The sequence below is a fragment of the Candidatus Pelagibacter sp. IMCC9063 genome (genome assembly GCF_000195085.1).
Lineage (GTDB): Bacteria > Pseudomonadota > Alphaproteobacteria > Pelagibacterales > Pelagibacteraceae > IMCC9063.
Window position 1 is genome coordinate 738066 of the sequence record NC_015380.1, and the last position, 55275, is coordinate 793340.

Below are 55275 nucleotides of genomic sequence, written 5' to 3' on the forward strand. Positions count from 1 at the left end.
AGATGCTGTTAGAGTAATGACAGCAAAGTCTTTAAAGTTACCTACCTTTGCAGAGTTAAAAAAATTAAAAGGTCTAATTTTAAGATCTTCGGGTTTAGGAACTTTTATAGGAATTTTACCAGCAGAGGGTTCAACTGTAGCTGCCATGATGGGTTACAATGAAGCTAAAAGATGGTCTAAAACTCCAGAAAAATTTGGTACAGGACACGATGAAGGTATTGTTGGTCCGGAAGCTGCAAACAATGCAGCGGCAGGTGGAGCAATGGTTCCAACTCTTGCCTTGGGTATTCCTGGAAGCGGAACTACTGCATTAATTTTAGCAGCTTTAGTTATGCATGGATTTAGACCTGGTCCTTACTTAATTACAGAAACACCAGAACTAGTTTATGCTATCTTCGGAGCTATGCTTATTGCAAACTTTGCCTTTTTAGGAATTGGACTTGCTGGAGCTAGGTTTTTCTCTTTAGTTACCTTTATACCAAAAAGATTTTTGTGGCCTTCTGTTTTCATTTTCTCTCTAATAGGATCTTATGCTTACAGCTCAGCTTTTTTCGACGTATGGGTTATGTTGATCTCTGGTATCGTTGGCTTCTTTATGATGAGACACGGTTTTTCTCCTGCTCCATTAGTAATGGGTCTTATTTTAGGACCGCTAGTAGAAGAAACGTTTACTCAAGCGATGGTTATTCATGATAGTAGTTTCTTTCAGTTCTTTGAAAGTGGTGTCTTTATCGTCTTTATGGTTATGACAGTCATAAGCTTAAGTAGTCCTTTTTGGCCCAAGATATTTAAGAAAAAAAAGTAAGCAATTGAGCTCAAAAATATCTAACAAGGTAGCCGTTATAACCGGCGGAGCAAGAATGATAGGTCGTGCAACGGCTTTAAAACTTGCGAAGCAAGACTTTGATATCTTAATTCACACTGGAGGTAAAAGTTTAGAAGAAGCTAAAAAAACTTCTGAAATGATTTCTGCCTTGTCTAAAAAGTGTGAAATAGTTACAGGCGATCTTACCGATTTAAAAACCATCGAATCTATTAAAAACAAAGCTCATGAAATGGGCAATCCTTTGGTTTTAATTAATAATGCAGGAATGCGTATTCACGAAATTTTCGAAAAAATTACTTACGAAGACTGGAAAAAAATAATGACAGTTAATGTAGATGCTGCATTTTTATGTGCTCAGGCATTAATTGGTTCTATGACAGATCATAAATGGGGGAGAGTAGTGAATATTGGAGGAATGTCTGCTCACGTTGGTGCAAGAGAAAGAGCACATGTGGTTACTTCTAAGGCAGCCTTAGTTGGGTTGACCAAAGCCATTAGTATGGAATTTATTGAGAGAGGTATTACTTGTAATTGCGTAGTGCCAGGATTTATTGAAGATTTTGATACTGATAAAAATGAGTTACATGGTCATTGGTTAAAACATCCACAAACACCAAACCTTGCATCTGGTAGATATGGAAACCCTGAAGATGTCGCGGAAGTAATCTCTAATTTATGCAAAGAAGAAGCTAATTACATTAATGGACAAGTACTTCATGTAAATGGGGGAACCTACACACCGTGACCATTTATGCAGAAGAGTTTTCAGGATGGGCAACTAAATTAAAAACCCAAGATATTCCATCTGATATTCAGGAAGTATTGAGCTTTTTAGTAAAAGATATTTCTGGAGTAATTGTTGCCGCAAGAAATGAAGATTATATTCAAAGTTTGATTAAGACCTATAGTAATACAGGAAACATAATTGCACTAGGTCATAAAAATGTCTTTGATGTTTTTTCCTCATCTATTATCTGTGGAACTGCAGCACACGGAGAAGATTTTGACGATACGTTTGAAGGAAATCCAATACATGTTGGAGCGACTATGGTTTCTACTTTTTTATCTGCTGGGCAATTTTTTAAACTTAATGGAGAGCAAATTTTAAAAGGAATAGCTATTGGCGCAGAATTAATATGCAGAATGGCACTGGTATCCCCTACAGCAATGCATAAACAGGGTTTTCACCCCACATCTATTTGTAGTGTATTTGGAGCAACCGCTGGATTGGGAGCCGTACTTGGATTAAATCAAAAGCAATTATCTTCTGCTTTAGGTGTCGCTGGTAGTATGTCTTCTGGAATTATTGAATACTTAGCTGAAGGAACGTGGACCAAAAGAATACACCCTGGTTGGGCTGCAAGCTCTGGAATTCATGCAGCTTTATTAGGAAGGTCTGATTTCTTGGGACCAAGAACTGTATTTGAAGGAACTCACGGTTTTTTCAAAGCTTTTACTATTAAAGAAATTGAAAATGATTTTTCTCATTTAGTAGAAGGCTTGGGCACTAGGTGGGAATGTAAAAATTTAGCCTTCAAACCCTATGCCTGCGGAACTATGGCACAACCATTTGTAGATTGTGCAATACAAATAAAAAAACAAATAAGCGATTTGACACAAATTAAATTAATTAAAGCAAAAGTAGGAGAGGGAACCGTTCACCGGCTATGGGAACCAAGAGAAGAAAAAAATAATCCATCCACACCATACTCTGCAAAATTTTCTGTTCCTTATTGTGTAGCTGTAGCACTTGTTAAAGGTGGAGCTGGTCTAGAGGAGTTTAACGTAACTAACATTAAAGATCCTGAGATTTTAAAAATAGCTAATTTAATGACTTATGAGATTGACCTTAATGATGAGTACCCAAAAAACTATACTGGAACTTTAATTGTTGAGACAATAGATGGAAAAATAATTGAAGCAAAGCAGCCTTGTTTTAGAGGTGGAAAAAAACAACCGCTGACGAAAGAGGATTTTAATAGCAAATTTAATAAAAATTTAAAATATGCAAAATTAAATGATGACCAATCTAGGCAGCTTGAAGAATTTACGAACTCTATCTTTGTTAATACTGATTTTTCAAAAATTAATTTATTTTAGACCACATGGAAAGTTTTGATCTTTATGCTTTCACTTCCAGTCTTAGCTATCTTCATATAGCAATTCTTCTATTTGTTGCATTACTTGCTTCTATCATTTCAGGAATTTCAGGTTATGGGGGTGGGATGACTCTGGGTATCCTTGTGTCACCATTCATTCCCATTAAATTATTAGTTCCTTTAATGTCCGTTTTTGTTTTCTGCTCAAATGCATCAAGGATGTACTATTACCGAGACAGTATTTTTTGGAAAAAAGGTTTGTATTTTGCTCTAATAGGTACTCCTTTTATAATTTTAGGAACAAATTTTTACGCAGGTGTTTCAGATAAAGTTTTATATTTTTGTCTTGGATTTGGTCTTGCTTTTGTAATTATTGTTAGAAGAGTTTTTAAAAAAATTAATTTAACCATTGGATGGTTTGGTTTGGCAGTTATGGCAGTTTTTTACGGAACTATTAGTGGTGTCATACTAGGTCCTGGAGCAGTGTTATTAACAGCATTGGCCTCCAATGGCATGGTTGGTTCAGCAATTATTGGAACAGATTCATTAATCACCTGCATTAATGTTGTTATACGTTTAGTTTCTTTTAGAAATCTTGGCTTATTAAATAATGATGCCTTATTGATTGGTAGTTCCATAGGAGTTGTTGCTATTTTAGGGTCTTATATAGCTAGAAAAATAGTAGATAAACTGGGAGTTAAATTACACACTTTAGTGATTGAGATTTGTATAATTTTAGGTGCAATTGTGATGATTTATCGTGCCCTTACCATTTGAAGGCATAGTCAATAATTAATCTAGTGCTCGAAATTAATATAAGCGAATAAATTACATTATAAAACAAAGCTTCATCAACTCTTTTTAAAATTTGGTATCCAATTAATATCCCCAATACTGATGCAGGAAAAAATAATAAAGATTGTTTTAAAGTATCAACATTTAAGAAAGACAAATTTGCATAAAAGGGAAGTTTAACCAAATTTAAAAATGTAAAAAAAATAACCCTAGTCCCTACATAGATTTCTTTTTTAAGTCTTAAAGGGAGAAGGTATATACTTGTGGGAGTTCCACCCGCATGAACACAAAAGCTTGCAAAACCAGCAACCACAGAAGAAATACTTCCTTTGATGATGGATCTTTTTAGTGGGACCATTTTTTTCCTCTTAAATATAAAATAATGTGCAGTGAACCCAAATCCCATGACACCAATAAGTGCCTTCAAAAGCTCTTCACTAAAGTAAGTGTAGGTGAAGGAGGCTATTACTACACCAGCAGCTCCCCCTATCATTAAGAGTTTAATAGTTTTGGAATCGTAATATTTTCTAAATTTATAAAAAGCAACCAAATCAGATAAAATGAGAATGGGAAGTATGATTGCCAATGCTTGACTTAGTGGCATGACTATTGTCATCAAGGGAATCGCAATTAAAGCCATAGAGCCTCCCAGCCCTGACTTGGCAATTCCATAAAGCATAACTGCCGGTATGGTGCATGCTAGATATGTAGGATCAAATTCCATGAAGTTACGAGTTTATATAAATTTTATGGAATTATGAGTCTTTTTAATTATATAACTCGAGATTAACATTTATGCTTTACTAAGATTGAGGCAGATCAATAAACAAAACTTCACTATCTTGGGTTGCTTGAATTGAAACTTCGTTTAATTTTGTAATTTCAGCTCCATCTCCCTTTTTAAGCTCTACATCATTTATTTTGACAGACCCATATGAGCATAAAACATATGCCTGTTCCTTGATAGTTTGTTGAATAGCTGTTCCTTGATTTAATCTTCCAGCAAAAATAGTAGCATCTTGATATATTTTTAAGCTATTTGAATCAGGGTCGTCAAAACCTGTTACTAATGGTTTTAATTGATCGGTAACTGGCTCTTTAGGAAACTCTTTAGCATCCCACCTTGGCTTCACATTTTTTTTATTAGGAAACATCCAAATTTGATAAAGACTCGTTTCCTCATCTTCCAAATTGTATTCCGAGTGAGTAACTCCTGTTCCTGCAGACATTACCTGAACATCTCCTGCTGTAGTCCTTCCTTCATTGCCCATATTATCCTTATGAGTAATAGCGCCTTTTCTTACGTAGGTTATAATTTCCATATTGTCATGAGGGTGAGGATCAAAGCCTTTTTGCGCAGCTACAATATCATCATTGATAACCCGCATTGGGCCAAAACTCATTCTACGAGGATCTTGATAGCTTGCAAAACTAAAGTGATGTTTTGCTTTTAGCCATCCGTGGTCTGCACCACCTAATTTTTCATAAGGAATTAGATTAATCATATTTTACTAATTGCTTCTTTTGCTTTTTTAAGATTATCATCATTGATAGCAAGTTGGTCTGCTGCAATAATCTCAATATCTTTAATGCCTAGAAAATTTAATGCTTGTTTGAACCAAGGAGTACAAAAATCAACAGGACTTCCTACTGGCACTCCACCAGAGGTGACAATTAGATAAACTTTTTTATTATCCTTAATCAGTCCTACTGGTCCAGTAGCTTCATATTTAAATGTCCTGCCTGCTCTAGCAATCAAGTCAAACCAAGCTTTTACAGATGCTGGAGGACCAAAATTGTAAATAGGAACTGAAATAACAATTACATTCGATTCTAACAACTCATCTACCAATTCATCCGAAAATTTAAACAACTTACGGTCTTTTTCTGTTCTTTCTTCCTCTGGGATAATAAAGCCCGCACCCTTAATTCCATCCACAAAAGGCATGTTTTGAGAGATATCTCTATAGGTAACCTGTCCTTGTAATTTTTGAACCAATTCTTTTGCAAGCTTCCGTGAAATAGAATTTTCTTTTCGGGCACTTGAGTCTAAATGTAATATATTCATGATACGTAAGGATATAGTCTTAATTAAACACTTTTCAAGAGTATAAAAAAAATTAACCAATGGTTTATTTGGGATAGACTTTTAAATTAAAAAATATATTAGCATCTCTTTGCAATAATATTAATAACTTTTAAAATTAACCCTAACTTTAACGATAAAAAAATTTGGATAAAAATTTCTTTAACACTACTAGAATTCTTGATGGAGGAATGGGCCAGGAATTATTGAATAGGGGAGTAAAACCAGAGGGAACTCTATGGGGAGCAACAGCATTGCTTCACAAAAAATACCATAAAATAATAGTTGATACTCATTTAGATTTTATTAAAGCAGGAGCAGAAGTTATTGTAACGAACAGTTTCGGAAGCAGAAAAAGAAGAATGATAGAGAATGGAGTCCTTTCTAAATTTAAATCTGCAAACAAAACAGCAGGAATTTTAGCAAAAAGAGCAGTGCAAGAATCGAAAAAAAAAATTTTGATAGCTGGAAGCTTACCACCGCAACATTTTACTTATTTTTCAGATATGGGAACTGATTTGAATGTAATTAAGGAGTATTTTTATGAGCAAGCAAAAATTCTCAACCCTTATGTTGATTTTTTTTACCTAGATGTAATGAGTAGTTTTAAGGAGTGTGAAATAGCAATTAAAGCAATTGCGCCATTAAAGAAAGATTTTTTAGTAGGTATTCACATTCGAGAGGGAGAAAAATTACCTTCTGGAGAGGATTTTGTTTCTGTAGTTAAAAAACTTTCAAAACTAAATCCATTGGGTGTTGTAGTTGCATGTGTATCCGTAGAACACTTGGAGCCTCTGATAAAAAAAATTTTAAAAATAAAAATACCTTTTGGTTTTAAGATTAATGCCTTTCAGCATATTCCCGCTGGATGGAAGCCAGACTCGAACAATCCCAATGTAAAACTTGGAAAAAGAAAAGACTTAACTCCTGCTACTTTTTATTCCATATCAAAAAAAATACACAAAGCAGGGGCTACTATATTGGGTGGATGTTGTGAGATTACACCTAAGCATATTGCTAGGTTAAAAAAAATTTAAATTTCTTGAGGTAAAGACTGAACTTCTACCTGTCTGGTAGTTTTCTTTTCTAGACTGGTTTCAAGCTTAGAATATTTTGCTGTAGTTTTGTAAAAAAGGATAGATATTAAACCTAATGCTATAGCGTAAGAGCTCCATACAAAAATAGCATGTCCACCCATATTTAAAAATTCAATCATTAAGTCTTTATAGCTAATTTCATGCGCAATTTACAACAAAAAAATTCATTGTGTGTATCTTTTAAGAAAGGGCAATTTTTTATTATAAATCAATAAATTTTCTTATTTCTTTATCTAAATCTTCTGGATTTTGTAGTTGAATGGTTTTTATTCCTGCTTGTTCAGCAGCTTTGGTATTTTCAATCTTATCATCAATAAATAAAGATTCTTCAGGGTTGAGATTAAATTTTTTTATCGCCAGCTGATAAATTTTAATATCTGGCTTGGCTAATCCAACATCACCCGAAATAATTCTGTCATCAAACTCATTTAGAAAACTATTTTGCAATCTATATTTTTCAAACTGATCTCCTGGAAAATTGCTAAGCAAATAGATTGGATAGCCTTTTTGCTTAAGTTTTAAAGCTAGATTTACATTTTCTTGATGAACGCTATCAATCATCTCTAGAAATCTACCATAAAAAGCTTCTATCGCTTCTTTGTATTCTGGATATTTTTTTATCACTGGCCCTGCTGCTTTGGAGGTATCATAAATTAAATCTTGTTGAATATGCCACTCCCAAGTACAAATATTTTTTAAAAAAAAATCTACTTTTTCTTCATCTTTAAGAATTTTAATAAATAGATTTTGAGGATTGAATTTTACTAATACCTGCCCGACATCAAAAATAACTTTTTGGATTGCCATAATTTTAGGCTAAGTCGATTGCATTCTTTTTTAACGCATTAAGATCAATATGTTGCAAAGTCTTGATGTTGGTGCTTTTAATATACACTTTGCAGGGATGACCTGCCTTTACTGCTCTTGCATACCAATCAGCACAAACACACCAGTTGTCGCCTTTTTTTAAACCATCAAAGTTGTGTTCAGGCCTTGGTGTAATTAAATCATTACCATTCTCTTTTAACCACTGCAAAAAATCATCAGTAACTTTTGCACAGACAGTGTGAGTTCCATTATCATTTTCATCTGTGTTGCAACATCCATCACGATACCAACCCGTTACCGGATCCATAGAACAGGATTCTAAATCTTCACCTAGTACATTTTTTTGTTTATTGGAATTATCCATGAAAAATTTTTGATATAGATTTATCTATTTCTGCATTAAAAGAAAAAGAGCGTCTCTCACCCTCCACCGAAAAAGGATAAGCAGTATGCATTAAGTAGTTTGGAAAAAACAAAAGATCTCCTACCTTAGGCTTGTGATTGAGAATACTCTTATTTAAAAACATTCGGCTACCATGTACAAAATCAATAGAGCCATTCGTGGAATATTTTTTTTTACTTTTGCTAAAGTTTTTGGGAAGCTTTAAATACCCAACTCCCGAAATGTCTCCATCGTGAAAGTGAACAGGGTTATAATCATTAGCGAACTGACGAACTACCCAGAAATTTTTCAATTTAACCTGTTTAGTATTTTTCCCAGTTACATCTTTTACAAAAGATTTAATATTAATTTCAAAAAATTTTTTTAGAAATTTATTTACAAATATATTGGGCATCTCTATTTCCTGCTCCACTTCACCAGCTAATTTTTTAGAATAATTATATTTTTTAGATAGCATACTACTTGTTATAATTTTATCTACTTCTTGATTAATTTTAGCTACTAATGATTTTGGCAATGATAGCTGTGCCATCTTAGGTCCAAAAGGACTTAATATTTTTAAACTCATAATTTGGTTGGATTTGGCTGTCCCTTGTAAACAACTTCTGGATCAAATTTTTTTTCCGTTTCTTCAAATTTCATTTCAATAGGATCTTTGCTCTCGTTTAAAAGTATCGATCTATAAAAACAAGAGTTGTACCCCACGTGGCAACTTGCACCATCACCTATATCAACAGATATCCATACGGCGTCCTGATCATCATCAATTCGTATAGACAGAACTTTTTGAACAAAGCCACTAGTTTTTCCTTTATGCCAAATGCTTTGTCTAGATCTGCTCCAGTAGTGAGCTTCTTTTGTTTGAATAGTTTTTTTAAAGGCTTCTTCATTCATATAGCCATGCATTAAGATTTCTTTAGTTTTGACATCAGTAGTAATTACGGGAATTAAGCCTTTCTCATCAAACTTAGGTGATAAAAACTTACCTTCCTCAACTTCTTTTACTGATTTTCTTTCTTTAAACATTTAAGACAATATAACCATTTTAAAAAATACATATATATTATAAGTTGATTTTACAAAAATAATGAAAAACGTAACAGATATAAAAGATAAAATTTTAGAAAAGATTTCTAAAGACGAGGCTGAAAAAGCTATTAAAACTATATTAAAATTCGTTGGAGAGAACCCTGATAGGGAGGGTTTAGTAGAAACTCCAAAAAGAGTAATTAAAGCATTTCAGGAGTATTTTGGAGGTTATCTAATCAATCCTGATGATTATCTAGAAAAAACTTTTGGAGATGTGGAGGGCTATGATGACATGGTGATACAAAAAAACATTACTATTCATAGTCATTGCGAACACCATATGGCTCCCATTATTGGAACTGTACACGTTGCCTATGTTCCTTCTGAAAAAGTAGTAGGCTTAAGCAAGCTTGCAAGAGTAGTAGATGCGTATGCTAGAAGATTGCAAACTCAAGAACGGTTAACTATGCAAATTGCCAATTCTATTTACAAAGGTTTGAAATCCCATGGATCTGCAGTGAGTATAGATGCGGAGCATCAATGTATGACTACACGAGGAGTTAGAAAAGAAGGAGCAACAACTATCACTAACTATTTCACAGGAGTATTTCGTGACAGTCAAAATCTTCAAAAAAGATTTCTATCCTACATAAAAGATTAATCGTCATGATTTCTGTTCCAGAAAAGTTTAATCATCTAAAAAAAATATCTGTTGATACTACACATGTTGTAACCGAGCTAGATCATCCACGCGTATATTATACTATTAAGCCAGAAATAGGCTATGTCATCTGCGGTTACAGTAACATTTGTTTTGTACTAGCAGAAAATGCTGATTTAGATACAGAACGACTATTTGTGTTTAATGAAAAAGAAAATGAGAAACTAAAGGAGAATGTCTATGAATAAATTTAAAGCCATTGTGGTGAATCAAGAAGGTGAGAACTTCACGAGAAACTTACAAGAAATTGACCTTTCTTTTTTAAAAGAAGACGAGGTAACCGTAAAGGTAGATTACTCTAGCCTTAATTATAAAGATGGAATGATTTTGAAAAATGGTGGCAGACTAGTTAAAGACTATCCTCATATTCCCGGTATTGATTTTGCAGGAACAGTAGAGCAGAGCTCTAATCCAAAGTTTAAAGCTGGGGACAAAGTTATTCTTACTGGATGGAGGGTAGGTGAAATTTATTATGGTGGCTATTCCCAATACGCGAAAGTAAAAAGTAAATTTTTAGTTAAAACACCAGAGGGAATTTCAAACAAAGATGCTATGGCTTTAGGAACAGCTGGTTTTACAGCACTCCTTTGTGCTTTTGCAATTCAAGCAAGAGAATCTATTTTATTGGGAGATCCTATTAAGGATGTATTAGTTACCGGAGCAACAGGTGGTGTAGGTAGCGTGGCTGTGATGGCTTTGGCTAAGATGGGTTACAACGTTACTGGTGTTACAGGAAAAAAAGATAAGGTTAATTTTTTAAAGGAATTGGGTGCAAGCGAGGTGATAGATCGATCTGAAATGGATCAAGAATCTAAGCCCCTAGAAGCGGCTTTGTGGGATGGAGTGGTGGATACAGCAGGAGGAAAAATTTTATCGAGAGCGCTTTCACAAACTAGACCTAATGGAGTTGTTGCTGCTTGCGGTTTGGCAAGTAATTATAAATTAGATACTACAGTTATGCCTTTTATTATTAGAGGTGTAAAATTATGGGGTATTGATTCAGTTATGTGCTCTTCTAAAAGAAGAGAATTTGTTTGGTCTCAAGCAAAGGATCTTATTGATTTCAAAAAATTACATGAAGCAACAGAGGTGTGGTCATTGGAAGACCTTCTTCAATCGTCTTCTAAGATTCTTAAAGGAGAAATATCTGGAAGAGTTGTAGTGGATGTGAATCAGTAACAATGGATTGGGATAAGTTAAAAATATTTCATGCAGTAACACAAGCTACAAGTTTTACAAAAGCTGCAGAAGTTCTTCATCTTAGTCAGTCAGCAATTAGTAGGCAAATACAATCTTTAGAACATGAACTTAAATGTACCCTGTTTGAAAGGCATGCAAGAGGATTGTCTTTAACAGACAATGGTGAGCTTCTTTACAAAACTGCCAATGAAGTAATATCTAAAATTAAAGATGTAGAATCTGATTTGATGGATGAGAAACACAAACCATCAGGAAAGATTGTAGTTACAACAGTAGTTGGCTTTGGTGGAATCTGGCTCACACCTAGAATTCAAGAGTTCATGGAAAAAAATCCTGATATTGAAGTGGAGTTGATTGTGACTGATCAAGAACTGGATTTAAGCATAAGAGAAGCAGATGTTGCCATTTGGATGAGACAACCAAAGCAACTTAATTATATTCAAAAAAAAATAATTAATATTAATTACCATATTTATAGCTCTTCAAAATATTTAGAAAAACATGGAGTGCCTAGAACAGGGAAAGAATTAGATAAACATAAATTAATTACTTACGGACGAGGCACACCTTCGCCTCTTTCCCAAAAAGAGTGGATTTTAAAAGTAGGAACTAAATCAAAAAGAAAAGCAGTTATGAAAGTGAATAATATTTATTCATTATTGTTAGCTGTAGAAAGCGGTGTTGGTCTTGCAGCGTTACCAAATTATATGGCGGTAGGAAAGCCAGGTTTAGTGAAAGTGCTACCAGAGATAACAGGTCCTACATATGAAGCTCACTTTGTTTATCCGCAGTCTTTAAAAAATGTTGCTAGAGTTAAAGCTTTTAGAGATTTTATTTTTAGTAAAATTAAACAATCAGAATTCTAGATATTCACTGATTGCGTAGACATTAAAAATGTCTTATTATAATTAATAACTATGAAACTAATTACTGCGATCATCAATCCAAATAAAGTAGAGAGTGTTAAAAGTGAACTTTCTAAAGTTGGCATTTCAGGAATTACTCTTACCGAAGTAAAGGGTTTTGGACGTCAAAAAGGGCATAAAGAGGTTTATCGAGGCACAGAAATTGAGGTTTCCTTTTTACCTAAGTCAAAATTGGAAATTGCAGTTAAAGATGAAGAATTAGAAGCGGTTATTAAGGCAGTACAGCAGGCTGCGAAAACAGATCAAATAGGAGATGGGAAGATTTTTGTAACCGATTTGTCTAAAGTAATTAGAATTCGAACAGGTGAAACTGGTCCTTCAGCTATCTAGATCTAAAAAAAATTCAAAAAATTATTAAAATACAGTAAGCTTCAATCAGAGGAGAAAATTTGATTACTTACTTATCGGGTTTGTTAGTGGGCTTTTTAGTGGCACTGCCTGTCGGGGCAATAGCCATGATATGTATCAACCGAACTTTACAATATGGAAAAATATCAGGATATTTTTCTGGTTTAGGAGCTGCTGCAGCGGATCTTATCTACGGGCTTATTGCGATTTATAGCTTAACTGCTATTTCAGGACAGGCCCTGGTTAATCAACCAGTGCTAAGATTGGCAGGAGGCCTTTGTATTATATTTATTGGAGCTAGAATGATGATAGGAAAAAAATCTTCCTCCGAGACTGTTCTGGTAACACACGAGACCAATATAAAAGATTTTATTTCTACCTTTTTAATTACACTCAGCAATCCCATAACGATGATTGCCTTTGTAGCAGCTCTTTCTAATATTAATTATTTATTTCAAGAAATTAATTTTATTCATTCAAGCATATTAGTTCTGGGTATTTTTTCAGGATCTATGTTGTGGTGGGTTATTTTAGTTAACATTAGCTTAAGTTTTAAAAAATATCTAAGTAATTTGTTCGTTAGAAGAATTAATATAGTCTCTGGACTAATAATACTTTGCATTGGTCTTTATTTAATTATATCTATCTAACTATAAATGATTTCATTCTTACAAAGCGCTTTTTATTTTATCTTATTAATATCAGTGGTAGTTTTTATTCATGAGTATGGACATTATTATTTTGCAAAAAAATATAAAGTTACAGTAACCGATTTCTCTATTGGATTTGGAAAAGAATTGTTTGGCTGGTTTGATAAGGATGGAACTAGATGGAAAGTTTGCCTTATTCCACTTGGGGGATATGTGAAATTTTTTGGAGATAGTAATGCTGCAAGCAAACCTTCAAAACCAAGTGAAGTTAATTCCAAGGACCACTACAAACTATTAGCAAACAAGCCTCTTTATCAAAGAGCCATTATCGTGGCTGCAGGACCGATTGCTAATTTTATATTAGCAATTTTTATTTTTTCCTTAATCTTTATGATCAAGGGCAAGGATAGCTCCATTCCAATTATTCAAGAGGTACAAAAAGAAAGTCCAGCTGCATCAGCAGGTCTAAAGGCTGGCGATCAAATTTCTTTTATTAATGGTACAAAAATAGAAAGTATCAACGAAGTGTCAGCTTTGATTAATATGCCAGGTGCTGATGATGTGATTCAATTTGAAATTACAAGAAATTCTAAGTTACTAAAATTTGAGATTATGCCAATTGTCAAATCAGGAACTGATTCATTGGGAAATAAATCTCAAAGAAAAATGATTGGTATTAAAATTGCACCATTAAATAACAAAATGGACAGACAACAGCTCGGTCCTACTAAGGCCATTTATTTTGCCTTTAAAGAAACTTACAAAACTATAACTTTAACACTGGGTTACTTGGGAAATGTAATAGCTGGCTCTGCAAGTCCAGATCAATTAGGTGGACCCATAAAAATAGCTCAAATTACAGGACAGGTCGCAGACTATGGGTTTTTCCCATTTTTATCGATTATGGCATATATTTCCATAAGTCTTGGTCTGATTAATTTGTTCCCTATACCTTTATTAGACGGCGGACATTTGTTTTTTTACTTGATTGAATTTGCGAGAGGAAAGCCTCTAAGTGAAAAAATACAGGAGTACTTTTATAGATTTGGGTTTTTTCTATTGTTTACACTAATGTTTTTTGCCACTTTTAATGATTTAAAAGGATTAGGGATTTTTTAAAAAACCATATAAAAAGCCATTTTTTTTCAAGTTATCACCACAGGTTGTGTTCATATATATGACAACCACTATATTTTCATTGATTTTACGGGTTTTTTAATCATATTAAAAAATATAACGAATCGAAAGGTCAATAAAATGAACAAAAAACAACTGATAGCTAAAATTTCAGCAAGCATGAATCTTAGCAAGGCAGATGCAGAAAGAACATTTGATGGAATAACAAACATTATCTTAGATGCATTAAAAAACGATGACAATGTTAAAATAGCTGGTTTTGGTACTTATAAAGTAGCAAAAAGAAAAGCTAGACAAGGTAGAAACCCTAGAACAGGTGAAACTATCCAAATTTCAGCATCTCAAAAAGTTAAGTTTTTGCCTGCAAAAGCTTTAAAGGAAATGTTCAATAAACAAGGATAATTTTTTTATTAAAAAACAGCCTTAAATTAGATTTTAAGGCTGTTTTTTTTGCCTGTTAGTATCCTTCTTAAATGTATTGATTATGCAGGTGAAAATTCTATAAATTTAATAACCGAATAAAATCAGGAGAATAAAAATGTTTTCAAAAGCGTTAAACGAAAAATTAGATGAATATCACTTATTAAAACATCCATTCTACCAAGCGTGGAATGAAGGAAAGCTAACTAGAGAAATTATTAAAGACTATGCTGAGCAATACTATCAGCACGTAAAAGCATTCCCTCGATATATCAGTGCTACGCATTCACTATGTGAAGACATTGAGCAAAGAAAAATTTTATTAGAAAATTTAAACGAAGAGGAAGATAGAGAAAATGATCATCCAAAATTGTGGAAAAATTTTGCATTAGCAATGGGAGCTGATTCAAAGGAGATTGAACAAAAACCACAAGAAAAATTCACTTCTGAAATGATTGAAAATTTTTTCAAACAAGCAAGATCAAGTTATGCAGAAGGCTTAGGTTCTTTTTTTACTTACGAAAGACAAGTTCCTGAAATTGCAGAAACAAAAATCCAAGGATTAAAAAAACATTACGGAGTTACTACCGAAGAAGGTTTGATGTTTTTTGAAGTTCACAAAGGTGCTGACGTAGTTCATAGACAAGAGTGTGAAAAACTTCTTAACGAACTAACTGAAGCTGAGCAAAAAAAAGCAGAAACTGCTGCTTTGACTACCGCTAAATTTATGTGGAATTTTTTATCAGGCATTTCTATTAAATACGGGATACCTTTAAAAGTAGCCGCTTAAAAAATTTTTACATTTATAAATCGGTGTAACTAAATATAGTTGCACCGATTTTTTATTACGAATATGATTGATAAACCAATAACCAAACCAAATAACCCTAACTTCTCATCAGGCCCCTGCGCAAAGCGTCCAGGATGGGATATTCAAAACTTAAAAACAAATTCTTTAGGAAGATCGCATAGAGCAAAACTTCCTAAGCAGAGATTGGCAGAAGTAATTAGTCTTAGTAAAGAAATTTTAAATTTACCTAGAGATTATAAAGTAGGAATTGTAGCTGGTTCAGACACAGGAGCAATTGAGTCTGCCATGTGGTCTTTGCTTGGAAAAACTGGAGTGGAGACTTTGGTTTGGGAGAGTTTCGGAAATGATTGGGCAAAAGATATTAAAGAACAGCTAAAAATAAAAAACCTAAGCATACACAAAGCAGCCTACGGCGAGTTGCCAGACTTTCAAAAAATTAATTTCGATAATGATATCGTCTTTAATTGGAATGGAACTACTTCTGGAGTCTGTTTGCCAAATGGAGATTGGATACCTGACAATAGAAAAGGTTTAACTATTTGTGATGCTACGTCCGCAGTCTTTGCTATGGATATGGATTGGCATAAATTAGATGTGATAACTTGGTCTTGGCAAAAAGTTTTAGGCGGAGAAGCTGCTCATGGAATGATAGCCTTATCTCCAAAAGCCCTAGAGCGACTATCTGAGTATCAACCTACCTGGCCTATTCCTAAAATATTTAGATTAGCCAACAATATGAAAGTAATTGAGGGTATTTTTAAGGGAGAAACGGTCAATACTCCTTCTATGCTTTGTGTAGAAGATGCGATTGATGCTTTAAATTGGATTCAATCTATTGGAGGAAGTAAGGGCTCTATTGATAAGTCACAATCAAATTTGCAAGTAGTTAAAACATGGGTTGAATCAAAAGACTGGATTGATTTTTTAGCAAAAGATTCTTCAACTCTTTCTTCAACAAGTATTTGTTTAAAAATTACAGACTCTTGGTTTTTAGAATTACCAGAAGATCAACAGCAATTAAAAATAAAAGAAATAAACAGTCTTTTAGACAAAGAGCAAGTTGCCTTTGATATTAATGCATACCGAACAGCGCCACCTGGGTTTAGAATATGGGGAGGTGCTACGGTAGAATCTTCTGATATTGAGACCTTATTGCCATGGATTGAATGGGGTTACCAAAGTATAAAAGAATAAATGTTTAAAGTTTTAATAGCAGATAAATTGAGTGAAGAAGCAGTCAGAATTTTTTCTGATAATGGCATTGAAGCGATTGTTAAAAATGGTTTGGATGAATCTGCTCTTATTGAAGAGCTGCAAGATTATGATGGATTGGTGGTTCGTTCAGCCACGAAAGCTACTAAAAAAGTAATTGAGTCTTGTAAAAAATTAAAAGTAATTGGTAGGGCAGGAATTGGAGTTGATAATATTGATTTAGAAGCTGCCACTAACAATGGAAAAGTGGTTATGAATACACCATTTGGAAATTCTATTACTACTGCTGAACACGCTATTACTTTACTTTTATCTACTGCAAGACAAATTCCTTTTGCTAGCCAAACAACCCATGCAGGAAAATGGGAAAAATCTTCTATCAAAGGAATTGAAGTTACTGGAAAATATTTAGGTGTTATAGGCTGTGGAAATATAGGATCTATTGTTGCCCAGCGTGCTTTAGGGCTACAGTTTAAAGTATTGGCATTTGATCCTTTTCTACAAGACAAGAAAGCAGAAGAGCTGGGTGTAGAAAAAGTATCCTTAGATGATTTGTTTAAACGATCAGATTTTATTACTTTGCATACTCCTCTTACAGAAAAAACGAAAAATATTATTGGTAAAGAATCTTTTTCCAAAATGAAAAAAGGTGTACGAATTGTGAATTGCGCAAGAGGTGGCTTGGTAGATGAGGATGCTTTAAAAGAGAATCTGGAATCAGGACAAGTTGCCAGTGCTGCTTTAGATGTGTTTGTGAATGAGCCTCCTAAAGACAGCTCTTTACTTGGAACTAAAAATCTTATTTTAACTCCTCACTTAGGAGCATCTACCACAGAAGCCCAAGAAAAAGTTGCTTTGCAAATTGCAGAACAAATAAGTGATTATTTAAAAACGGGAGCTATTATGAATGCAGTAAACACTTTCTCGTTAACTGCAAAAGAATATACCTCCGTAAAGCCTTATCTGTCTTTATGCTCACAGCTAGGAGGGTTTGCTGGGCAATTAACAGAAAATGCCATCAAATCTATTCAAGTGGAATTTGAAGGGCAAGCATCTGAAATTAACACCCAACCACTTTTACAAACTATTATTTATTCACTACTTAAACCTACGATGGACAATATTAATGTCATCAATTCTATTTTAGTTGCAAAAAGCAAATCTATTGAAATTTCAGAAGTGAAACATCAAAAACAATCTGAATATCAAACATGTATTAAGCTGACAGTAACTACCGACAAACAAAATAGATCTGTTTCAGGAACTTTGTTTGCTGGCAAGCCAAGGATAGTAGAGGTAAAAGGAATAGAGATTGATGCGGGACTTTCAGCCCACAACTTATATATTAGCAATGAAGATAAACCTGGTTTTATTCGTGATTTATCCAAAGTGTTAGCAGATAATAAAATTAATATTGGAACTTTTAATTTAGGAAGAAAAAAATCTGGAGGCGAGGCTGTAGCGCTCATTTCAACAGATAGCGAAATTGAAAAAACGGTAATAGAAAGTATTAAAAAAATTCCGTTAGTTATTCAGGCCAAATATTTAAGCTTTAATGAACAGTAAAAATAAGATTGTTACACTCGTACACTCTAATTTGCTCGCTATAGAAGATTTATCGAATTATTTTCAAAATACCCTCTCTCTTCAAATCAATAAAAAAACTAAGCTTTCTGAGCGTGCTTATGATTTTTATTTAGAATCTTTAACTCAAGATCAAAATCAAGAGATGAGAAATAAATGTCATTTAGAAAAAATAGATATTTGTATTCAGACCCTAGCTAATAGGGATAAAAAAATATTACTCTCAGATATGGATGCTACTATTATTGAAAATGAAACTCTGGATGATCTAGTTAAAATCAGTGGCGTAGAAGCTAACATTGACGAGACTAGCAAGTTAGCAATGGAGGGTAAGATTGATATTAAAACAACATTAAATACAAGACTGAATTATTTAAAAGGAAAACCTAAAACTCTAATTGACCAAGCATTAGCGGGAATTAAATTTCATCCAGGCTCTAAAGTGTTGGTCAAAACCCTTAATCAAAAAGGATTTATTACTAGTTTGGTGACAGGAGGCTTTGCTCCTATTTCTACTTTTGTAGGAGAGAGATTGGGATTTCAAAATGTTATTAGTAATGAATTTAAATTTAAAAATGATTGTTTCACAGGAGAGTATGTGCCAATCACTGCAGGAAACAATTCAAAATTAAATTATTTAAACAAATTAACTGAAGAAGAAAACATTTCCAAATCTAAAGTAGTTGCAATAGGAGATGGAGCTAATGATCTAGGAATGTTAACTAATGCTGGCCTAGGAGTGGGTTATCATGCGCACCAAATCGTAAGAGACCAAGTAGATAACCAAGTCTTTTTTAATGATCTTGAGACAATCTTGTATTATTTGGGCATTGAACAAAAAGAATTTGACCTTAATTAATTGATAATAGTTTCTTAGCTTAAAAATTGATAAGTTGTTAAAAGTATTTTATGAAAATAAAAACTATTAAGTCTTTAGTAGATGAGGCTATGCAAATTGTCACTACAATTGAGCCTAAAGAAGCCAAGACCTTATTGGAATTGGATAATCATTTGTTAATCGATATAAGAGATATTAGGGAATTGTGGAAATCAGGAACCGTTAAAGGAGCAAGGCACATACCTAGAGGTATGTTGGAATTTTGGCTAGATCCTGAAAGTCCCTATTTTAAATCTGACTTAAAAGTTGAGATGGTTAAAATTTTATATTGTGCTTCTAATTGGAGGAGTGCACTCGCATCCAAGGCCTTGATGGAAATGGGCTTTACTAACGTAATGCATGTTAATGGAGGGTTTCAATCATTGATAGATACTGGATTTTCTATACAAAAAGTAGAGCAAAAATGACATCCATTATACCAGTGCATAAAAGATATGCGTATTTAACATAACTAAACTTCATTCAACAGCTTAGTTTACTTCTTATGAGTAACGCAAATACAGCATGGATTTTAACATCAACGGCTTTAGTCTTATTTATGACTTTGCCAGGCCTTGCTTTGTTTTATGCTGGACTAGTTAGATCTAAAAATACTATCTCAGTTTTGGCCCAATGTTTAGTCATTGCTGTCTTGGCTTCGGTTGTTTGGTTTGTATTAGGTTACTCTCTTTCTTTTAGTGGAGAAGGTTCTTACATTGGAAATTTAGATAAAATTTTTCTAAAAACAGTTAATTTAAAAAGTTTGTCTGGAGATATTCCAGAAACAGTTTTCGTTATGTTTCAAATGACTTTTGCAATAATTACCCCGGCTCTAATTGTTGGAGCGTTTGTCGAAAGAATGAAATTTTCTGCAGTTGTTTTATTTACGGTTCTTTGGCTAATCTTGGTATACGCACCTGCAACTCACTGGGTTTGGGGTGGTGGATGGCTAGCAAAAATGGGTGTATTCGATTTTGCAGGAGGGCTAGTAGTCCATACTACCGCTGGAGTGTCTGCTTTGGTCATTGCATATTCTTTAGGATCTAGAAAAGACTTTCCCAAAAATTTTAATCCTCCTCACAGCCCTGTATTAGCGATGATTGGAGCCTGTATGCTTTGGGTTGGCTGGTTTGGATTTAATGCTGGATCAGCTTTAGCAGCAAATGAAAACGCTGGAATGGCAATGTTAGTTACTCATATTTCTGCAGCTACGGCAACTATTACTTGGATGTTTATCGATTGGATTAAAAATGGAAAACCAGGTTTGGTAGGAATGATCACAGGAATGATTGCGGGACTTGCAACTATAACTCCGGCATCAGGATTTGTTGGACCAATGGGTGCAATTATCTTAGGAATTTTAGCTGGAAGCATTTGTTATTATTGCGTTGGGTTTGTTAAGTTAAAACTTCATATCGATGATTCCTTGGATGTCTTTGCAGTTCACGGTGTGGGTGGCATAATAGGTACCTTGTTAGCAGGAATTTTAGCTACTGATTTTTTTGGAGGAGTAGGTTTGGAAAAATCTGCCTTAGAACAAACTATGATACAGGTAATTGGAATATTAACTGTAGCTCTTCTGTCATTTGTTGGAACTGTAATTATTATAAAAATTATCAAATTAACAACTGGGTTAAGAGTTTCAGAAGATGAAGAAACAGGAGAGGGCCTTGATTTTGGAAGTCATGGCGAAAGTAGTTACAACTTATAATTGTACATATTTTTTTTGTTATTTTAATTTACTTACAAAATTATAAAATAAATTATTTTAAATCTCAGTTTGACAGTAAACAATTTTTATTGTTAAATAATTAAAATCATAACTTCAAGGGGAGAGCTGAAAATGAGCACAGAATCAAAAATAAATATTTCAAAAACATTAGATACGTCTCACTTAAAAGTTAAATTTCCTTTTAAAGAAAAATATGGAAATTTTATAGGTGGAAAATTTGTTAAACCAAAGTCTGGTAAATACTTTGACAATGTAAGCCCAATTAATAATGAAGTAATATGTTCTATAGCAAGATCTGATGCAAGTGATGTTGAAGCTGCATTAGACTCTGCACATGCTGCTTTTCCTGCTTGGGGAGTTACATCAATAACTGAAAGATCAAATCTACTACTTAAGATAGCCGACGTTATTGAAAAAAATTTAGAACTATTGGCTACAGCTGAATGTTTGGATAACGGAAAGCCAATTAGAGAATGTATGGCAGCTGATTTACCGTTAGTTGTTGACCACTGGAGATATTTTGCTGGAGTTATTAGAGCTGAAGAAGGCTCTGTTTCAGAGATAAGTAATAGTGAATATTCTTATCATATCCCTGAGCCACTTGGTGTAGTTGCTCAAATTATACCTTGGAATTTTCCATTATTAATGGCCACATGGAAGCTTGCACCAGCACTAGCTGCTGGAAATTGTGTTATATTGAAGCCAGCTGAACAGACACCAGCATCCATCTTACTTTTAATGGAATTGATTGGAGATATATTACCTCCAGGAGTTCTTAATGTTGTAAGTGGTTTTGGTCTTGAAGCAGGGAAGCCTTTAGCATCTTCTAAAAGAATTAGAAAGATTGCTTTTACAGGTGAAACTACAACTGGACGTTTGATTATGCAGTACGCATCACAAAACTTAATTCCAATAACTTTAGAATTAGGTGGAAAATCTCCAAATGTTTTCTTTGAGGATGTTATGGATCAAGATGACGACTTCTTTGATAAATGTCTTGAAGGTTTTACAATGTTTGCTCTTAATCAGGGTGAAGTTTGTACTTGCCCTAGTAGAGTACTAATTCAAGAATCTATCTATGATAAATTTATAAAGAGAGCCATAGAAAGAACAAAAGCTGTTACGCAAGATAACCCTTTAAAAATGGAAACCATGATCGGTGCTCAAGTATCGCTAGAGCAAATGGAAAAAATAAAATCTTACTTAGATTTAGGTAAGAAAGAGGGCGCCAAAGTTCTATGTGGAGGAGGTGTTGCAAAATTAAATAGTGGTCTAGAAAAAGGAAATTATATACAACCAACTATTTTTGAAGGTAATAATTCAATGAGAGTATTTCAGGAAGAAATTTTTGGTCCTGTTGTATCAGTCACCACATTTAAAGACGAGGCGGAAGCATTAAGTATAGCGAATGACACTCTTTATGGTTTAGGTGCTGGAGTTTGGACTCGAAATGGAAATATCGCATATAGAATGGGAAGGGGTATTCAGGCCGGAAGAGTATGGACTAACTGTTACCATGCTTACCCAGCTCACGCAGCTTTTGGAGGTTATAAGCAGTCTGGAATTGGAAGAGAAACTCATAAAATGATGCTAAATCATTATAGGCAAGTCAAGAATTTGCACGTGTCTTATAGTGAAAAAAAATTAGGATTCTTTTAAACAATTTATTACAATGGTCTATAATTAAATATAGGCCATAAAAAAATGAAAGTTTCTGCTACCAGCTCTGCACTTCAGCTAATTCAAGAATTAAAAAAAGATCATGGAAATGATCTTTTATTTCATCAATCAGGTGGTTGCTGCGATGGTAGCGCCCCAATGTGTTACCCTTCCAAAGAATTTCTGGTAGGAGATCAGGATGTTTTATTAGGAGAGATTGGTGGGATTCCATTTTATATCAGCGAAACCCAACATGAGGCATGGAAAAATACAGATCTAATTATTGATTGTATTAAAGGTATGGGTGGTATGTTTTCGCTAGATAATGGAACTGGAAAAAGATTTTTAACCAGATCTGAAATTTGTGAAGTTAAAAAATAATTATTTTTTAGCTTCTTTAAAAACAAATTCTAACCTATCCTGACCCCAAAACATTTTTTCATTCACAAGGAATGTAGGAGCCCCAAAAATCCCTTTTTTAAACGCGGTATCCGTTCTATCTTTTAATTCATCTTTAATTGTTGGGTCTGATAATTTTTTTGCAAAATCACTATAATTAATATCCATATTTTTTAAAAATTTTTCAAAAATTTTTTCATCATTTAAGTTTAAAGAATCTACCCACGCTGCAATAAAGAATTTATCAATGTAATTTTGAAAATAGTCATTTTGCCCAGCAACAATAGCACCACGCATAATTTGAATAGTCTTAATAGGAAAATATCTATTAAATTGATATTTGATTTTATATTTATCTGCAAATAATTTTAAATCTTTGATTAAATACTTTCCTCTCAAAGGATTGAGACCTGGGGCTGTGATATCAGCAAGCCTATGTAAGCCTCCTAGAAAAATAGGCATATAATTTATCTTTTCACCAGTTTCTTTTTCGTATTTTCTTATTTGGGTGTGAGCCAAATAAGAGTAGGGACTACTGATATCGAAATAAAAATCAATTTTTTTATTAGCCATTAATCATGAATCCTAATTTTTTGAATAATGATGAGCCTAACAAACAAATACAAAAATAAGCCCAACGGCCCTGTAAAGTAAGTTAAAACCAAAGGTAAGGCAGCTACGTACTTATGAATCCCATTTCTTAATGCATCTTTTGCAATCCATGTTCCTACAAAAATACTAATAGTTAAAAAATGTATCCAAAAAATTAATAAAAATATTTTATTAGCGAATAAAGAAGAGAGCTGATCTATTCCAAGATATAAAGAAAAATTATTGAGAGCGATACTTGCTGCTTCTTCAGCAAATATTCCACCATTGTAAAATTGTTGATACAAAAGGTACCCGTACGTGCAGGCAAAAATTGCCGGAAGTGCAATAGTATTAATTATAATGTTAGTAAATTTAGAATTAGGAGCGACTAAGAGCATGACCCACAAAGGGATAACTGCATAATTAGACACAAGATAAATTGTTTCTAAGGTAAAAAATTCTTTGATAGTTTCCATGTTATGATAGGTAAATATTATTATATATGAATTATTACAAATCTAGCAAGAAAAGTTATGAAACAGACGAGGAAATTAAAGAGCTTGCACTTAATTATCTAGACAAGTACCAACCTTCTAAAAAAGACTTGCGGCTATATTTGTTTAGAAAAGTTCTTTCAGACGATCAGGGTAGTGCTAATAAATCCATCATTTTAGAACAGATTGATAAAGTTATTAATAATATAGAGCAATTAGGCCTCATTAATGACGATCTTTATTCAGAAATGAAATCTAAAAATTTTTTAAAGAGGGGATATTCCCTTAACAAAATAAAAATGACCTTGTCTCAAAAGGGAATTGATAGTGAGTTATTAAAAAGGACTATTGAAAATATTAAAAATGATAATGAGGATCCTGATTTTTACTCTGCAATTAAAATATGTAAAAGAAGAAGGATAGGACCTTATCGGCCAGATGCAAATAAAGAAATGTTTTTGAAAAAAGACATTGGAGTATTGGCTAGAGCAGGTTTTTCTTACGACACTTCTATGGAAGTCTTGAATATAGATAAAAAAGAATTAAAAATTTTAGAGAAAAAACTATAGTTTTTTATTTTTCTTTTTTTTCTTTTCTTCTTCTACTAAATAATCCACATACCTCTTTAATTTTTGACGAACAAAGCTAAAAAGCAAAATTCCAAAGATAGAGACAGATACGATAATGATAAGAACTTTTTGTAACATAATTAAATATTTTTACTTCTCCTAACAAGTAAAGAGGGGTTGTAAAAACGAGGCTTTCCATAAACAATGGTTTTATGTTGATGGGTTGAAACAACTGCACCAGCATGCTCTGCTAGCGCATGACCTGCTGCTATATCCCACTCTTTAGCTCGAGGTCTAGCGGCATAAATATCAAATTCTCCAGAAGCAATTAAACAAAATTTGTAAGAACTTCCAACATCTAAAAAAGTAGTGGCTTTATGTTTTGTTAGTATTTTTTTGATTATCTTAGAGGGCTTGGATGAGTTCATTAATGCAGCTACAGCATTCTTTTTTATTAAATTACATTGGAGTTTAATCTTTTTGTTATTTTTAATTTCATAAGCATGCCCTTTGCCATAGGAATAAAATAATCTTTTCTTTTTAGGTGCAAATACAATTCCTATAACTGGTTTCCTGTTTACAATTAACGCCGCATTTAAAGTATATTCATCTTTATTTTTTATGTAAGAGCTTGTTCCATCGATAGGATCAATTAACCAAAAGGTTGTTCGTATACCTACTTTATTATTTTCAACAGTCTCTTCAGAGACAATTTCAATATCAGGAGTAATCAATCTAATGGCATCTTGTAAAATTTTATCTACAGCAAGATCTCCATTGGAAACAGGTGTTTGGTCTGATTTGATAAATATTTTTAATTTTTTACCTGATAGTTCAATAGATTTTTTTCCTGCTTTAACAAAGAAAGGTAATAGTTTTTTTACGATAGTTGGGTAGTTTTTTTTACTCAGCTTTTTCATTATATTTGTCTAGCACAATTTTATTGGCATTGATGGTTTTTTTACCAGCATTAGTAAAATTAACAGTCACAATATTGTTAATAATGGACTGAACTTGACCTACACCCCAATCAGTATTGTTTGGGTTAACCACATAATCACCTGGATCAAAATCAAAAAACATTTTCTAAATATTGTTAATTTATATTAATTAAGTGATATATATCATTTATGTCTTTATCAACTCACACAAACACAAACTCAATCAATTCCTTAGGATTTGCAAAAGCACCAGAGGAGACAAAAGTGGTAGTAGCAATGTCAGGAGGGGTAGACTCTTCTACTGTCGCTGGTTTGCTGAAAGAACAAAATTATCATGTAATTGGCATTACTCTACAATTGTATGATTATGGAAAGATTGGAAAAACTTCAGGAACATGTTGTGCTGGAAAAGATATTTACGATGCCAAAAGAGTCAGTGAGCAATTAAATATTGAGCATCATGTATTTAATTATGAAAGTTTGTTCAAAGAAGAAGTTATTGAGAAATTTGCAGATAGCTATTTGAAAGGAGAAACGCCCATTCCCTGTGTTAGTTGCAATCAAACGGTAAAGTTTAGAGATCTATTTAAATCAGCAAAAAAGTTAGGAGCAGATGCTTTAGTAACAGGTCATTATGTAAAACGTCTTGGTAATTTAAACCAATCTAAAATGTATCAACCTGTAGATGCCAATAGAGATCAGAGTTATTTCTTATTTTCTACTACGCAAGAACAGTTAGATTATTTACGCTTCCCTTTAGCAGATCTTCCTAAGCAAGAAACAAGAGATCTTGCCAAAAAAATGAATTTATCAGTTGCGGATAAACCAGATAGCCAAGACATTTGTTTTGTTCCCAATGGTAATTACAAATCTGTAATTGAAAAGTTAAGACCCGAGTCATATGATCCTGGCAACATAGTTGACTTAGAAGGAAAAGTTTTAGGAAGGCACAATGGAATTATTAATTTTACTATCGGGCAAAGAAAAGGAATTAAAGTAGGTGGACAGGAGGAAGCAATCTTTGTTATTAAAATTAATCCTGAAACCAAAGATGTGATAGTAGGTTCTAGACAGGATTTGAACATTACAAAGATCCAGGTAAAAGAAATAAATTTTCTTTGTGACCCTAAAGAACTTGAGGGAAATTTTTTTATTAAAGTAAGGTCTACTGGAAGATTGTTACCATGCCGAGTGAGTGACAGCGCGACATCAGTGACTTTGCAAGCAGGAGAGTCTGGAGTTTCTCCAGGTCAAGCATGCGTATTTTATAGGAAAGATGATAAGGGGATGAGGGTATACGGCGGTGGATGGATTGTATCCACTTCTTAAATAAAGAGTACTGAAAATAAAAAAAACTACTTTTTCTTAGCTTTTCTTTTTGCTCTTCTTCTTTTGGAGCCCACTTTTCTTCGGCCTCTATGTTTTTTTGGATATCCCATATAATGCAACCCTTTTAGATTAAAAAACAATATTGTCACTAAAAATTATTAGTATCAGGGGTTGTATTGAAAGAATTTTTGTAGTCTAATTCAATATTGTAAAGAAAAATAATGTCATCAATTAAAGAGCGCTTTAGTTATAAAAATCAGGAAAGTCTATATAACAATAATATTGGCTCTTTATATCCCTCAAGGGCAATTTCTAAAAAAGCTAATATTTTTGAACTAATGGCGCAAGCCAATCTAGAGAAAAAAAGCAAAAACAAATCTAGCATAAAATATTTTAGTATTTTTGCCGGTACAGCAGCTTCTGTAGTTTTGTTTTATTCCTTATATTAAATTAATTTTCCATGATCAGCATTGAATTGACCGTAGCATTAATTGCATATTATTTTGTAATGTTTGTTACCCCAGGACCCAATAATATAATGCTCACCACTTCTGGAATTAAATATGGATTTAAAAGAACTATTCCACATATTTTAGGAATTCCATTAGGGCATTTTTTTCAAATTTCTTTAGTTTCTTTAGGACTTGGAACTTTGTTTCAAACTTATCCTCTTATTCAACAAACTTTAAAAATAGCAGGATGTCTGTATTTATTTTTTTTAGCTTATAAAATGTTTGGGTCTTTAAATATAAAAAAAAATACAAAAGAATCAGGAAGGCCCTTAAAATTTTATGAAGCATCTCTATTTCAAATTCTCAATCCCAAAGCTTGGGTAGTGGCAATTACGGCAGTTAGTGTTTTTTTTCCAAAAGATGAGCATTTTGTTACAGGAATTTTTTATCTCGCATCTATTGCCCCAATTGTTTGTTTGCCCTCTATTAGTATCTGGGCATTATTTGGAAGTGGTATTCGAACCTTCGTGTCCTACCCCAGAGTGAAGCAGATCATTGAAATCGTCATGGCTTTTTTATTACTAGCTACAGGAGTCATGATTTTGATCTAATTAGCTTAATAAACGAATCATTTTCTTTAATTGATTGACTTACCCTTTGTTCACTATATCAAACAGCCATTAATAGTATTTATAAAAAACCTCTATGCAAAATTTTCAAGAATTGAATTTAAATAAGAATCTTAATGCTTCTTTAGTTAAAATGAAGTTTGATACTCCTACACCAATTCAAATAAAATCGATTCCAATTATTTTAGAGCAAAAAGATATTTTAGCATCTGCACAAACAGGCACTGGAAAAACAGCAGCATTTTGTATTCCCATGATTGAGATGATTGCTACCAAAAAAATTAATAGAGCAATTATTTTAGTTCCTACACGTGAGCTAGCAAAGCAAGTTAACGATGTTATCGAAAAATTATTATTTCAACAGAGTGTTATTAAAAGTGTTTGTTTGGTAGGCGGAGAGCCCATGAACAAACAATTAAGAAGATTAAAAACTAAGCCACAAATAGTAGTGGGAACTCCAGGTAGAGTGAATGACCACTTAAAAAGGAAATCTTTACTATTAAACAAAGTGGATCTTTTAATTTTAGATGAAATGGATCGAATGTTAGACATGGGTTTTAGTATCCAAATTGATGAAATTATTAAATTTCTGCCAAAACAAAAACAAACTTTAATGTTTTCGGCAACGATCGCACCTTCTATAGAAAGACTATCTAAAAAATATTTAAATAATGCAGAGAGAGTAAGCGTTGCTGCAGCCAATGCTACATTGATTACTATTAAGCAAGAAGTCATTAACTTAAGACAAGAAGATAAATACAATACTTTAGTTGAGCAAGTAAAAACAAAACACGGATCCACGCTAGTATTTGTGAAGACAAAACATAATGCAAAAAAATTAGCCAAAAATTTAGAAAAAGAAGGATTTGAATCAGACTCTTTGCATGGAAATTTAAGACAAAATAAAAGAAACCAAGTTATTGCTAAATTTAGAGCAAATAAAATTCATGTCTTAGTTGCAACAGACATTGCTGCGAGAGGATTGGATATTCCTCATATTGAGCATGTAGTAAATTTTGATTTACCTCAACAAGCAGAAGATTTTATTCATCGCATGGGAAGAACCGGAAGAGCAGGAGCGAGCGGCACTGCCTGGAGTTTTGTAACACCAAGTGACAAGAGAAAATGGCACGAAATTGAAAAAATTTTAAATCCTGGATTAAAAAGTTCATCCGATTCAAAACGATCAGGTGGACGTAGAGATGATTATAGCAAGAAGAGACCTTTTAAAAGAGGCGGACCTAGAGATGGGTTTCGTTCTGATAAAGGTGGAAAATCCAGTTTTCGCGATAAGAAAAAAACTAGCTTTAGAAGAGATGATAAAAAAGAGAGTAGCTTTAAAAGAAGTGATAAAAAAGATTTCTCAAGCAGAAAACCAGCTGAGTTTAGATCTGAAGGAAAAAAATCAAAACCAAAAAACGCAGGGTATGGAAGAAAAACACCTTCTAGCGATAGACCTAAAAGAGGAAATGGCTTTGGCAATAGAGAAGATAGAGCACCTTCTTTTAAGCCTAGATCTAGTAGTAAAGAAAGTTTTGCAGAAAAAGGTAAGTCAGACTTTTCTGAGAAACGAAAAAAAGGCAGTGGTTTTCACGATAGAAAGAAAGCTGGTTTTAAAAAATCTGAAGGTAAATTTCCAGGAGAAAAAAAAGGGTCTTTTGATAGAAAATCAAAAGGTGGAAAATCCTCTGTTTCTCGCAAAAAGAGTGGATTTAAACCTGGTGGCAAAAAAACTTTTAAAAAAAAATTTTAGTCTCACTTTAAATTCTTTATAATAAACAAAAGTCACGAATTATATTTTTCACTAAGTATTTGAAGTGATTAAGAAGCGGTCAAATGACGTTTAAGCGTCCATAATAATTTGAATTATTACTCACTTTTTTTGAAAACCCGTAAATGAATAACCCATGTCAAAATGCTCTTTTACTAATAAAAAAAAACTATAATGTTGTTCTAAATGACAAGCTCTAATGACAATCTAAATTCTAAAATATCTGATGTTACCGATATCAGCAAACCATGGGATAAGAACAATCAGGCCTGGTGGGACTGGTATGTTAGTCTTGCAGATAACGATGTTAAAGAAGATGAAATCATTAATGCCGATCCCTTACCAGATATTGCAATACCCAGTGATGATGAAGTTGTCTCAGAATTAGCTGAGCCCTACCATTTAGCTGATGACCAAATTAATTTTTTTAAAAAAAATGGTTTCATAAAACTTAAGAAGGTTTTCTCACCCGGGGCCGTGCTAAAACTTCGAGCTGAGTTAATTAATTTATTAAAAGAAGAGTTTAAGGTTGATCCAGATAAAGAAGCGCATGACCGTTTCCTTAGTCTTGAAATGATTTGGCCTGACAACCCAATCCTTCGTGCTTACGTACTATCACCGCGTCTAGGGCAAATTTCAGCAGATCTCCTTGAAGTACCAGCTGTTAGACTTTATCATGACAATGTACTAGCTAAACAAGCTGGTTGTGGTCGTACCCCATGGCACTTTGACGATCATCATTTTCCGCTAGATACTAATGACGTAGTTACCGCTTGGGCGCCAGCACAGCCAATTCCTCTTGAGATGGGACCACTCTCTTTTGCCTATCCACTTGATGTCCACGAATTAGTTAACGCTGTTACGTTTGAAAAGACTGGTACTGGATATGACCGTGGGGTCTCAGATATATTTTCAAAAAATAATGTAAGTGTGAATGAAACCCCATTTGAACTGGGCGAAGTTAGCTTTCACCATAATTTAAATTTTCATACCGCTTCACGCAACCGTACTAATCGTAGCCGAGTGGCTCTAGCCAATACCTATTACCGAGATGGAGCGAGAGTAGTTAATGCACCTACGATGGTCTCTGGTGACTGGCAGAAATTTATGCCCAATGTCAAACCTGGAGACGTAGCCGCTAGTCCACTAAATCCAATTTGTTGGCCAGTTAAAGACAAATCATGAAAGCTATAAATAGTCAGAAGGGACTAAATTCAATCTGGACTGATAGTCTTTCTCGTAATTTATGTCCTGATGGCAATGCTTTAGTTGATCATTTAAGAACTGTCCACCAAGAACATACTGGATTTACAGAAGCATGTGCAAGTTCTTGTCGTGATGAAACTGGACGTAATAGTTATGAATGGCTAGCTGAACTTGTGCCTGATAATGAGGGTTTACGTGTATTAGATCTTGCCTGTGGGTCAGGGCCATTATTAAAAATCTTATTTGATCGCAATAAAAATTTAAATTTAAAAGGTATAGACATGTGTCCTGAAGAATTGGTATTAGCTAAGACTCGTCTTATAAACAGCGGAGTTAATCTCATTGAATCAAAAGCACAAAATTTGACAGCAATCAATAATAACTCTATCGACATAGTGTTATGTCATTGGGCTTTAACATTAATGGACCCGATAGGTCCTGTGTTAGATGAAGTCAGACGAGTTTTAACTCCTGAGGGTCGGTTTGCAGCATTAGTTGATGGGCCAATGAATACAGCACCTGGCTACTCAGAGGTACACGATTTAATTTATAGCTATGTTCAAGAAGAAATACCTAGTTATGGAGAGATTGATTTAGGTGATCCAAGAATACGAGGATCTGAAAGCCTAAGCAATCTTGTACACAAGACTTTTCCAGAAGCATATGTAACTATCGAAACAAATGTTGTCTCTATGGAGGGACCAGTTACGCAAGTAGCTGAAATTGCAGCAGGATTTTTCTATGCTGCATTTGTCTTAAAGTCAGAAAAAAGAAAATTAATGATTACAAGTCTATCTAACTTACTTGCAATATCCAAAGAAAGCACTGATGGTGAAAGACAAGGACGATTTTCAATGCCAATTAGTCGTCTTTTAGTTATGCCTGATATAAAATGAAATCTTTTTTAAAAGAAGCAAGTCTCGGTTTAAGTAAGAAAAACAAGAAGTTAAGTTCTAAATGGTTTTATGACTTTCATGGATCAAAACTTTTTGAACAAATTACTAAGTTAGAAGAATATTACCCAACACGAACAGAAAGAAAAATTTTAAAAGATAATAAAATTGAAATTGCCAATAGGATAGGTAAGAGCGCAGTTTTAATTGAACCTGGAGCTGGAGACATCAAAAAAATAGCTATTTTTCTTAGCAACTTAGATAAGCCAAAAAAATTCATACCCTTAGATATTTCTGAAGATTATATGACCAAAATATCTCAAAGTTTTAAAAGGAAATTTCCAAAAGTAGCTATTACTCCAAAAGGGTATGACTTTTCGGGAAATAACAAACTACCTTTTAAGATTAATTCATCGGAAAATATAATCATTTTTTTCCCGGGATCAACCATTGGTAATTTTGAAAAAAAAGATGCTGTTAAATTTTTAAAAATGCTTAAATCAAAATTTAAAGCAAAAAAAATTATCATTGGTGTTGACTTGGTTAAAGATATTCCTACTCTAATTTCCGCTTACGATGATAAAAAAGGCGTAACTGCAAAATTTAACAAAAATATATTACAAAGAATAAACACTGAATTGGGTGGAGATGTAAACTTAAATTCCTATAAACATTTAGCGATATACAATAAATCAAAAAAAAGAATTGAGATGAGATTAAAATCCAAAAATAATAACACTATTAGAATCAATGGTTCAAAATATTTAATTAAAAAAAATGAAGAGATTCACACCGAGAATTCTCATAAATACACGATTAAATCCTTCAAAAACTTAGCTAACGAAGCTGGATGGAAAATTGAGAAAACTTGGGTTGATAACAAAAAACTTTTTAGTGTTCACTGTTTAAATCTAGCTCTATAGGCACCTCTATCAACGCGTATCCAATCTGGGCACAGTTGTTGACACAGATTCAGAGAAGATTATTATTCACTTAGATAGAATATTTGATATATAGGTTCACGTTTCAAGTGGCGGGGTAGCTCAGGTGGTTAGAGCGCAGCACTCATAACGCTGAGGTCGGCAGTTCAAGTCTGCCTCCCGCTACCAAAACTTCTTTCATACTTAGCTAATTTTTAATTGTATTTAATCTTTATCAAACCTTTATTGTGACACTGGCGCGACATGATTTATTCAACCGTAAGTAGGAGTTGCTAGTATAAAATTCATATTTAACCACTCTTTCTAGCTATTCAAATATTACATATTTTAGGGTAATATTTTTTAAACATTTAAGTAAAAATATTTTTTTAATTTTATCTTCTACTAAAAAAACTCACAGAAGAAGGTAAGTAACGTTGAATAAAAATTTTCTATGAAAGAAGAAGTTGTAAAAGTATATTGGCAACCAGGTTGCTCCAGCTGCCTCAAGACTAAAGAATTTCTTATGGACAATGGAGTTCCATTTAAATCTGTAAATGTACTAGAGGACAAAACAGGCTTCAAAGACTTAGAAAGATTTGGGGTTAAAATGGTTCCTATTGTCGCCAAAGGAGATGCTTGGGCAAACGGAGCTGTATTCAGGGATGTCGCCAAAGTTGCAGGCTTTGATTATAAAGCACATAAAATGCTTGAGCCAAAAATCATGGTGGATAAGATAATCAAAATTAATGAAGCCGCCTTTAGATATTTGGAACAAATACCTAATGAAAAACTTGACACTTTGCTTCCTGGTCGTCCAAGATCTTATAGGCAATTAGTTTATCATATTTTTAATATCCAAGATGTGTTTTTAAGAAGAGTAGAAGATAATGCACTTTATACTTATGAATCTTTGTTATCAATTTTACCTAAGGAAATGAAAACCAAAAAAGATTTAGCCGATTATGGAAGCAAAGTTAGAAAAAATTTTTTAGAATGGTGGCACAGAGATGGAGTAACAACTGACTTTAAGCAGCCAGGAAAAGTTTATTATGGAGAGGTAATTTTACATGAAGTTTTGGAAAGAACAGCCTGGCATAGTGGGCAGCATACTAGGCAAGTACTTTTAATGCTAAAAGAGAAATTAAATTTAGTACCAAACGAGCCAATTGAGGATGTAGTATTTCAAGGCCTACCTATGCCAAAAAATATATGGGATAACGAAAGGTCTTTTTCAGAAGGCTCTTATTCAGGCCAGGCTTTATCTAGCGTTGAAGATTTTAAAAATTTATAAAAGTCTAAATGAACTTAAAAAAGCATTGGATTAATAGTAAAAAGTTTATAATAAAAGTGAACTTTATGGCACTTTTAAAATGAAAAAAATCCCAATTGAAAAAATTAAAGAAATTTTTTCCAAAAAAAATATACTTTCTAGTTATCTGCTTGTCGAAAAAGAAATGGCTCTTGCACAGAGTGAATTAAAAATAATTCCAAAAAAATCAGCTATAGAAATTAGCAAAAAATGTAACATCAAATATTTTAATTTAAAATTTTTTGAAAAAGATTTAAAGAAAACTAAGGCCCCAATAGTTTCTTTAGTAAATTTTATAGTGAAATTGTGCTCAGAAGAATCTAAGAAATATGTTCATTATGGAGCAACAACACAGAATATTACGCAAGCTGGATCAGCTCTTCTGATGAGAAAATCTCATATTCAAGCAATGTATAGAATGTCAGATTGTTTAAAGACTTTATCTAAGTTATCTTTCAAGTTTTCTAATCAACCAATGATCGCAAGAACTAATGGACAGCATGGCATGCCTATGACCTTCGGTTTTAAAATATCTGAATGGACGGAAGAAATTTTAAGATTTGAAGAAAGATTTGAAGAAATTGAAAAAAGATTATTTATACTTGTATTTGGTGGGGCAGTAGGAGCAATGCATTCGTTCAAAAATAAAGGAGAATCTCTTTATAAAAATCTAGCTGATCGGCTAAACTTACAAAGAGTTGAGGTTCCGTCTAGAGTAATTATAGACAACATAGCAGAATATACATTTTTATGCAGCCATCTGGCTGCTGCTTTATCAAATATTGGACGTGAATTAAATTTTTATATGCGAGATGAAATTCAGGAAATTTCTGAAAATTTACCCGAAGGTACAGTCGGTAGCTCTACCATGCCACAAAAAATTAACCCAAAATATGTTTATACCTTCGTGGCTTTAGCAGAAGATTTGGCTAGCTACACCTCAAGAGGTAATGCAATGATGTCTATTCAGAATGAGGGTGATTTAGCAATGAATCAGTTTCAAAAACAAACAATTCAAGAAATTTTTCCAAAATTAAACATTTTATTAGAAGAATTTAATAACTTGCTAAATGTAATTAGAATAAATCGAAAAAAAATGAATGACAATTTAGAAATTACCAAAGGTTTAATTAATTCTGAAAATATTGTCATGTCTATCGCCCCTATCTTAGGTAAGCAAAAAGCTTATAAAATTTTACACGAAATTGTAGATGAAGTTAGACTTAAAAATAAGAATTATCAAGAAGCTTTAAACTCCAACAAGGATATAAAAAAAATTCTATCTAGAAAAAAAATAATTGAATTAACGGACTCTAAAAAAAATATAGGTAATAGTAGAAAAGTCTCATTAAAAATGTCAAAAATAGCAGAACATAGGTCTTCTAAATTATGTTCTAGATTAAATAAAATTAATCAAGTTACGAAGTAATATACATCTATTTTATATTTTTTTTTGTTTTAAAATCTACTCAAATCTATTATCATAATATAAATAATAAAAAGGGGAGATAAATGAAAAATTTAATTAAAATAGTATCGTTATTTACTTTATCATTTTTTATTCTTGGAAATCAGGCTTTTGCTGAATTTCCAGAAAAAGAGATTAAAGTAATTGTAAACTATGGAGCTGGTGGTGGAGTTGATCGTACTGCTAGATCATTACAGAAGTTTTTACCAAAAGCATTTGGTAAGACAGTCATTGTTGAAAATCACAAAGGAGCAGGTGGTAAAATTGGATTGAAAAAATTTATGGCAGAGCCTAGGGATGGCTATTCTATTTTGACAGCCTTTGCACCAGCTACAACTTATGTTAAATTCAAAGACTCCAAGGTTTTTAAAACCGATGATCTTGATATAATCAATATTCAATGGGTAGATCCTGCTATTATTTATGCAAGAAAAGATACTGGCTGGAAAAATATTGATGATATGATTAAGGCTGTAAAAGCCAATCCGGGCAAATACTCATTTGGTTCAAGCGGAAAAGGTTCTGTAGGACCAGTGCTGTCTAGAGTTTTGTTTAAAGAACTAGGACTGGATGTTAAAATGGTACCTTACAAAGGTGGTGGAAAAACTAGGAAAGCATTTATTGCTGGTGAAGTACATATGTCAGCTGCTGGATCTGGTGGAGCATTAAAAGCCAAAAAACATGCAGTAGTGCTTGGAGCATTTATGAAGGGCAGCGTTCCTGGATGGGATAAAGCTCAACCTATAAATAAGTTATTAAAAAAATATGGATATAAAGTAAAGGTTCCGTATGGAGGTGCTTACAGATTTCATGCATTGCATAAGGACGTTAAAAAAAACTATCCGAAAAGATATAAAAAAATTATATCTGCCTATAAAAAAACTACCAAGTCAAACAAAGACTTCATAGCTTTTGCTGACAAAACAAAAGTTGGTAGAGACTGGTTAGGTCCTAGAAAGTCAAATAAATTGTACAGAAAAGTCGATAAAGAATTTACCGACATAATGAGTAAATATTAAATACATTGTAATTTAAGGGGGTTGAAAAACCCCCTTTAATAGCTAAATGAAAATTGTAAAAAAAATTTTTAACGAATTTAATTTTTTTATAATTCTTGCAATTTCCTGGTCATTTTATTTTTTAAATAGCACTTTAAAGCTCGAGGAGGGTCCAGAAAGTGTATTGCTAATCAAGCCCCTTTTTTATTTTTTTGTAGGTATATCTATTTTTATTATAATTGAGAGTGTTGTCAAAAACTTAAATACCAAAAGTCAACTATTTGAGCAGAAAAAAATATACTTTCTGATAACTGTATTACTATTTTTCTGTGGCCTAAATTTATTTGGATATTTAATTTCAACTTTTTTTTTCTATATTATTCTAAGTTACTTATTGGGATTTAGAAATAAATTCATTTTAATTCCCCCATTTCTTGCACTGACAATTGTTTATTTTTTTTTTCATAAGCTTTTAAAAATACCTTTGCCATTATGATAAATTTTGGAGATTTAATGGAGGGTGTTGGTCTTTTAATATCTTGGAAAATGCCCTTGGCAATTTTTTCTGGGATGTTGCTAGGTTTAATTATTGGAGTTATTCCTGGTATGACAGCTGCTTTAGGTTTAGCTATTATTTTACCACTAACACTTTCTTTAGATGCCTTAACTGCTCTAATATTAATGACATCGGTTTATACTGGTAGCTTAACAGGGGGGGGGATTTTAGCTATTTTAATTAATACACCAGGAACACCTGGGGCTGTTGCCACAACGCTCGATGGTTATCCAATGACTAGAAAAGGATTACACAATGAAGCACTGGGGTTACAAATTTCATCTTCTGTAATAGGAGGTTTTCTATCATATCTTGTATTACTTTTTGCAATTGAGCCAATGACCTGGTTGGCTTTAAAATTTGGTTCTTCTGAAATGTTAGCATTAACAATATTTGTAATTGTTTTTATAGGTATTCTCCAAGGAAAATATCTTAGCAGAGCAATATTTGCAGGCGTGTTTGGCATTCTAGTTTCTAATATTGGTACTAGCGTTTCAACCGGTGTTGCAAGAGGAACTTTTGGTTTTGCAGAACTTGAAGATGGGGTTCCTTTAATTATTTGTATTATAGGTATGTTTGCAATTCCAGAATTGCTCTCATTGGTCAATAGAAAATCAATATCTGATGAGGATGTACAAAAAGAACATAACATCCAAGATTTGTTTAAAGGGATATACAAAGCTATTAAGAAAGTTAAAATTTGGTTAACTGGAAGCATTGTTGGTATTTTTGTAGGTGTTTTACCTGCTGCGGGTGCAGCTATAGCTTCCTTATCTAGTTATTCACTTGCAAAAAAGTTTTCAAAAAATAAAGAAAATTTTGGAAAAGGTGAGCCAGACGGGGTTGTTGCGGCAGAAAGTGCAAACAATGCATCTGAAGGAGGATCAATGGCTATATTGCTTTCTCTTGGTATTCCTGGAAGCGCATCTACAGCTGTTATTTTAGGAGGTTTTATGTTGCACGGCTTGGTTCCAGGTGGCGGGTTGTTCAGAGATAATGGGCCTTTAGTTTATGGCTTAATAGTTGGGAATCTTTTACAAATGATTTTTTTGGGTTTTTTTGCAGCTTTCATAGCTTTTTATGTTGGAAAAATCGTCAAGGTAAAGTCCTACTTGCTTGTTCCACTTTTAATTATCCTAATGTCCATAGGCTCATTCGCTTATAGAAATTTAATTTTTGATGTTTATATACTTTTTATTTTTGGTATCATTGGATGGTATCTTAAAAAATTTGAATTTACGCCTTTAAGTTTTATGATTGGTCTTTTTTTAGGAAGACAAATTGATGAGGACATTGAAAGAGTAATAATTTTATTTTCAGACAATCCTTTAAAAGTTTTCGAGAGTACAATTACTTCTGTAATAACTTTATTTACAGTTCTTTCTTTGTGCTATTATTTTTTCTTTAAAAATAAAAATAAAAAAAATTGACCCAAATTACTTTCCATAAGAACATCTTGAGTAATAGTTAAAAAACAGATGGAAATGATTATTCCAACACTATTTTGCTTCGTTCATAGAGTGTCTTTCCTTCCTAGGTAAATAATGTTGATATATAAGCAAAAAATACCCTTGAAGAAAATTTTACAACTGTAAGCTTATAGTAAGAGAGGTGCAATCTATGTTATATTTACGTAGAAATTTTAATTATGAATTTTATTTTTATTTTTATTGTAGGTATTATTGCAGTTCAGCAGCTACCTAATAAATCTACACAGATTGCTGAAAATAAGGAACTAAAATTAATTGTAGCCAATCCTATTTCTGAAAAAAAAATTGAACAAATTGTTAAATTAGTATCACCTAAACAAGAAGTAGTTCAAAAAGAATCCAAACCTGTACCACCTAAACAAGAAGTAGTTCAAAAAGAATCCAAACCTGTACCACCTAAACAAGAAGTAGTTCAAAAAGAATCCAAACCTGTACCACCTAAACAAGAAGTAGTTCAAAAAGAATCCAAACCTGTACCACCTAAGCAAGAAGTGATTAATCAAGAAACTGTAAAATCAATAAGCTCGATCGAAAAAGCAGTGAGTTACTTCTCTCAATATTATCTAATTGGTCTTGTCCTTGCCGCTGTAGCTTATGTCTATTTTAGAACAAGAAAAAAAATAACTCTAAAAGAAATTCTGAACAAAGAAGAATTTAAATCTGAACCTTCAGCAAAACCAACAACCGCAGAAGAATTTAAATCTGAACCTTCAGCAAAACCAACAACCGCAGAAGAATTTAAATCTGAACCTTCAGTAGAACCAACAATTACAGAAGAAGTTAAGTCTGATTCTCAATCACCAGAATCATCCGACGAAAAAGAAAAGAAATAAATATTCTAGGTAGCGCCCATATCTTGACCACAGCACATAGGAGATTTAATTTTTCCTTGGCATTTGGGACATTTAGATATTTGAATTTTTGTTCCATTGTTATCTAAGCTATCATTAACAAGAGGCTCATTACTGCAGTTAGCGCATGTTGCATTAACTGCCATGTTACATTTTTGGCATGTATATGTTGCTGTCATAGTTTCTCCGTTATTTTTTAATAATAATTTTTGCTTTTAACTATTCTGTTTCTTCCAAATTATTATTATATTTTTGTGAAAAATGTCCAAGCACTTTTCCTTTGTGAGGACCATTTTTTACCACGTACCCTGAAGTGCCATTTCCATTTATGGAAACTTCTTTTCTAGCTCTAAACAAAGCATTTGCTTTTTCTTTAGAAGCTTTTTCTTTTCCGTACGTTTCTATTAGTTTTGTGTGTCTTTTATCAGTCATTACACCCTCCTTATTTTAAGTTAGGTGCGTTCCTTCGCTTTCGCTACTTCCGTCTTTTTAAAAAAAGATGAACGTTGCGAATATGTTACTCACATTCAATCTTTTTCACAAGAGATAAAAATCATTTGAAAACACCTCTTTTTCTGTAGAGGAAAGTTGAATATTAGCGTGGTTTTAAGGAGTTACCCAATGAGCTTTGGAGTCGTTGTTGCCCAATTCAATTTTGGCTCTTCTATGACCTTTCGATGCTAAATACAGCCATTCAAAAGAATGAATTTTGCTTTCTATTATGGAAAAATTTTCATACCCAGACTCACTTTCTTCCTTTGGAACATTTTTCCCAACATATTGCTCTGGTATTCCAGAAGTTGGATCTTCGCTTGTTGTTCCTGGGGCATTAGTTGCTAAATAGCATTTTCTACTAATTACTTGAGTTCTCTCCCAAACCTCTTTGGTCAGATCATCCTTATAATGAATAGCGGCAGTACCTGCGGCTCTCACCTGAATTTTTCTCTCTTTATTATAAAAAAGAAAATAGATTTGATTGTTATTTTTAATAAATTTTATTTTGTCCGATCTAATATCTGTATGAAATCTTAATGTATTTTTATCTTTAAAAGCTCCGCGCAACACTACAATTCTAGCATCGGGTCCCTGTTTAGAATTAAGAACAACAGCAGGAAGTCTAAAGTCTTCATTTCTATCTGTTACACCTTTAGAAAGTAGAGTCCATATTTCATCAAGGATTAGATTCTTGTTGTTATAAAATTCAGGATCTTCTTTGCTCATATTATTTTTTTTTGGTAATAATGTGATTAAGCTAGAAGTATCAAAACGGTTTCCGCCTTTTTTTTGCACTTCTGCATAATATTTATCTATGACTTCGGTGATAGGAAGTGTAGAGCCATTGCTCTTTGCCTCTTCCATAGCAATAGATAAATCTTTTCTCATCCAATCAACAGCAAAACCATAGTCAAACTTATCTGTGATCATTGTTTTGTAACGATTTTCCATTTGCCATGATTGCGCAGCTCCTTTGGAAATAACTTCGATTACATCTTCCATATTTAATCCTGCATTCTGACCAAATCGAATAGCTTCTGACAAGCCCTGAACTAATCCAGCAATACAAATCTGATTAACCATTTTAGCAAGTTGACCGCTTCCAGAGTTTCCTAATAATTTCATTTTTTTAGAATAGCAATCGATGATGGATTCTGCTTGTTCAAAATGATTTTGTTCTCCACCAATCATTACTGTTAGCGCACCATTTTCAGCTCCGGCCTGGCCACCCGAAACTGGAGCATCAAGAAAACCAAATTTTCTTTTTTTTGCTTCTTCGCTTAGCTCTCTTGCAATCTTTGCAGAAGCAGTAGTGTTATCTATAAAGATAGCTCCCTCTTTAACGTTATGAAATGCACCATGCTCACCGATAGTTATTTCTTTTAAATCATTATCATTACCCACACAGGTAAAAACAAAATCAGAATCTTTTGCAGCTTCTTTGGCTGTAGAAGCATGTTTTCCACCATATTCACCAACCCATTTTTCTGCTTTCGCAGTCGTTCGATTATAAACCGTTACATCGTGACCGGCTTTTGCTATAAATCCTGCCATCGGATATCCCATGACTCCTAAACCTATGAACGTTACTTTTTTTGACATTCTTTTCTTCTATTTTTTAAATGTTTAATTATCAATTCGTTAAAAACAATTCTAGATTTCTTTTATTCGGGTTCATTTTGACATTTTGTTCCAGCTTTGGTCAAACTTTTTTTATTGGTATTTTTAATCCTTATATAAGAGAAGATTTAAGCTTAAGTCATTCTGAATTTGGTTTAATTTATTCGTTGGCTACTCTTTTAAGTAGCTTTTCCTTAATATGGGTAGGAAAAAAAATTGATGACTTTAAAATCATTTATTTTGCCATTACGGCATGTATATTTCTAGCCTTTTCTAGTTTTTTTTTAACCTTGGTTACCAATATTATTCTTTTATTTTTTGCAATATATTTCCTTAGACTGTCAGGGCAGGGATTGATGACTCATACTGCGAGTACTTCTATGGCTAAATTTTTTGACTTAAATCGCGGTAAAGCTCTTAGCATTTCTTGGCTAGGACTGTCCTTAGGGGAAGGTTTTCTACCTTATTTGATAATTTTTCTTATGAAGTTTTATTCTTGGAAAATAGTTTGGCTAGGGATTTCTATTTTCGTTTTGTGTTTAGTAGTTCCTTCCGTTTTTATTATCTTAAAATCATATCAAGATGGAGCTACTGAAGTTTCTGATCGTAAAAAAAAAGACGAGGCTAATCCCACAATTAAAAACTGGACAAGATCAGAAGTAATACGTGACTCAAAGTTTTATTTTTTACTTCCTGCTGTATTAGGGCCTGGTTTTCTATCAACAGGAATTTTTATTAATCAAATCTATATTTTCGAGAGCAAACAATGGTCGATGCTGTTATTAGCCCAAGGATTTACTTTATATGCAATCGTAGGCGTAATCACGTTGGCTGTTTCTGGTTTTTTAGTTGATCGTTTTTCTGCTATTAAAATTTTACCTTTTTATTTGTTACCGACCATGGGTGCTTATTTTTTGGTAATTACAAGCAGCTGGGCCTTTACCCCAATTGTTATGATGACTTTAATTGCGATGACCAATGGCACTTCTAGTGTTTTGTTAACCTCTACTTGGTCAGAAATCTATGGAACTAAGTATTTAGGTGGAATTAGATCTGTCACCATCTCCTTCTTTGTTTTTTCTACTGCAATTGGCCCTGTATTGTTTGGATACTTGATTGATCAGCAATTCACTATTAATCAAATATTTTCAATGATGTTGGGTTACTTAATTTTGGCTAATGCTTTGTTTTTGTTCAAATTAAAAGACTACCAACCTGTAAAAATTGCTTGATTTTCAAGTCTAAAGTCATTAGAAGACCTCAACTTTATGGCACGTGTAACAGTAGAAGATTGTTTAGAGCAAGTTGATAATCAGTATGATTTGATCATTCTAGCTAAAGAAAGAACTTTGCAAATTGGTGCGGGGGATAAGCCTTTAGTAGATGAAGACAATGATAAAAAAACTGTAATTTCACTGAGAGAAATTGGTGATAAAAAAATCGATATTAAAAATTTAAATAATGCAACGGTTGATCGTGCTAGAGATCATCCAGAGGACGCAACAGTACAAGAAGATTTTGATGCTCCAGAAGGAGACGAGTTTGAAGCAATTTATAAAGGTGAAGTATCTAAATCTGGACAAGCAATTTTACCATCCAAAAGATCAAGAAAAGTTCCTGTAGCTTCTGCAGCCGTAGCCGATGATGCAGATGAAGGAGATGATAGTGACAATGATAACGTATCTGAAGATATCGTAGATCAAACTACTGAAGCAAATCCTACTGAAGACAAACCTTCAGAATAATTTCTTACCCAAATTCTTTTAAAATTTTATCGCGGTGCTGATCAAGGTCAGGTATTTCGCCTCGAGTTGATTTGTCTTCATAATTAGACATTTTAATTGGATTGCCTGCCATTTTAAATTTTCCAATTTTATTATGATTTGCGCTTACAATCATATTTCTAAATTCAATTTGAGGATTCTCTACCGCTTCTTTAATATTATAAATAGGTCCACATGGAATCTTCTTTTCAGTAAATAAGGAAACCCAATCTTCTGTTGTTTTATCTTTCAATTTAGATTCTATAATTACTTTCAATTCATCTATATTTTTATTTCTAGATTGATTATCCTTAAATTTTTCTTGCTTATAAGAGTCACAATTTAAAACTTCACACATTCCTTGAAATAATTTTTCATTTCCAGCTGCAATAATGATGTGGCTATCTTTTGTTTTGAACGCTTCAAAGGGAGCAATGGAGGGATGACGTGACCCCATTGGCTGAGGAATTTCTCCTTTAGATAAATATCTTGCGATTGCATTTTCTAATATTGCAATTTGACAATCTAACATAGAGACATCTATGTGACTTCCTTTCCCAGTTTTAGTTCGATCAAACAATGCAGCGTTCACTCCAATCGCAGTAAACAATCCAGCAGTAATATCTCCAATGGAAGTTCCTACTCTAGTTGGTTCGCTATTCGGCTGACCCGTAACACTCATGAGACCACCCATCCCTTGAACCACCATATCGTATGCAGGAAGTTCCTTCATTGGACCTGTTTGACCAAATCCAGATGCAGATGCATAAATAAGTTTTGGATATTTATCTTTTAAATTGTTCCAGCCATATCCCCATTTTTCCAAGGTTCCAGGTTTAAAGTTTTCAACAAGAATATCTGCTTTTGCTAAAATTTTTTCAAATATTTTTTTATCTTCTTCGTTCTTTAGATTTAGAGCAATACTTTCCTTTCCTCTATTTAAAGACATAAAATATGCTGATTGCTCTTCTACAAAAGGACCAAATTTTCTTGAATCGTCTCCAATTTCAGGGGCTTCTACTTTAATTACCCTTGCTCCCAGATCTGATAAAACCATTGTACAATAAGGACCCACCAGTACTCTGGTCAAATCCAAAACTAACAATCCTTTTAGGGGTCCATCGATCATATTTTTGTCTTTTTATACACAAATGATTGAAATTTATAGTCAAATAAGGTGTTTTAATAAATTGATTATTCGGTTAGATTTACCAACTTAAATTTAACTAACAGGGAAACAACATGAAAAAAATAATCGTACTTTTTAGTACAGCAGTATTTCTTTTCACGTCTGCGGGAATGTCTTTTGCGAAAACGCTAAAAGCAAGTCACCAATGGCCTGGAACAAAGAATGCAAAAACAGGCAAGTATGACGCTCGTCACGAAATGGTGCAAATCATTGCTGATGAAATGAAGAAAGCAAACGTTGGTATAGATGTTAGAGTTTATCCAGCTAAGTCTTTATACAAACCAAAAGAGCAGTGGAAACCTATGACTACTGGACAGCTTGATATTTCGGCTTTCCCTTTAGCATACGCTGCTAAATTTCACCCAGAATTTGATATTACTTTGATGCCTGGAATTGTGAAAAATCATAAACATGCATTAGCAATTAACAAGTCTCCATTTATGGATACTATCAGAAAAATTATGGATGACGCAGGCGTTATCGTTTTATCTGATGCTTGGTTAGCTGGTGGATTTGTTTCTAAAAAAAATTGCATCACAGATCCTAGTACAGTTAAAGGACAAGTATTTAGAGCTGCAGGAAAAGCATTTAATCAAATGTTAGAAGCTGCAGGAGCTGGTATTCAAGGAATGCCTTCTTCAGCTATTTACAACGGTCTTCAAACTGGAGTATTGGATGGAGCAAACACTAGTTCTGGAAGTTTTGTATCATACAGAATTTACGAACAAGTTAAGTGTGCTACACCTCCAGGAAAATACGGATTGTGGTTTATGTATGAGCCAATTCTAATGTCTAAACAATCTTTCAATTCATTGAATGCAAAACAACAGAAAGCATTAATGAAAGCTGGAAAGAAAGCTGAAAAATTTATGACAAAATCAGCTGCTAAATTAGACTCAGATATGGAAAAAGCTTACAAGAGTGCAGGTGTTAAACTAGCTTACATGACTAAAGCAGATCATGCAGCTTGGGTAGCATTAGCAAAAAAATCTTCGTTTGCTAAATTTGTAGAAAAAGTACCGACTGGACAAAAGTTAATTGACCAGGCTTTAGCGGTAAAATAAATAATTGAAATTAATACCCCTGCCTTGTAAGAGGCAGGGGTATTTTTTTATATGATCGATAAATATTTAGAAATCACAAAAAAGATTGCTACTGCTTGTGGTGTGTTTGCTGCGGCAAGCATCATGCTATCTATTGTTATTGTTACAGAGTTAGTATTTGAAAGATATATATTTGGAAATGCTATTACCTGGCAACCAGAGCTTGTCACACACTTACTTGTTGCCTCTACTTTTATTGGTAGTGCTTATGTTTTTGCGGAAAATGGTCATGTGAATATGGACTATTTTTATACTTTTTTAAGTGAAAAAGGAGTTACGATTCTAAAAATTTCAACCTCCTTACTTTGTTTAATCTTTTTTTTAGTTTTACTTTATGTCTCTTACGAGATTGTTTCAGAAGCCTTTCTTAAAAATTATGACACAGGAACTGTTTGGGGTCCTCCACTGTGGATACCTTACTCATCAATGTTAATTGGAGCAATGCTTATGACTATGGCTTATGTCGGAGAGCTTTTGAAACTTGGTAGAAGACTGAAGGAGTTAAGTTAATGATTGAAAATATGGATCCATTAACATTAGGAGCCATTGTGGGGATATTTACTGTGATGATTTTATTCTCAGGAATTCCAATTGCTTTTGGCTTATGTGTTATTTCTTTAATTTTTTTAGTTGCAGCAGAAGGATTTCAAATTATTGGAGTCTATGCAGAAACATTTTATGCTGGAATAAATTCGTTTGTTTTACTCTCTATTCCAATGTTTATTTTAATGGGTATGGCGGTAGCACATTCGCCCGCAGGTAAGGATCTTTATACTGGCTTAGATAGATGGTTATGGAGACTCCCAGGAGGATTGGTAATTTCAAATATTGGTGCTTGCGCAGTTTTTGCTGCTCTTAGTGGTTCAAGTCCTGCAACTTGTGCTGCCATTGGAACCATGGGAATACCTGAGATGAGAGCTAGAGGATACTCAGCCAGACTTGCCACAGGATGTATAGCGGCAGGGGGGACTCTTGGTGTTTTAATTCCACCTAGTATTGTTTTAATTGTTTATGGTCTTGCTACAGGAACTTCAATTGGAAGATTATTTTTAGCTGGTATTATTCCAGGTTTATTACTCGCTTTCTTGTTTATGTTTTGGGCGTATATTTACGCGTACTTTATAGACAAAGATTCTGCAGCTCGTTTAAAAGACAGAACACCTCCTACCTTAAAAGAGAAGCTTGAGGTTCTACCTAGAGTTTTACCCTTTCTAGCAATTGTTGCTGGAGTTCTTTATGTTCTTTATGGAGGAGTTGCCACACCTTCAGAAGCGTCAGGCGTTGGAGCTTTTCTTGTTTTTGTAATGATAGCTGTAGTCTATAAAATTTATCAGCCAAAGAAAATATGGGACATTGTAAAAATTTCAATGAAAGAAAGTGTAATGATTATGTTTATCATTGCAGCGTCATATATTTTTGCTTTTAGCCTTTCCACTTTGTATGTAACCCAATCTATTGCCCAGGTGGTAGTAGAGATGGGGTTAAATAAGTGGCTATTATTTTTTTATATTAATATTTTTTTACTAGTGTGCGGTTTCTTTTTACCACCAGTTGCGGTGATTGTTATGACCTCATCAATTTTACTACCAATCCTTACTGATTTTGGATTTGACCCTTATTGGTTTGCAATTGTATTTACTATTAATATGGAGATAGGTTTAATTACCCCTCCAGTAGGACTTAATTTATATATAATTAAAGGAATTACACCTGATGTCAGTTTGGGTGAAATATTAAAAGGATCCATTCCGTTTATAGGAATGATGATACTTTGTATCTTGATATTGTGTATTTTTCCAGAGATTGTTACATGGTTACCAGACAAACTTATGGGAAAAGATGCTGGATTTTAAAAAAATTATAAGTTCCATTGCTGATGTTGGAAAAGGCATATTAGGAAAAAAATTTTCTGAAAAAAGAGACTTGCCAACCTTGGTCCAGCTTTGTGATGATCTTATTTCATACAAAGGAACCGCTTCAGGAATTGCAATTGCAAGAGAAATTAGTGAGATTTATAAAATTTTAGACAAAGAGCAAAAGTTAAATTTCTTTTTAACTATCAATGAAAAATTTAAGCCAAATTTAAAATCAATTGATGAGGAAATATCTACTTACTCAAAAGATAAGAGTAAATTCAATTTAGATAATTTAGGAAATACTATCGAGGGAAATAGACAAGAGCTTATTCGTAGAATGAACATGGCTCCAGACGGAACATCTGTATTAGTGTCTATGCGTGAAGACTTAATTGATTTTAGCAAAACTAATGTAGAGTTAAAAGACTTTGATCAAGACATGAGACATCTGTTTAAGTCTTGGTTTAATCCTGGCTTTTTAAGGTTAGAACGCATTACCTGGGAAACCAAAGCTGCAGTCTTAGAAAAAATAATTAAATATGAAAAAGTTCATAAAATTTTAGATATGAATGATTTAAAAAGAAGATTGCAAGAAGATAGAAGATTTTTTGCATATTTTCACCCAGTTCTAGCAGATGAACCTTTGATTTTTGTACAAGTAGCATTTGGAGATGGTCTTGGAAAATCAATACAAGATATTATGAAACCTATTACAGGAAATTTTGAAAAATCTAATACTGCAACATTTTACTCAATTAGCAATTGCCAAGAAGGCCTGATGAGAGTTACTTTGGGAAATTTTTTAATTAAAAGAGTAGTACATGAAATTCAATCAGAAAATTCTAACATCAAAAATTTTGGTACGTTATCTCCCTTACCTGGGTTTGCAGATTGGTTTAAAAGTTTAAGTGATAATAAATTAGCAAATATCTTAAAAAATTACGATATAGCAAAAGTTGCCTTTCTAAAATCAGATACGGTAAAACTTGGAGATCAAAGAATTGTAGAAGAAAAAGAAGCTATTAAAAAAATCGTCGTGCATTATTTGCTTAATGAAAAAAATAAAAATCAACCTCTAAATCCGGTTTCAAGATTTCACCTTGGTAATGGAGCAAGCATAGAAGATGTAATTATCAACGGAAATGTATCTGATTATGGCTACCAAGAATCTTTTGGAATTATGGTAAATTATATTTATCATTTAAATAAATTGGAAAAAATCCACGAAGACTTTGCTAGTAAAAAAATTATTTCTTACTCTGATAAAATTAAAAAATATGTCTAAAATCAATAGAACAGTTTCTGTTGCCCCTATGATGGATTGCACCGATAGGCATGATCGTTACTTCTTACGTCTGATTAGCAAAAACGTACTTCTCTATACAGAAATGGTTTCAACTGGAGCTGCTTTAAATGGAGATCGTGAAAAAGTATTGGGTTTTAATAATTTTGAAAAACCTTTGGCTTTACAAGTGGGCGGATCGAATAAAAATGATTTAGCAGAAGTAGCTAAGATTGCCGAAGATATGGGTTATGATGAAATTAATATTAATCTTGGCTGTCCAAGTAAAAAAGTACAAAAAAACCAATTTGGCGCTTGTTTAATTAAAGAACCAGATTTAGTTGCAGATTGTATTGATTCCATGGTGAATGCTTGCAAGATTCCTGTAACAGCAAAAACAAGAATTGGTTACGATGATGTGGAAGAGTTCAATTATTTAAATTCTTTTGTAAACAAAATGTCGAATGCTGGATGCAAGACTGTTATTTTGCATGCACGAAGAGCGATTTTAAAAGGATTGTCTCCTAAGGAAAACTTAAATATTCCAAAGTTAAATTACCCAATGGTGAATCAAATTAAACAAGAAAATCCTAATTTAGAAATTATCATTAATGGTGGGATCACAGAATGTTCGGAAATAAAAGAACATTTATTACATGTAGATGGAGTTATGATTGGAAGAAAAATTTATCAATCACCCTATTTTTTGGCCGATATAGAACGAGAAATTTTTAATAATTCTGAAATTTTAACGAGAGCTCAAATTGTAGAAGAAATAGTAAAGTATGTTTCTTATGAGGTGCAAAAAGGAACGAGAGTTAATCAAATAATGAGGCATACAGTGGGTTTGTACCATGGTCAAAAAGGCTCTACTGAATGGAAACGGTATTTGTCTAACAATATGATGGCAAGAGATTCTGATTTTCAAAAAGTAAACCATATATTAGAGATTGTTCAAAATAATGAAAAAGAAAAAATAGCAGTTTCATGAATAGTTTAATTGTACCTGAGCCAAAATTAACTTTAATTCCTATTAAAGATTCTTCTCAACAATTTCCTGTTAGAAGAATTTATTGCATTGGAAGAAATTATGCAGATCATGCAATTGAAATGGGCTTTGATCCCAACAAAGAAGATCCCTTCTTTTTTCAAAAAAATGGAGATAACATAGACACTTCAGGTAATTTTCCATATCCTCCAGAAACTTTAGATGTTCATTATGAGATAGAATTGGTGGTTGCGCTTAAGAGTGGTGGATCTAATATTTCTTTATCAGAATCCTATAAGCATGTATTAGGATTTGGAGTTGGTTTGGATATGACCAGAAGAGATTTGCAAGGACAGGCAAAAAAAACAGGAAGACCCTGGGAAATTGGAAAGGCATTTGAGCATTCTGCCCCTATGGGAAAATTAAGTCTTATAGAAAAATCTGGAACTATGGAAAGCGGACCCATTACTTTAAAAGTAAATGGTGAAATTAAACAGCAAGGTGATCTCAATATGATGATTTGGAAAATACCTGAAATGATTTCACATTTATCTAAATATTACACATTACAAGCTGGAGATTTAATTATGACAGGAACTCCTGCTGGTGTTGGACCTGTCCAAAAAGGAGATTATTTAGAAGGTTCAATTGGCAAACTAAGTAATTTAGCTGTTAAAGTCGTTTAATATTCTTATACTAAAATTTAAAATTCATAGTAATGATAATCTATAAAAAATGTTTACTGTTTTAAGCCCATCCGAATTAACCTCATTAATAATTGTCTTGGCAGTGGCAGCATCTGTCTCAGGATTTATTGCTGGTTTGTTAGGAGTAGGAGGAGGCATTATAATGGTCCCAGCATTATATTATGCTTTCACAGTTATGGACTTTGATGTTGCAACTAGAATGCACTTATCTTTAGGAACATCACTGGCAATCATTATACCGACCTCGATCATGTCTGCTAAGACCCATATGAAATTTAATGCTGTTGATTTTAGATTAATAAAATCTTTCGGAATTTTTATTGTCTTAGGTGTAATACTCGGAACAGTGTTGGCTTCTAATTTAAAAACACCTCCTCTAATATTATTCTTTTCTGTCTTTGCTTTTTTAGTAGGATTATTTTTTATTTTTTTTCGAGAAAAAGTTGGAGCAAATCCGAAACCAATATCACAAACGTTTAAAGCTGTAATTGGAATGGGTTTAGGTTTTTTTGCTGTTCCTCTCGGCATTGGAGGCGGCTCACTAGGTGTTCCAGCAATGAGATTATTTGGCTATCCTATTAAAATTGCCATAGGAACGTCAGCGGCAATAGGATTCCTAATTTCTATTTTTGGAGCTAGCAGCATGTCTTTTAGCGGATACTTTTTTGATGTAGTGAATACTCCACTGAGTTTAGGTTATGTAAATTTACCAGGTTTTTTAGTATTTGTTCCTGTGACTATGTTTATGGCTCCAATTGGAGCAAGATTAGCACATCGGATTGAAAAAACATTGCTTAGCAAAGTATTTGGTGTGTTTCTTTTAATTATTGCTATCCGTTCTTTCTATGAATACCTTCAGCTTTAATATCACTTTGTACCCGCTCTATATTCCTTTAATTCTTTTGTTGTTTGTAGGTAATTTTACCCCAGGACCTAATAACATTATCGCTTCTTACTCTGGATTTCATTTTGGTTTTAAAAAAACGATTCCTCATATTTTAGGTGTCACCTTTGGTTGGCCGTCTTTAATTTTAGCTGTTAATTTTGGTTTAGTAATTATTTTTATAGAGTTTCCTATAGTTCAAAGAACAGTTGAAATATTAGGATCACTATTTCTTATTTATTTAGCCTACACATTAATTAAGGTTAAATCGATAGAAGAAAAAGAGGTACAAAAACCAATGACGTTTTTAGCTTCTTATTTTTTTCAATTTATCAATCCAAAAGGAGTAGTCACAGCTATCATTGTTGTTTCGCAATTCATTGATACTGGTGAGAATTTCATTCAAGATACGATTGTAGTGTTTACTCTTACCCTAACATCTGCCTTTCTTTCTATTTCTACCTGGGCTATTTTTGGAAAATATCTAAGATCTTTACTTAGTAGTAAGCTGTCTATTTCTCTTTTTAATTATTCTATGGCCAGTTTGTTAGTCCTTATTGTTGTTTTATTTTGGATAAAGTAAAAACTGTTATACAATCTCTGTCCAAGCAAAGCTGAATATGAAAAATACAAACATAGTAATAACAAGTGCTTTTAGAACAGCCATTGGATCTTTTGGTGGAGCACTTGCACACCAGGCAGCCTCACACTTGGGCTCCTTAGTTATCAAGAGGTGTCTAGAGCATTCTGAGCTTAAGTCTGACGAAGTTGATATGGTTTATATGGGGCAGGTTCTTACCACAGGGGCAGGTCAAAACCCAGCAAGGCAGGCAGCTATACATGCGGGTATATCAAAAGAAAAAACAGCAACTACAATTAACCAAGTCTGCGGATCGGGTCTAGCTTCTGTAGCTTTAGCCTATAATTCAATTAAATGTGAAGATGGAACTATTATGATTGCGGGTGGACAAGAAAGCATGTCCAACTCCCCTCATTATATACATGTACGTGACGGAATTAAAATGGGAGATGGAAAAATAAAAGATTCTATGGTCATGGATGGATTATGGGACATTTATAATCAGTATCACATGGGCATTACAGCTGAAAATGTTTCTGAACAATTTAATATTTCAAGAAAGCAGCAAGATGAATTTGCAGCTTTGTCGCAAAAAAAAACTCATAACGCAATTGTTGCTAGAAAGTTTAAAGATGAAATTGTTCCAGTAATACTCAAAGTTAAAAAACAAGAAACTGTTTTTGAACAAGACGAACATCCAAAGATAGGATCTACAGTTGAAAAGCTTGGAACTTTAAGACCAGCCTTTAAAGAAAACGGTTCAGTTACCGCTGGTAATGCGTCTGGTTTGAATGATGGTGCAGCAGCAGTAGTATTAATGACAGAAGAAACTGCTAAGAAAAAAAATCTAAAACCCCTGGCTCGAATAGTTTCGTGGGCTCAATGTGGAGTAGATCCTTCTATAATGGGAACAGGACCTATTCCCGCTTCTAATTTGGCTTTAAAAAAAGCAGGATGGAGTAAAGACGATTTAGACTTAATTGAAACTAACGAGGCTTTTGCAGCACAAGCTATTGCAGTAAATAACGAATTGGGTTTTGATCTTGAGAAAGTTAATGTTAACGGAGGAGCGATTGCATTAGGCCATCCTATCGGGGCTTCTGGAGCAAGAATTTTAGTTACCCTAATTCACGAAATGCAAAAAAGAAAAGCTAAAAAAGGATTAGCAACCTTATGCATTGGTGGTGGTATGGGTATTGCCATGTGTATTGAAAATAATTTTTCTGATTAATAAACCCACATTGTTTTTTTTGAACTTGAAATATTAATGGGGTATTTTACTCTTTTTTTTATTAGTTTTTTTGCAGCAACAATACTACCCGTTTCTTCTGAATTAACCTTATTAGGAATGGTATCTACCAAAACATACAGTATTTTTTTACTATTTCTTTTTGCAAGCTTAGGAAATATCTTGGGCTCTTGTGTGAATTGGTATTTAGGAATTCATTTTATTAAATTTAAAAATAAAAAATGGTTTCCTTTTTCGGATAAGCAAATTCAAAAATCTTCTTTTTGGTTTAATAAATACGGTCAGTGGTCCCTTTTTTTTGCTTGGGTTCCTTTTTTTGGAGATCCTTTAACTTTTGTTGCAGGAACACTGAAAACAAACTTTTTTAGATTTTTATTATTAGTTTCAATTGGTAAGTCTGCAAGATATCTTATTTTAATTTATCTTTTAAATTATACCAGCTAACTTGAGAGAATCTTTAATCTCATCTAAAATTTTAGGATCATCGATAGTAGCAGGTGCTGTGTAAGATGCTTTGTCAGCAATCTTTCTAATAGTTCCTCTTAATATTTTCCCCGACCTTGTTTTGGGTAGTCTTTTTATTACCAAGGTTGTTTTAAATGCTGCCACCGGTCCTATTTTGTGCCTAACCATTTGAATACATTCCTTAGAAACGTCTTCATGCTTTTTGCTGATTCCTGTTTTAAGAACCACCAACCCAATAGGAAGCTGTCCCTTTAAGTTATCTGCGATACCAACTACTGCACATTCGGCCACATCTTTATTGTCAGACAAAACTTCTTCAATAGCTCCAGTGGAGAGTCTGTGGCCAGCAACATTGATAACATCATCTGTTCTCGACATAATCCAAACATACCCGTCTTCATCAATATGACCTGCGTCATAGGTTTGATAAAAACCAGGGTAGGTATCCATGTAATTTTCTTTATATCTTTTGTCTGCATTCCATAGAGTTGGAAAAGTACCTGGAGGAAGTGGAAGTTTGACTACAATATCTCCCATTTCACCTGGTTTAGCCTCAGAACCATCACTTTTTAATACTCTAACATCGTATCCAGGAGCTGGTTTTCCTGCAGAACCATACTTAGTTGGAAAAAGACCCAGGCCTTTAAAATTGGACGTAATAGACCAGCTAGTTTCTGTCTGCCACCAATGATCGATCACTGGTTTTTTTAATAAATCTTCTGCCCAATGAATTGTATCAGGGTCTGCTCTTTCTCCTGCTAAAAACAGAGCTTTAAATTTTGACAAATCGTACTTTTTAAAAAACTCTCCTTTCGAGTCTTCTTTTTTAATAGCTCTGAATGCAGTTGGTGCAGTAAACATTGTTTTGATTTTATATTCAGAAATTATTCTCCAAAAAGCACCTGCATCAGGAGTGCCCACAGGCTTTCCTTCAAAAATTACAGTGGTACACCCATGGAATAAAGGAGCGTAGACAATATAAGAGTGACCAACAATCCAACCTATATCACTTGCAGACCACCAAACATCACCAGGATTAATGTCATAGACATTTTTCATTGTCCACTTTAACGCAACTACATGTCCTCCAATATCTCTTAAAATTCCTTTTGGAACTCCAGTGGTTCCAGAGGTATATAAAATATAAGCAGGATCATTTGCATCACATTCAACACACGGGGCTTTGGTAGCTTCTTTAATAAAATCTTTCCAATCAATATAGTTAGATTCTAATGTGGCTTTATGCTCCTCTCTTTGAAAAATAATTGTTTTTTCAGGCTTGTGCTTTGCAAGTTTTATTGCTTCCACTAGCAAAGGTTTGTATTCTACAGTTCTTCCTGGCTCTAAACCACAAGAAGCAGATAAAATTAATTTTGCACCTGAGTCATCGATCCTGCTTGCCAATTCTTTAGATGCAAATCCACCAAAGACCACAGAATGAACAGCACCAATTCTTGCACAAGCTAGCATTGCCATGATTGCCTCGGGTATCATGGGCATATAAATAATAATTCTATCTCCCTTAACGACTCCTTGTCTTTGTAAAGCTCCAGCTAAAATAGAAACCTCATTAGTTAATTCTTGGTAAGTATATTTTTTTTTAATATTTGACATCGCGCTGTCATAAATAAGAGCTACTCTTTCTCCATTACCTTCTTCAACATGTCGGTCTAATGCATTAAAACATGTATTTATTTTTCCACCCTTAAACCATTTGTAAAAAGGAGGGTTACTAGAATCTAAAACCTGGTCATATTTTTTAATCCACTTAACATCTTCTGCTGCC

The 55275-nt window shown here is 33.3% G+C and carries 65 protein-coding genes, 1 tRNA gene, 1 pseudogene and 1 riboswitch (2 of these 68 running past the window's edge); of the genes and pseudogenes, 48 read left to right on the forward strand and 19 right to left on the reverse strand.

Translation table 11 applies throughout. The annotated features are described in order from the left end of the window. The 4 genes in view from SAR11G3_RS03850 to SAR11G3_RS03865 are tightly spaced (at most 5 nt apart) and all read left to right on the forward strand, a layout consistent with a single transcriptional unit that may run on beyond the window. Window positions 1-805: the 3' portion of a tripartite tricarboxylate transporter permease gene (locus tag SAR11G3_RS03850; RefSeq protein ID WP_013695464.1), read on the forward strand. It extends 671 nt beyond the left edge of the window; 805 of the gene's 1476 nt are visible here — the last part of the coding sequence; the start codon falls outside the window, past its left edge; its stop codon occupies window positions 803-805. Window positions 806-809: 4 nt separating this feature from the next. Beyond that, window positions 810-1571, forward strand: coding sequence for an SDR family NAD(P)-dependent oxidoreductase (locus SAR11G3_RS03855; protein ID WP_013695465.1), 762 nt, complete (start codon window positions 810-812; stop codon window positions 1569-1571). Continuing rightward, on the forward strand, window positions 1568-2926 hold the full coding sequence (locus SAR11G3_RS03860; RefSeq protein ID WP_013695466.1) for an MmgE/PrpD family protein: 1359 nt from the start codon (window positions 1568-1570) through the stop codon (window positions 2924-2926). The genes SAR11G3_RS03855 and SAR11G3_RS03860 overlap by 4 nt, the downstream gene beginning before the upstream one ends. 5 nt (window positions 2927-2931) lie before the next feature. Then, on the forward strand, window positions 2932-3702 hold the full coding sequence (locus tag SAR11G3_RS03865) for a TSUP family transporter (protein WP_013695467.1): 771 nt from the start codon (window positions 2932-2934) through the stop codon (window positions 3700-3702). On the opposite strand, the gene SAR11G3_RS03870 is transcribed toward SAR11G3_RS03865, so the two are convergent. The 3 genes from SAR11G3_RS03870 to SAR11G3_RS03880 all read right to left on the reverse strand — a co-directional run bounded on the left by SAR11G3_RS03870 (window position 3692) and on the right by SAR11G3_RS03880 (window position 5788). After that, complete coding sequence (locus tag SAR11G3_RS03870; protein WP_013695468.1) at window positions 3692-4444, reverse strand: sulfite exporter TauE/SafE family protein; 753 nt, start codon at window positions 4442-4444, stop codon at window positions 3692-3694. The two genes, SAR11G3_RS03865 and SAR11G3_RS03870, sit on opposite strands and share 11 nt — an antisense overlap. 79 nt (window positions 4445-4523) lie before the next feature. Next, a complete protein-coding gene (locus SAR11G3_RS03875; protein WP_013695469.1) occupies window positions 4524-5225 on the reverse strand; it encodes a pirin family protein in 702 nt (233 codons plus the stop codon). Continuing rightward, on the reverse strand, window positions 5222-5788 hold the full coding sequence (locus SAR11G3_RS03880) for an FMN-dependent NADH-azoreductase (protein WP_013695470.1): 567 nt from the start codon (window positions 5786-5788) through the stop codon (window positions 5222-5224). The genes SAR11G3_RS03875 and SAR11G3_RS03880 overlap by 4 nt, the downstream gene beginning before the upstream one ends. A gap of 164 nt (window positions 5789-5952) precedes the next feature. Here SAR11G3_RS03880 and SAR11G3_RS03885 point away from each other — a divergent pair, with 164 nt between their 5' ends. Further along, window positions 5953-6843, forward strand: a complete 891-nt coding sequence (locus tag SAR11G3_RS03885) for a homocysteine S-methyltransferase family protein (RefSeq protein ID WP_013695471.1) — start codon at window positions 5953-5955, stop codon at window positions 6841-6843. Here SAR11G3_RS03885 and ccmD read toward each other — a convergent pair. From ccmD to hisI, 5 genes are all read right to left on the reverse strand, one after another. Next, window positions 6840-7022, reverse strand: coding sequence for a heme exporter protein CcmD (gene ccmD / locus SAR11G3_RS03890; protein ID WP_013695472.1), 183 nt, complete (start codon window positions 7020-7022; stop codon window positions 6840-6842). The genes SAR11G3_RS03885 and ccmD overlap by 4 nt on opposite strands. An 82-nt stretch (window positions 7023-7104) precedes the next feature. Continuing rightward, window positions 7105-7710 carry an HAD family hydrolase gene (locus tag SAR11G3_RS03895; protein ID WP_013695473.1) on the reverse strand — a complete coding sequence of 202 codons (606 nt, stop codon included), beginning with the start codon at window positions 7708-7710 and terminating at the stop codon, window positions 7105-7107. Between the two features lie 4 nt (window positions 7711-7714). Next, on the reverse strand, window positions 7715-8095 hold the full coding sequence (locus SAR11G3_RS03900; RefSeq protein WP_013695474.1) for a DUF2237 family protein: 381 nt from the start codon (window positions 8093-8095) through the stop codon (window positions 7715-7717). After that, on the reverse strand, window positions 8088-8702 hold the full coding sequence (locus SAR11G3_RS03905) for a putative 2OG-Fe(II) oxygenase (RefSeq protein WP_013695475.1): 615 nt from the start codon (window positions 8700-8702) through the stop codon (window positions 8088-8090). The genes SAR11G3_RS03900 and SAR11G3_RS03905 overlap by 8 nt, the downstream gene beginning before the upstream one ends. Then, window positions 8699-9160 carry a phosphoribosyl-AMP cyclohydrolase gene (gene hisI, locus SAR11G3_RS03910; protein WP_013695476.1) on the reverse strand — a complete coding sequence of 154 codons (462 nt, stop codon included), beginning with the start codon at window positions 9158-9160 and terminating at the stop codon, window positions 8699-8701. The genes SAR11G3_RS03905 and hisI overlap by 4 nt, the downstream gene beginning before the upstream one ends. A 61-nt stretch (window positions 9161-9221) precedes the next feature. Here hisI and folE point away from each other — a divergent pair, with 61 nt between their 5' ends. From folE to SAR11G3_RS03990, 16 genes are all read left to right on the forward strand, one after another. Next, the gene (gene folE, locus SAR11G3_RS03915) at window positions 9222-9824 is read left to right on the forward strand and encodes a GTP cyclohydrolase I FolE (RefSeq protein WP_013695477.1); all 603 of its coding nucleotides are present in this window, start codon (window positions 9222-9224) and stop codon (window positions 9822-9824) included. A 5-nt stretch (window positions 9825-9829) separates the two neighbouring features. Continuing rightward, window positions 9830-10072: a zinc-finger domain-containing protein gene (locus tag SAR11G3_RS03920; protein ID WP_013695478.1), complete on the forward strand. Its 243-nt coding sequence runs from the start codon at window positions 9830-9832 to the stop codon at window positions 10070-10072. After that, a complete protein-coding gene (locus SAR11G3_RS03925) occupies window positions 10065-11063 on the forward strand; it encodes an MDR family oxidoreductase (RefSeq protein ID WP_013695479.1) in 999 nt (332 codons plus the stop codon). The genes SAR11G3_RS03920 and SAR11G3_RS03925 overlap by 8 nt, the downstream gene beginning before the upstream one ends. Window positions 11064-11065: 2 nt before the next feature. Further along, window positions 11066-11950 (forward strand): LysR family transcriptional regulator, encoded by an 885-nt coding sequence (locus SAR11G3_RS03930; protein WP_013695480.1) that lies wholly within the window; start codon window positions 11066-11068, stop codon window positions 11948-11950. Window positions 11951-12001: 51 nt separating this feature from the next. After that, window positions 12002-12340, forward strand: a complete 339-nt coding sequence (locus tag SAR11G3_RS03935) for a P-II family nitrogen regulator (protein ID WP_013695481.1) — start codon at window positions 12002-12004, stop codon at window positions 12338-12340. Between the two features lie 59 nt (window positions 12341-12399). Then, the gene (locus SAR11G3_RS03940) at window positions 12400-13008 is read left to right on the forward strand and encodes a LysE family translocator (RefSeq protein WP_013695482.1); all 609 of its coding nucleotides are present in this window, start codon (window positions 12400-12402) and stop codon (window positions 13006-13008) included. A gap of 6 nt (window positions 13009-13014) precedes the next feature. Next, window positions 13015-14127, forward strand: a complete 1113-nt coding sequence (gene rseP / locus SAR11G3_RS03945; protein ID WP_013695483.1) for an RIP metalloprotease RseP — start codon at window positions 13015-13017, stop codon at window positions 14125-14127. Window positions 14128-14265: 138 nt separating this feature from the next. Beyond that, window positions 14266-14547 carry an HU family DNA-binding protein gene (locus SAR11G3_RS03950; protein ID WP_013695484.1) on the forward strand — a complete coding sequence of 94 codons (282 nt, stop codon included), beginning with the start codon at window positions 14266-14268 and terminating at the stop codon, window positions 14545-14547. Between the two features lie 136 nt (window positions 14548-14683). Next, window positions 14684-15355, forward strand: coding sequence for a CADD family putative folate metabolism protein (locus SAR11G3_RS03955; RefSeq protein WP_013695485.1), 672 nt, complete (start codon window positions 14684-14686; stop codon window positions 15353-15355). A 63-nt stretch (window positions 15356-15418) separates the two neighbouring features. Then, the gene (locus tag SAR11G3_RS03960; RefSeq protein WP_013695486.1) at window positions 15419-16570 is read left to right on the forward strand and encodes a phosphoserine transaminase; all 1152 of its coding nucleotides are present in this window, start codon (window positions 15419-15421) and stop codon (window positions 16568-16570) included. Continuing rightward, entirely contained in the window at window positions 16571-18154 is a 1584-nt protein-coding gene (gene serA / locus SAR11G3_RS03965; protein WP_013695487.1) for a phosphoglycerate dehydrogenase, read from the forward strand. It abuts the gene before it with no gap. Next, window positions 18144-19031 (forward strand): phosphoserine phosphatase SerB, encoded by an 888-nt coding sequence (gene serB / locus SAR11G3_RS03970; RefSeq protein WP_013695488.1) that lies wholly within the window; start codon window positions 18144-18146, stop codon window positions 19029-19031. The genes serA and serB overlap by 11 nt, the downstream gene beginning before the upstream one ends. Window positions 19032-19081: 50 nt before the next feature. Then, entirely contained in the window at window positions 19082-19477 is a 396-nt protein-coding gene (locus SAR11G3_RS03975) for a rhodanese-like domain-containing protein (protein ID WP_013695489.1), read from the forward strand. A gap of 77 nt (window positions 19478-19554) precedes the next feature. Continuing rightward, window positions 19555-20760, forward strand: a complete 1206-nt coding sequence (locus SAR11G3_RS03980; protein ID WP_013695490.1) for an ammonium transporter — start codon at window positions 19555-19557, stop codon at window positions 20758-20760. A gap of 132 nt (window positions 20761-20892) precedes the next feature. Continuing rightward, the gene (adh, locus tag SAR11G3_RS03985; RefSeq protein WP_013695491.1) at window positions 20893-22440 is read left to right on the forward strand and encodes an aldehyde dehydrogenase; all 1548 of its coding nucleotides are present in this window, start codon (window positions 20893-20895) and stop codon (window positions 22438-22440) included. A 45-nt stretch (window positions 22441-22485) separates the two neighbouring features. Beyond that, window positions 22486-22821, forward strand: a complete 336-nt coding sequence (locus tag SAR11G3_RS03990) for a DUF779 domain-containing protein (RefSeq protein ID WP_013695492.1) — start codon at window positions 22486-22488, stop codon at window positions 22819-22821. Here SAR11G3_RS03990 and SAR11G3_RS03995 read toward each other — a convergent pair whose 3' ends face one another. After that, window positions 22822-23412, reverse strand: coding sequence for a 2-hydroxychromene-2-carboxylate isomerase (locus SAR11G3_RS03995; protein ID WP_013695493.1), 591 nt, complete (start codon window positions 23410-23412; stop codon window positions 22822-22824). Further along, window positions 23412-23906, reverse strand: a complete 495-nt coding sequence (locus SAR11G3_RS04000) for an ABA4-like family protein (RefSeq protein ID WP_013695494.1) — start codon at window positions 23904-23906, stop codon at window positions 23412-23414. Before SAR11G3_RS04000 ends, SAR11G3_RS03995 begins: the two co-directional genes overlap by 1 nt. A gap of 26 nt (window positions 23907-23932) precedes the next feature. On the opposite strand from SAR11G3_RS04000, the gene SAR11G3_RS04005 reads away from it, so the two are divergent. Beyond that, window positions 23933-24493 carry a regulatory protein RecX gene (locus SAR11G3_RS04005; RefSeq protein ID WP_013695495.1) on the forward strand — a complete coding sequence of 187 codons (561 nt, stop codon included), beginning with the start codon at window positions 23933-23935 and terminating at the stop codon, window positions 24491-24493. On the opposite strand, the gene SAR11G3_RS07305 is transcribed toward SAR11G3_RS04005, so the two are convergent. The 3 genes from SAR11G3_RS07305 to SAR11G3_RS04020 are packed head-to-tail and all read right to left on the reverse strand — an operon-like array spanning window position 24488 to window position 25576. Beyond that, complete coding sequence (locus tag SAR11G3_RS07305; protein WP_013695496.1) at window positions 24488-24631, reverse strand: hypothetical protein; 144 nt, start codon at window positions 24629-24631, stop codon at window positions 24488-24490. The genes SAR11G3_RS04005 and SAR11G3_RS07305 overlap by 6 nt on opposite strands. Before the next feature lie 2 nt (window positions 24632-24633). Continuing rightward, window positions 24634-25413: a 3'(2'),5'-bisphosphate nucleotidase CysQ family protein gene (locus SAR11G3_RS04015; RefSeq protein WP_013695497.1), complete on the reverse strand. Its 780-nt coding sequence runs from the start codon at window positions 25411-25413 to the stop codon at window positions 24634-24636. Beyond that, the gene (locus tag SAR11G3_RS04020) at window positions 25397-25576 is read right to left on the reverse strand and encodes a DUF3553 domain-containing protein (protein ID WP_013695498.1); all 180 of its coding nucleotides are present in this window, start codon (window positions 25574-25576) and stop codon (window positions 25397-25399) included. The genes SAR11G3_RS04015 and SAR11G3_RS04020 overlap by 17 nt, the downstream gene beginning before the upstream one ends. A 47-nt stretch (window positions 25577-25623) precedes the next feature. Between SAR11G3_RS04020 and mnmA the strand changes: the two genes are divergently transcribed. The 14 genes from mnmA (at window position 25624) to SAR11G3_RS04090 (ending at window position 39291) form a co-directional block, all read left to right on the forward strand. Then, window positions 25624-26763 (forward strand): tRNA 2-thiouridine(34) synthase MnmA, encoded by a 1140-nt coding sequence (gene mnmA, locus SAR11G3_RS04025; protein ID WP_013695499.1) that lies wholly within the window; start codon window positions 25624-25626, stop codon window positions 26761-26763. A 221-nt stretch (window positions 26764-26984) separates the two neighbouring features. Next, window positions 26985-27212 carry a hypothetical protein gene (locus SAR11G3_RS04030; protein WP_013695501.1) on the forward strand — a complete coding sequence of 76 codons (228 nt, stop codon included), beginning with the start codon at window positions 26985-26987 and terminating at the stop codon, window positions 27210-27212. 11 nt (window positions 27213-27223) lie between these two features. Beyond that, complete coding sequence (locus tag SAR11G3_RS04035) at window positions 27224-27826, forward strand: LysE family translocator (RefSeq protein ID WP_049775423.1); 603 nt, start codon at window positions 27224-27226, stop codon at window positions 27824-27826. 94 nt (window positions 27827-27920) lie between these two features. Then, window positions 27921-29597, forward strand: coding sequence for a DEAD/DEAH box helicase (locus SAR11G3_RS04040; protein WP_013695503.1), 1677 nt, complete (start codon window positions 27921-27923; stop codon window positions 29595-29597). 204 nt (window positions 29598-29801) lie between these two features. Continuing rightward, window positions 29802-30800 (forward strand): phytanoyl-CoA dioxygenase family protein, encoded by a 999-nt coding sequence (locus SAR11G3_RS04045; RefSeq protein WP_013695504.1) that lies wholly within the window; start codon window positions 29802-29804, stop codon window positions 30798-30800. Continuing rightward, window positions 30797-31717 (forward strand): class I SAM-dependent methyltransferase, encoded by a 921-nt coding sequence (locus SAR11G3_RS07000; protein WP_013695505.1) that lies wholly within the window; start codon window positions 30797-30799, stop codon window positions 31715-31717. The genes SAR11G3_RS04045 and SAR11G3_RS07000 overlap by 4 nt, the downstream gene beginning before the upstream one ends. Beyond that, window positions 31714-32637 carry an L-histidine N(alpha)-methyltransferase gene (egtD, locus tag SAR11G3_RS04055; protein ID WP_013695506.1) on the forward strand — a complete coding sequence of 308 codons (924 nt, stop codon included), beginning with the start codon at window positions 31714-31716 and terminating at the stop codon, window positions 32635-32637. The genes SAR11G3_RS07000 and egtD overlap by 4 nt, the downstream gene beginning before the upstream one ends. Before the next feature lie 109 nt (window positions 32638-32746). Next, window positions 32747-32823, forward strand: a tRNA-Met gene (locus SAR11G3_RS04060). A gap of 265 nt (window positions 32824-33088) precedes the next feature. Further along, complete coding sequence (locus SAR11G3_RS04065) at window positions 33089-33928, forward strand: glutaredoxin domain-containing protein (RefSeq protein WP_013695507.1); 840 nt, start codon at window positions 33089-33091, stop codon at window positions 33926-33928. Between the two features lie 79 nt (window positions 33929-34007). Beyond that, the gene (locus SAR11G3_RS04070) at window positions 34008-35375 is read left to right on the forward strand and encodes a lyase family protein (RefSeq protein ID WP_013695508.1); all 1368 of its coding nucleotides are present in this window, start codon (window positions 34008-34010) and stop codon (window positions 35373-35375) included. Between the two features lie 83 nt (window positions 35376-35458). Continuing rightward, the gene (locus SAR11G3_RS04075) at window positions 35459-36433 is read left to right on the forward strand and encodes a Bug family tripartite tricarboxylate transporter substrate binding protein (RefSeq protein WP_013695509.1); all 975 of its coding nucleotides are present in this window, start codon (window positions 35459-35461) and stop codon (window positions 36431-36433) included. A 46-nt stretch (window positions 36434-36479) separates the two neighbouring features. Then, a complete protein-coding gene (locus tag SAR11G3_RS07900) occupies window positions 36480-36908 on the forward strand; it encodes a tripartite tricarboxylate transporter TctB family protein (RefSeq protein ID WP_013695510.1) in 429 nt (142 codons plus the stop codon). Continuing rightward, a complete protein-coding gene (locus SAR11G3_RS04085; RefSeq protein WP_013695511.1) occupies window positions 36905-38398 on the forward strand; it encodes a tripartite tricarboxylate transporter permease in 1494 nt (497 codons plus the stop codon). The genes SAR11G3_RS07900 and SAR11G3_RS04085 overlap by 4 nt, the downstream gene beginning before the upstream one ends. 218 nt (window positions 38399-38616) lie before the next feature. Further along, window positions 38617-39291, forward strand: coding sequence for a hypothetical protein (locus SAR11G3_RS04090; RefSeq protein ID WP_013695512.1), 675 nt, complete (start codon window positions 38617-38619; stop codon window positions 39289-39291). A gap of 5 nt (window positions 39292-39296) precedes the next feature. Here SAR11G3_RS04090 and SAR11G3_RS04095 read toward each other — a convergent pair whose 3' ends face one another. The 4 genes and pseudogenes from SAR11G3_RS04095 to SAR11G3_RS07910 all read right to left on the reverse strand — a co-directional run. Then, window positions 39297-39488 carry a hypothetical protein gene (locus SAR11G3_RS04095; RefSeq protein ID WP_041862360.1) on the reverse strand — a complete coding sequence of 64 codons (192 nt, stop codon included), beginning with the start codon at window positions 39486-39488 and terminating at the stop codon, window positions 39297-39299. 40 nt (window positions 39489-39528) lie between these two features. Next, the gene (locus tag SAR11G3_RS04100) at window positions 39529-39741 is read right to left on the reverse strand and encodes a hypothetical protein (RefSeq protein WP_013695514.1); all 213 of its coding nucleotides are present in this window, start codon (window positions 39739-39741) and stop codon (window positions 39529-39531) included. Window positions 39742-39764: 23 nt separating this feature from the next. After that, a riboswitch (Glutamine riboswitch) is annotated at window positions 39765-39817 on the reverse strand. 98 nt (window positions 39818-39915) lie between these two features. Then, window positions 39916-40530, reverse strand: a complete 615-nt coding sequence (locus SAR11G3_RS07905) for a pyridoxamine 5'-phosphate oxidase family protein (RefSeq protein WP_202795013.1) — start codon at window positions 40528-40530, stop codon at window positions 39916-39918. A gap of 9 nt (window positions 40531-40539) precedes the next feature. Further along, a pseudogene (locus tag SAR11G3_RS07910) lies at window positions 40540-41406 on the reverse strand (NAD(P)-dependent oxidoreductase); the annotation flags it as partial. 77 nt (window positions 41407-41483) lie between these two features. Here SAR11G3_RS07910 and SAR11G3_RS04110 point away from each other — a divergent pair. Further along, entirely contained in the window at window positions 41484-42656 is a 1173-nt protein-coding gene (locus tag SAR11G3_RS04110; protein WP_237697281.1) for an MFS transporter, read from the forward strand. A 36-nt stretch (window positions 42657-42692) separates the two neighbouring features. Further along, window positions 42693-43169, forward strand: coding sequence for a DNA-directed RNA polymerase subunit omega (gene rpoZ, locus SAR11G3_RS04115; RefSeq protein ID WP_013695517.1), 477 nt, complete (start codon window positions 42693-42695; stop codon window positions 43167-43169). Window positions 43170-43173: 4 nt separating this feature from the next. Here rpoZ and SAR11G3_RS04120 read toward each other — a convergent pair whose 3' ends face one another. After that, a complete protein-coding gene (locus tag SAR11G3_RS04120; RefSeq protein ID WP_013695518.1) occupies window positions 43174-44316 on the reverse strand; it encodes a CaiB/BaiF CoA transferase family protein in 1143 nt (380 codons plus the stop codon). 113 nt (window positions 44317-44429) lie between these two features. On the opposite strand from SAR11G3_RS04120, the gene dctP reads away from it, so the two are divergent. The 10 genes from dctP to SAR11G3_RS04170 are packed head-to-tail and all read left to right on the forward strand — an operon-like array spanning window position 44430 to window position 53468. Then, window positions 44430-45440: a TRAP transporter substrate-binding protein DctP gene (gene dctP, locus SAR11G3_RS04125; RefSeq protein WP_013695519.1), complete on the forward strand. Its 1011-nt coding sequence runs from the start codon at window positions 44430-44432 to the stop codon at window positions 45438-45440. A 51-nt stretch (window positions 45441-45491) separates the two neighbouring features. Further along, window positions 45492-45989, forward strand: a complete 498-nt coding sequence (locus SAR11G3_RS04130) for a TRAP transporter small permease subunit (RefSeq protein WP_013695520.1) — start codon at window positions 45492-45494, stop codon at window positions 45987-45989. An 11-nt stretch (window positions 45990-46000) separates the two neighbouring features. Continuing rightward, window positions 46001-47332: a TRAP transporter large permease gene (locus SAR11G3_RS04135; protein ID WP_041862506.1), complete on the forward strand. Its 1332-nt coding sequence runs from the start codon at window positions 46001-46003 to the stop codon at window positions 47330-47332. After that, window positions 47319-48620 (forward strand): malonyl-CoA decarboxylase, encoded by a 1302-nt coding sequence (locus SAR11G3_RS04140; protein ID WP_013695522.1) that lies wholly within the window; start codon window positions 47319-47321, stop codon window positions 48618-48620. The genes SAR11G3_RS04135 and SAR11G3_RS04140 overlap by 14 nt, the downstream gene beginning before the upstream one ends. Then, window positions 48613-49608 (forward strand): tRNA dihydrouridine(20/20a) synthase DusA, encoded by a 996-nt coding sequence (dusA, locus tag SAR11G3_RS04145; RefSeq protein ID WP_041862507.1) that lies wholly within the window; start codon window positions 48613-48615, stop codon window positions 49606-49608. The genes SAR11G3_RS04140 and dusA overlap by 8 nt, the downstream gene beginning before the upstream one ends. Continuing rightward, entirely contained in the window at window positions 49605-50291 is a 687-nt protein-coding gene (locus SAR11G3_RS04150) for a fumarylacetoacetate hydrolase family protein (protein ID WP_013695524.1), read from the forward strand. Before dusA ends, SAR11G3_RS04150 begins: the two co-directional genes overlap by 4 nt. 49 nt (window positions 50292-50340) lie before the next feature. Next, window positions 50341-51177 (forward strand): sulfite exporter TauE/SafE family protein, encoded by an 837-nt coding sequence (locus tag SAR11G3_RS04155; RefSeq protein WP_041862361.1) that lies wholly within the window; start codon window positions 50341-50343, stop codon window positions 51175-51177. Then, on the forward strand, window positions 51158-51778 hold the full coding sequence (locus tag SAR11G3_RS04160) for a LysE family translocator (RefSeq protein ID WP_148225699.1): 621 nt from the start codon (window positions 51158-51160) through the stop codon (window positions 51776-51778). Before SAR11G3_RS04155 ends, SAR11G3_RS04160 begins: the two co-directional genes overlap by 20 nt. A gap of 37 nt (window positions 51779-51815) precedes the next feature. After that, window positions 51816-53006: an acetyl-CoA C-acetyltransferase gene (locus SAR11G3_RS04165; protein ID WP_013695529.1), complete on the forward strand. Its 1191-nt coding sequence runs from the start codon at window positions 51816-51818 to the stop codon at window positions 53004-53006. Window positions 53007-53042: 36 nt separating this feature from the next. Continuing rightward, the gene (locus SAR11G3_RS04170; protein ID WP_041862362.1) at window positions 53043-53468 is read left to right on the forward strand and encodes a YqaA family protein; all 426 of its coding nucleotides are present in this window, start codon (window positions 53043-53045) and stop codon (window positions 53466-53468) included. Here the strand turns inward: SAR11G3_RS04170 and SAR11G3_RS04175 are convergent. Then, a protein-coding gene (locus tag SAR11G3_RS04175; protein WP_013695532.1) for a propionyl-CoA synthetase crosses the window boundary here: on the reverse strand, window positions 53451-55275 show its 3' portion. The gene runs 62 nt beyond the window's last position; only the last 1825 of its 1887 coding nucleotides appear in the window; its start codon lies beyond the right edge, outside the window — the gene reads right to left on this strand; the stop codon is at window positions 53451-53453. The two genes, SAR11G3_RS04170 and SAR11G3_RS04175, sit on opposite strands and share 18 nt — an antisense overlap.

Excerpts from the sequence above, each read along its gene's own strand:
- SAR11G3_RS03865 (WP_013695467.1), top strand. The coding sequence starts at position 2,932 with ATGGAAAGTTTTGATCTTTATGCTTTCACTTCCAGTCTTAGCTATCTT.
- SAR11G3_RS03870 (WP_013695468.1), bottom strand. The coding sequence starts at position 4,444 with ATGGAATTTGATCCTACATATCTAGCATGCACCATACCGGCAGTTATG.
- SAR11G3_RS03875 (WP_013695469.1), bottom strand. The coding sequence starts at position 5,225 with ATGATTAATCTAATTCCTTATGAAAAATTAGGTGGTGCAGACCACGGA.
- SAR11G3_RS03880 (WP_013695470.1), bottom strand. The coding sequence starts at position 5,788 with ATGAATATATTACATTTAGACTCAAGTGCCCGAAAAGAAAATTCTATT.
- ccmD (WP_013695472.1), bottom strand. The coding sequence starts at position 7,022 with ATGATTGAATTTTTAAATATGGGTGGACATGCTATTTTTGTATGGAGC.
- SAR11G3_RS03895 (WP_013695473.1), bottom strand. The coding sequence starts at position 7,710 with ATGGCAATCCAAAAAGTTATTTTTGATGTCGGGCAGGTATTAGTAAAA.
- SAR11G3_RS03900 (WP_013695474.1), bottom strand. The coding sequence starts at position 8,095 with ATGGATAATTCCAATAAACAAAAAAATGTACTAGGTGAAGATTTAGAA.
- SAR11G3_RS03905 (WP_013695475.1), bottom strand. The coding sequence starts at position 8,702 with ATGAGTTTAAAAATATTAAGTCCTTTTGGACCTAAGATGGCACAGCTA.
- hisI (WP_013695476.1), bottom strand. The coding sequence starts at position 9,160 with ATGTTTAAAGAAAGAAAATCAGTAAAAGAAGTTGAGGAAGGTAAGTTT.
- folE (WP_013695477.1), top strand. The coding sequence starts at position 9,222 with ATGAAAAACGTAACAGATATAAAAGATAAAATTTTAGAAAAGATTTCT.
- SAR11G3_RS03920 (WP_013695478.1), top strand. The coding sequence starts at position 9,830 with ATGATTTCTGTTCCAGAAAAGTTTAATCATCTAAAAAAAATATCTGTT.
- SAR11G3_RS03925 (WP_013695479.1), top strand. The coding sequence starts at position 10,065 with ATGAATAAATTTAAAGCCATTGTGGTGAATCAAGAAGGTGAGAACTTC.
- SAR11G3_RS03930 (WP_013695480.1), top strand. The coding sequence starts at position 11,066 with ATGGATTGGGATAAGTTAAAAATATTTCATGCAGTAACACAAGCTACA.
- SAR11G3_RS03935 (WP_013695481.1), top strand. The coding sequence starts at position 12,002 with ATGAAACTAATTACTGCGATCATCAATCCAAATAAAGTAGAGAGTGTT.
- rseP (WP_013695483.1), top strand. The coding sequence starts at position 13,015 with ATGATTTCATTCTTACAAAGCGCTTTTTATTTTATCTTATTAATATCA.
- SAR11G3_RS03950 (WP_013695484.1), top strand. The coding sequence starts at position 14,266 with ATGAACAAAAAACAACTGATAGCTAAAATTTCAGCAAGCATGAATCTT.
- SAR11G3_RS03955 (WP_013695485.1), top strand. The coding sequence starts at position 14,684 with ATGTTTTCAAAAGCGTTAAACGAAAAATTAGATGAATATCACTTATTA.
- SAR11G3_RS03960 (WP_013695486.1), top strand. The coding sequence starts at position 15,419 with ATGATTGATAAACCAATAACCAAACCAAATAACCCTAACTTCTCATCA.
- serA (WP_013695487.1), top strand. The coding sequence starts at position 16,571 with ATGTTTAAAGTTTTAATAGCAGATAAATTGAGTGAAGAAGCAGTCAGA.
- serB (WP_013695488.1), top strand. The coding sequence starts at position 18,144 with ATGAACAGTAAAAATAAGATTGTTACACTCGTACACTCTAATTTGCTC.
- SAR11G3_RS03975 (WP_013695489.1), top strand. The coding sequence starts at position 19,082 with ATGAAAATAAAAACTATTAAGTCTTTAGTAGATGAGGCTATGCAAATT.
- SAR11G3_RS03980 (WP_013695490.1), top strand. The coding sequence starts at position 19,555 with ATGAGTAACGCAAATACAGCATGGATTTTAACATCAACGGCTTTAGTC.
- adh (WP_013695491.1), top strand. The coding sequence starts at position 20,893 with ATGAGCACAGAATCAAAAATAAATATTTCAAAAACATTAGATACGTCT.
- SAR11G3_RS03990 (WP_013695492.1), top strand. The coding sequence starts at position 22,486 with ATGAAAGTTTCTGCTACCAGCTCTGCACTTCAGCTAATTCAAGAATTA.
- SAR11G3_RS03995 (WP_013695493.1), bottom strand. The coding sequence starts at position 23,412 with ATGGCTAATAAAAAAATTGATTTTTATTTCGATATCAGTAGTCCCTAC.
- SAR11G3_RS04000 (WP_013695494.1), bottom strand. The coding sequence starts at position 23,906 with ATGGAAACTATCAAAGAATTTTTTACCTTAGAAACAATTTATCTTGTG.
- SAR11G3_RS04005 (WP_013695495.1), top strand. The coding sequence starts at position 23,933 with ATGAATTATTACAAATCTAGCAAGAAAAGTTATGAAACAGACGAGGAA.
- SAR11G3_RS07305 (WP_013695496.1), bottom strand. The coding sequence starts at position 24,631 with ATGTTACAAAAAGTTCTTATCATTATCGTATCTGTCTCTATCTTTGGA.
- SAR11G3_RS04015 (WP_013695497.1), bottom strand. The coding sequence starts at position 25,413 with ATGAAAAAGCTGAGTAAAAAAAACTACCCAACTATCGTAAAAAAACTA.
- SAR11G3_RS04020 (WP_013695498.1), bottom strand. The coding sequence starts at position 25,576 with ATGTTTTTTGATTTTGATCCAGGTGATTATGTGGTTAACCCAAACAAT.
- mnmA (WP_013695499.1), top strand. The coding sequence starts at position 25,624 with ATGTCTTTATCAACTCACACAAACACAAACTCAATCAATTCCTTAGGA.
- SAR11G3_RS04030 (WP_013695501.1), top strand. The coding sequence starts at position 26,985 with ATGTCATCAATTAAAGAGCGCTTTAGTTATAAAAATCAGGAAAGTCTA.
- SAR11G3_RS04035 (WP_049775423.1), top strand. The coding sequence starts at position 27,224 with ATGATCAGCATTGAATTGACCGTAGCATTAATTGCATATTATTTTGTA.
- SAR11G3_RS04040 (WP_013695503.1), top strand. The coding sequence starts at position 27,921 with ATGCAAAATTTTCAAGAATTGAATTTAAATAAGAATCTTAATGCTTCT.
- SAR11G3_RS04045 (WP_013695504.1), top strand. The coding sequence starts at position 29,802 with ATGACAAGCTCTAATGACAATCTAAATTCTAAAATATCTGATGTTACC.
- SAR11G3_RS07000 (WP_013695505.1), top strand. The coding sequence starts at position 30,797 with ATGAAAGCTATAAATAGTCAGAAGGGACTAAATTCAATCTGGACTGAT.
- egtD (WP_013695506.1), top strand. The coding sequence starts at position 31,714 with ATGAAATCTTTTTTAAAAGAAGCAAGTCTCGGTTTAAGTAAGAAAAAC.
- SAR11G3_RS04065 (WP_013695507.1), top strand. The coding sequence starts at position 33,089 with ATGAAAGAAGAAGTTGTAAAAGTATATTGGCAACCAGGTTGCTCCAGC.
- SAR11G3_RS04070 (WP_013695508.1), top strand. The coding sequence starts at position 34,008 with ATGAAAAAAATCCCAATTGAAAAAATTAAAGAAATTTTTTCCAAAAAA.
- SAR11G3_RS04075 (WP_013695509.1), top strand. The coding sequence starts at position 35,459 with ATGAAAAATTTAATTAAAATAGTATCGTTATTTACTTTATCATTTTTT.
- SAR11G3_RS07900 (WP_013695510.1), top strand. The coding sequence starts at position 36,480 with ATGAAAATTGTAAAAAAAATTTTTAACGAATTTAATTTTTTTATAATT.
- SAR11G3_RS04085 (WP_013695511.1), top strand. The coding sequence starts at position 36,905 with ATGATAAATTTTGGAGATTTAATGGAGGGTGTTGGTCTTTTAATATCT.
- SAR11G3_RS04090 (WP_013695512.1), top strand. The coding sequence starts at position 38,617 with ATGAATTTTATTTTTATTTTTATTGTAGGTATTATTGCAGTTCAGCAG.
- SAR11G3_RS04095 (WP_041862360.1), bottom strand. The coding sequence starts at position 39,488 with ATGACAGCAACATATACATGCCAAAAATGTAACATGGCAGTTAATGCA.
- SAR11G3_RS04100 (WP_013695514.1), bottom strand. The coding sequence starts at position 39,741 with ATGACTGATAAAAGACACACAAAACTAATAGAAACGTACGGAAAAGAA.
- SAR11G3_RS07905 (WP_202795013.1), bottom strand. The coding sequence starts at position 40,530 with ATGAGCAAAGAAGATCCTGAATTTTATAACAACAAGAATCTAATCCTT.
- rpoZ (WP_013695517.1), top strand. The coding sequence starts at position 42,693 with ATGGCACGTGTAACAGTAGAAGATTGTTTAGAGCAAGTTGATAATCAG.
- SAR11G3_RS04120 (WP_013695518.1), bottom strand. The coding sequence starts at position 44,316 with ATGATCGATGGACCCCTAAAAGGATTGTTAGTTTTGGATTTGACCAGA.
- dctP (WP_013695519.1), top strand. The coding sequence starts at position 44,430 with ATGAAAAAAATAATCGTACTTTTTAGTACAGCAGTATTTCTTTTCACG.
- SAR11G3_RS04130 (WP_013695520.1), top strand. The coding sequence starts at position 45,492 with ATGATCGATAAATATTTAGAAATCACAAAAAAGATTGCTACTGCTTGT.
- SAR11G3_RS04135 (WP_041862506.1), top strand. The coding sequence starts at position 46,001 with ATGGATCCATTAACATTAGGAGCCATTGTGGGGATATTTACTGTGATG.
- SAR11G3_RS04140 (WP_013695522.1), top strand. The coding sequence starts at position 47,319 with ATGCTGGATTTTAAAAAAATTATAAGTTCCATTGCTGATGTTGGAAAA.
- dusA (WP_041862507.1), top strand. The coding sequence starts at position 48,613 with ATGTCTAAAATCAATAGAACAGTTTCTGTTGCCCCTATGATGGATTGC.
- SAR11G3_RS04150 (WP_013695524.1), top strand. The coding sequence starts at position 49,605 with ATGAATAGTTTAATTGTACCTGAGCCAAAATTAACTTTAATTCCTATT.
- SAR11G3_RS04155 (WP_041862361.1), top strand. The coding sequence starts at position 50,341 with ATGTTTACTGTTTTAAGCCCATCCGAATTAACCTCATTAATAATTGTC.
- SAR11G3_RS04160 (WP_148225699.1), top strand. The coding sequence starts at position 51,158 with ATGAATACCTTCAGCTTTAATATCACTTTGTACCCGCTCTATATTCCT.
- SAR11G3_RS04165 (WP_013695529.1), top strand. The coding sequence starts at position 51,816 with ATGAAAAATACAAACATAGTAATAACAAGTGCTTTTAGAACAGCCATT.
- SAR11G3_RS04170 (WP_041862362.1), top strand. The coding sequence starts at position 53,043 with ATGGGGTATTTTACTCTTTTTTTTATTAGTTTTTTTGCAGCAACAATA.